Source organism: Mycoplasma marinum (genome assembly GCF_004335975.1).
Classification (GTDB): Bacteria; Bacillota_I; Bacilli_A; order Mycoplasmatales; family Metamycoplasmataceae; genus Mycoplasma_K; species Mycoplasma_K marinum.
The window spans coordinates 57672-115342 of record NZ_PSZO01000003.1 but is presented as its reverse complement, the minus strand read 5'-3'; the positions used below and the strand labels follow the sequence as shown (position 1 = coordinate 115342).

At 29.0% G+C, this 57671-nt stretch carries 55 protein-coding genes (2 of these 55 cut by a window edge); 49 read left to right on the top strand and 6 right to left on the bottom strand.

What is annotated here, in order from left to right:
• Positions 1 to 652, top strand: the final stretch of a protein-coding gene (gene pyk / locus C4B24_RS01330) for a pyruvate kinase (RefSeq protein ID WP_131598607.1). 773 nt of this gene lie to the left of the window's left edge; 652 of the gene's 1425 nt are visible here — the last part of the coding sequence; its start codon lies off the left edge, out of view; it ends in the stop codon at positions 650 to 652.
• 67 nt (positions 653 to 719) lie between these two features.
• Here pyk and C4B24_RS01325 read toward each other — a convergent pair whose 3' ends face one another.
• Positions 720 to 1058: an IMPACT family protein gene (locus C4B24_RS01325; protein ID WP_131598605.1), complete on the bottom strand. Its 339-nt coding sequence runs from the start codon at positions 1056 to 1058 to the stop codon at positions 720 to 722.
• A 57-nt stretch (positions 1059 to 1115) separates the two neighbouring features.
• On the opposite strand from C4B24_RS01325, the gene C4B24_RS01320 reads away from it, so the two are divergent.
• The 5 genes from C4B24_RS01320 to C4B24_RS01305 all read left to right on the top strand — a co-directional run bounded on the left by C4B24_RS01320 (position 1116) and on the right by C4B24_RS01305 (position 4304).
• The gene (locus C4B24_RS01320) at positions 1116 to 1631 is read left to right on the top strand and encodes a hypothetical protein (protein WP_131598603.1); all 516 of its coding nucleotides are present in this window, start codon (positions 1116 to 1118) and stop codon (positions 1629 to 1631) included.
• Positions 1632 to 1633: 2 nt separating this feature from the next.
• Positions 1634 to 1792, top strand: coding sequence for a hypothetical protein (locus tag C4B24_RS04935; protein ID WP_168388304.1), 159 nt, complete (start codon positions 1634 to 1636; stop codon positions 1790 to 1792).
• A 64-nt stretch (positions 1793 to 1856) separates the two neighbouring features.
• The gene (locus tag C4B24_RS01315; RefSeq protein WP_131598601.1) at positions 1857 to 2264 is read left to right on the top strand and encodes a MarR family transcriptional regulator; all 408 of its coding nucleotides are present in this window, start codon (positions 1857 to 1859) and stop codon (positions 2262 to 2264) included.
• Positions 2254 to 3828, top strand: a complete 1575-nt coding sequence (locus tag C4B24_RS01310) for an MATE family efflux transporter (RefSeq protein WP_131598599.1) — start codon at positions 2254 to 2256, stop codon at positions 3826 to 3828. Before C4B24_RS01315 ends, C4B24_RS01310 begins: the two co-directional genes overlap by 11 nt.
• Positions 3829 to 3860: 32 nt before the next feature.
• Positions 3861 to 4304 carry a hypothetical protein gene (locus tag C4B24_RS01305; protein WP_131598597.1) on the top strand — a complete coding sequence of 148 codons (444 nt, stop codon included), beginning with the start codon at positions 3861 to 3863 and terminating at the stop codon, positions 4302 to 4304.
• A 151-nt stretch (positions 4305 to 4455) separates the two neighbouring features.
• On the opposite strand, the gene C4B24_RS01300 is transcribed toward C4B24_RS01305, so the two are convergent.
• Positions 4456 to 5352, bottom strand: coding sequence for a nucleotidyltransferase (locus C4B24_RS01300; protein ID WP_131598594.1), 897 nt, complete (start codon positions 5350 to 5352; stop codon positions 4456 to 4458).
• Positions 5353 to 5448: 96 nt separating this feature from the next.
• Here C4B24_RS01300 and rpmF point away from each other — a divergent pair, with 96 nt between their 5' ends.
• From rpmF to C4B24_RS01240, 12 genes are all read left to right on the top strand, one after another.
• Positions 5449 to 5637 (top strand): 50S ribosomal protein L32, encoded by a 189-nt coding sequence (rpmF, locus tag C4B24_RS01295; protein ID WP_131598592.1) that lies wholly within the window; start codon positions 5449 to 5451, stop codon positions 5635 to 5637.
• A gap of 156 nt (positions 5638 to 5793) precedes the next feature.
• Positions 5794 to 6234 (top strand): division/cell wall cluster transcriptional repressor MraZ, encoded by a 441-nt coding sequence (mraZ, locus tag C4B24_RS01290; protein ID WP_131598590.1) that lies wholly within the window; start codon positions 5794 to 5796, stop codon positions 6232 to 6234.
• Complete coding sequence (gene rsmH, locus C4B24_RS01285; RefSeq protein WP_394343185.1) at positions 6234 to 7130, top strand: 16S rRNA (cytosine(1402)-N(4))-methyltransferase RsmH; 897 nt, start codon at positions 6234 to 6236, stop codon at positions 7128 to 7130. The genes mraZ and rsmH overlap by 1 nt, the downstream gene beginning before the upstream one ends.
• Before the next feature lie 9 nt (positions 7131 to 7139).
• On the top strand, positions 7140 to 8372 hold the full coding sequence (locus C4B24_RS01280; RefSeq protein ID WP_131598586.1) for a hypothetical protein: 1233 nt from the start codon (positions 7140 to 7142) through the stop codon (positions 8370 to 8372).
• Positions 8356 to 9573 carry a cell division protein FtsZ gene (ftsZ, locus tag C4B24_RS01275; RefSeq protein WP_246005067.1) on the top strand — a complete coding sequence of 406 codons (1218 nt, stop codon included), beginning with the start codon at positions 8356 to 8358 and terminating at the stop codon, positions 9571 to 9573. The genes C4B24_RS01280 and ftsZ overlap by 17 nt, the downstream gene beginning before the upstream one ends.
• Before the next feature lie 482 nt (positions 9574 to 10055).
• Positions 10056 to 11651 carry a CTP synthase gene (locus tag C4B24_RS01270; RefSeq protein ID WP_131598584.1) on the top strand — a complete coding sequence of 532 codons (1596 nt, stop codon included), beginning with the start codon at positions 10056 to 10058 and terminating at the stop codon, positions 11649 to 11651.
• 204 nt (positions 11652 to 11855) lie between these two features.
• The gene (locus C4B24_RS01265) at positions 11856 to 12128 is read left to right on the top strand and encodes an HU family DNA-binding protein (RefSeq protein WP_131598583.1); all 273 of its coding nucleotides are present in this window, start codon (positions 11856 to 11858) and stop codon (positions 12126 to 12128) included.
• Positions 12129 to 12374: 246 nt separating this feature from the next.
• The gene (gene ileS, locus C4B24_RS01260) at positions 12375 to 15023 is read left to right on the top strand and encodes an isoleucine--tRNA ligase (protein WP_131598580.1); all 2649 of its coding nucleotides are present in this window, start codon (positions 12375 to 12377) and stop codon (positions 15021 to 15023) included.
• A 48-nt stretch (positions 15024 to 15071) separates the two neighbouring features.
• Positions 15072 to 15662, top strand: a complete 591-nt coding sequence (locus C4B24_RS01255; RefSeq protein WP_131598578.1) for a signal peptidase II — start codon at positions 15072 to 15074, stop codon at positions 15660 to 15662.
• Positions 15663 to 15705: 43 nt separating this feature from the next.
• On the top strand, positions 15706 to 16584 hold the full coding sequence (locus tag C4B24_RS01250; protein ID WP_131598576.1) for an RluA family pseudouridine synthase: 879 nt from the start codon (positions 15706 to 15708) through the stop codon (positions 16582 to 16584).
• 183 nt (positions 16585 to 16767) lie between these two features.
• Complete coding sequence (locus C4B24_RS01245; RefSeq protein WP_131598574.1) at positions 16768 to 17280, top strand: hypothetical protein; 513 nt, start codon at positions 16768 to 16770, stop codon at positions 17278 to 17280.
• 3 nt (positions 17281 to 17283) lie between these two features.
• Positions 17284 to 17484 (top strand): hypothetical protein, encoded by a 201-nt coding sequence (locus C4B24_RS01240; RefSeq protein WP_131598572.1) that lies wholly within the window; start codon positions 17284 to 17286, stop codon positions 17482 to 17484.
• Positions 17485 to 17500: 16 nt separating this feature from the next.
• Here the strand turns inward: C4B24_RS01240 and C4B24_RS01235 are convergent, their stop codons facing one another.
• Entirely contained in the window at positions 17501 to 18121 is a 621-nt protein-coding gene (locus tag C4B24_RS01235) for a hypothetical protein (RefSeq protein WP_131598570.1), read from the bottom strand.
• Positions 18122 to 18683: 562 nt separating this feature from the next.
• Entirely contained in the window at positions 18684 to 19355 is a 672-nt protein-coding gene (locus tag C4B24_RS01230; protein ID WP_131598568.1) for a ribonuclease HIII, read from the bottom strand.
• Positions 19356 to 19423: 68 nt separating this feature from the next.
• Between C4B24_RS01230 and C4B24_RS01225 the strand changes: the two genes are divergently transcribed.
• From C4B24_RS01225 to C4B24_RS01190, 8 genes are all read left to right on the top strand, one after another.
• A complete protein-coding gene (locus C4B24_RS01225) occupies positions 19424 to 19732 on the top strand; it encodes a 4'-phosphopantetheinyl transferase superfamily protein (RefSeq protein ID WP_131598566.1) in 309 nt (102 codons plus the stop codon).
• Positions 19720 to 20502 carry a lysophospholipid acyltransferase family protein gene (locus C4B24_RS01220; RefSeq protein WP_131598564.1) on the top strand — a complete coding sequence of 261 codons (783 nt, stop codon included), beginning with the start codon at positions 19720 to 19722 and terminating at the stop codon, positions 20500 to 20502. Before C4B24_RS01225 ends, C4B24_RS01220 begins: the two co-directional genes overlap by 13 nt.
• Positions 20503 to 20545: 43 nt before the next feature.
• On the top strand, positions 20546 to 21277 hold the full coding sequence (locus tag C4B24_RS01215) for a segregation/condensation protein A (RefSeq protein ID WP_131598562.1): 732 nt from the start codon (positions 20546 to 20548) through the stop codon (positions 21275 to 21277).
• Positions 21270 to 21833, top strand: a complete 564-nt coding sequence (gene scpB, locus C4B24_RS01210) for an SMC-Scp complex subunit ScpB (protein WP_246005066.1) — start codon at positions 21270 to 21272, stop codon at positions 21831 to 21833. The genes C4B24_RS01215 and scpB overlap by 8 nt, the downstream gene beginning before the upstream one ends.
• A gap of 81 nt (positions 21834 to 21914) precedes the next feature.
• Positions 21915 to 22616 carry a pseudouridine synthase gene (locus C4B24_RS01205; protein ID WP_131598558.1) on the top strand — a complete coding sequence of 234 codons (702 nt, stop codon included), beginning with the start codon at positions 21915 to 21917 and terminating at the stop codon, positions 22614 to 22616.
• 78 nt (positions 22617 to 22694) lie between these two features.
• Complete coding sequence (locus C4B24_RS01200) at positions 22695 to 24056, top strand: M17 family metallopeptidase (RefSeq protein WP_131598556.1); 1362 nt, start codon at positions 22695 to 22697, stop codon at positions 24054 to 24056.
• A 102-nt stretch (positions 24057 to 24158) separates the two neighbouring features.
• Positions 24159 to 25010: a bifunctional 5,10-methylenetetrahydrofolate dehydrogenase/5,10-methenyltetrahydrofolate cyclohydrolase gene (locus tag C4B24_RS01195; RefSeq protein WP_131598554.1), complete on the top strand. Its 852-nt coding sequence runs from the start codon at positions 24159 to 24161 to the stop codon at positions 25008 to 25010.
• A gap of 78 nt (positions 25011 to 25088) precedes the next feature.
• Entirely contained in the window at positions 25089 to 26165 is a 1077-nt protein-coding gene (locus C4B24_RS01190; RefSeq protein WP_131598552.1) for a class I SAM-dependent RNA methyltransferase, read from the top strand.
• A gap of 53 nt (positions 26166 to 26218) precedes the next feature.
• Here the strand turns inward: C4B24_RS01190 and C4B24_RS01185 are convergent, their stop codons facing one another.
• A complete protein-coding gene (locus tag C4B24_RS01185; RefSeq protein ID WP_131598550.1) occupies positions 26219 to 26428 on the bottom strand; it encodes an MAG6790 family protein in 210 nt (69 codons plus the stop codon).
• Positions 26429 to 26492: 64 nt separating this feature from the next.
• Here C4B24_RS01185 and C4B24_RS01180 point away from each other — a divergent pair, with 64 nt between their 5' ends.
• The 13 genes from C4B24_RS01180 to C4B24_RS01120 all read left to right on the top strand — a co-directional run bounded on the left by C4B24_RS01180 (position 26493) and on the right by C4B24_RS01120 (position 41810).
• The gene (locus C4B24_RS01180) at positions 26493 to 27269 is read left to right on the top strand and encodes a zinc metallopeptidase (protein ID WP_131598548.1); all 777 of its coding nucleotides are present in this window, start codon (positions 26493 to 26495) and stop codon (positions 27267 to 27269) included.
• 116 nt (positions 27270 to 27385) lie between these two features.
• Positions 27386 to 28282, top strand: a complete 897-nt coding sequence (locus tag C4B24_RS01175; RefSeq protein WP_131598546.1) for a Rho termination factor N-terminal domain-containing protein — start codon at positions 27386 to 27388, stop codon at positions 28280 to 28282.
• 268 nt (positions 28283 to 28550) lie between these two features.
• On the top strand, positions 28551 to 28964 hold the full coding sequence (gene rpsL, locus C4B24_RS01170; RefSeq protein WP_131598544.1) for a 30S ribosomal protein S12: 414 nt from the start codon (positions 28551 to 28553) through the stop codon (positions 28962 to 28964).
• Between the two features lie 17 nt (positions 28965 to 28981).
• Positions 28982 to 29452 carry a 30S ribosomal protein S7 gene (gene rpsG / locus C4B24_RS01165; protein WP_131598542.1) on the top strand — a complete coding sequence of 157 codons (471 nt, stop codon included), beginning with the start codon at positions 28982 to 28984 and terminating at the stop codon, positions 29450 to 29452.
• A 12-nt stretch (positions 29453 to 29464) separates the two neighbouring features.
• Positions 29465 to 31537, top strand: coding sequence for an elongation factor G (gene fusA, locus C4B24_RS01160; RefSeq protein ID WP_131598541.1), 2073 nt, complete (start codon positions 29465 to 29467; stop codon positions 31535 to 31537).
• Between the two features lie 105 nt (positions 31538 to 31642).
• Positions 31643 to 32323 carry a winged helix-turn-helix domain-containing protein gene (locus C4B24_RS01155; protein ID WP_131598539.1) on the top strand — a complete coding sequence of 227 codons (681 nt, stop codon included), beginning with the start codon at positions 31643 to 31645 and terminating at the stop codon, positions 32321 to 32323.
• Between the two features lie 168 nt (positions 32324 to 32491).
• Positions 32492 to 33550, top strand: a complete 1059-nt coding sequence (locus C4B24_RS01150; protein ID WP_131598537.1) for a PstS family phosphate ABC transporter substrate-binding protein — start codon at positions 32492 to 32494, stop codon at positions 33548 to 33550.
• Positions 33544 to 35505, top strand: coding sequence for a phosphate ABC transporter permease PstA (pstA, locus tag C4B24_RS01145; RefSeq protein WP_131598535.1), 1962 nt, complete (start codon positions 33544 to 33546; stop codon positions 35503 to 35505). Before C4B24_RS01150 ends, pstA begins: the two co-directional genes overlap by 7 nt.
• On the top strand, positions 35481 to 36305 hold the full coding sequence (locus C4B24_RS01140; RefSeq protein ID WP_131598533.1) for a phosphate ABC transporter ATP-binding protein: 825 nt from the start codon (positions 35481 to 35483) through the stop codon (positions 36303 to 36305). The genes pstA and C4B24_RS01140 overlap by 25 nt, the downstream gene beginning before the upstream one ends.
• Before the next feature lie 2 nt (positions 36306 to 36307).
• Positions 36308 to 36961: a phosphate signaling complex PhoU family protein gene (locus tag C4B24_RS01135; protein WP_131598531.1), complete on the top strand. Its 654-nt coding sequence runs from the start codon at positions 36308 to 36310 to the stop codon at positions 36959 to 36961.
• A gap of 141 nt (positions 36962 to 37102) precedes the next feature.
• Positions 37103 to 38884 (top strand): Na/Pi cotransporter family protein, encoded by a 1782-nt coding sequence (locus C4B24_RS01130; RefSeq protein WP_131598529.1) that lies wholly within the window; start codon positions 37103 to 37105, stop codon positions 38882 to 38884.
• A gap of 283 nt (positions 38885 to 39167) precedes the next feature.
• Entirely contained in the window at positions 39168 to 40355 is a 1188-nt protein-coding gene (gene tuf / locus C4B24_RS01125) for an elongation factor Tu (protein WP_394343186.1), read from the top strand.
• Between the two features lie 252 nt (positions 40356 to 40607).
• Positions 40608 to 41810 carry a replication-associated recombination protein A gene (locus C4B24_RS01120; protein WP_131598525.1) on the top strand — a complete coding sequence of 401 codons (1203 nt, stop codon included), beginning with the start codon at positions 40608 to 40610 and terminating at the stop codon, positions 41808 to 41810.
• A gap of 27 nt (positions 41811 to 41837) precedes the next feature.
• Here C4B24_RS01120 and C4B24_RS01115 read toward each other — a convergent pair whose 3' ends face one another.
• Positions 41838 to 42689, bottom strand: coding sequence for a DegV family protein (locus C4B24_RS01115; RefSeq protein ID WP_168388303.1), 852 nt, complete (start codon positions 42687 to 42689; stop codon positions 41838 to 41840).
• A gap of 110 nt (positions 42690 to 42799) precedes the next feature.
• On the opposite strand from C4B24_RS01115, the gene dnaJ reads away from it, so the two are divergent.
• The 10 genes from dnaJ to C4B24_RS01065 all read left to right on the top strand — a co-directional run.
• Positions 42800 to 43888 (top strand): molecular chaperone DnaJ, encoded by a 1089-nt coding sequence (dnaJ, locus tag C4B24_RS01110; RefSeq protein ID WP_131598521.1) that lies wholly within the window; start codon positions 42800 to 42802, stop codon positions 43886 to 43888.
• An 82-nt stretch (positions 43889 to 43970) separates the two neighbouring features.
• The gene (ruvA, locus tag C4B24_RS01105) at positions 43971 to 44573 is read left to right on the top strand and encodes a Holliday junction branch migration protein RuvA (RefSeq protein WP_131598519.1); all 603 of its coding nucleotides are present in this window, start codon (positions 43971 to 43973) and stop codon (positions 44571 to 44573) included.
• Positions 44545 to 45501, top strand: a complete 957-nt coding sequence (gene ruvB, locus C4B24_RS01100) for a Holliday junction branch migration DNA helicase RuvB (RefSeq protein WP_131598517.1) — start codon at positions 44545 to 44547, stop codon at positions 45499 to 45501. The genes ruvA and ruvB overlap by 29 nt, the downstream gene beginning before the upstream one ends.
• Before the next feature lie 18 nt (positions 45502 to 45519).
• Positions 45520 to 48114: a protein translocase subunit SecDF gene (gene secDF, locus C4B24_RS01095; protein WP_131598515.1), complete on the top strand. Its 2595-nt coding sequence runs from the start codon at positions 45520 to 45522 to the stop codon at positions 48112 to 48114.
• 501 nt (positions 48115 to 48615) lie between these two features.
• Positions 48616 to 49878, top strand: a complete 1263-nt coding sequence (hisS, locus tag C4B24_RS01090; RefSeq protein WP_131598513.1) for a histidine--tRNA ligase — start codon at positions 48616 to 48618, stop codon at positions 49876 to 49878.
• Positions 49878 to 51584: an aspartate--tRNA ligase gene (gene aspS / locus C4B24_RS01085; protein ID WP_131598511.1), complete on the top strand. Its 1707-nt coding sequence runs from the start codon at positions 49878 to 49880 to the stop codon at positions 51582 to 51584. Before hisS ends, aspS begins: the two co-directional genes overlap by 1 nt.
• Before the next feature lie 122 nt (positions 51585 to 51706).
• On the top strand, positions 51707 to 52228 hold the full coding sequence (locus C4B24_RS01080; RefSeq protein ID WP_131598509.1) for a hypothetical protein: 522 nt from the start codon (positions 51707 to 51709) through the stop codon (positions 52226 to 52228).
• Between the two features lie 62 nt (positions 52229 to 52290).
• Complete coding sequence (locus C4B24_RS01075; protein WP_131598507.1) at positions 52291 to 53844, top strand: MATE family efflux transporter; 1554 nt, start codon at positions 52291 to 52293, stop codon at positions 53842 to 53844.
• Positions 53845 to 53872: 28 nt separating this feature from the next.
• Positions 53873 to 55738, top strand: coding sequence for a class I tRNA ligase family protein (locus C4B24_RS01070; protein WP_210725192.1), 1866 nt, complete (start codon positions 53873 to 53875; stop codon positions 55736 to 55738).
• Between the two features lie 393 nt (positions 55739 to 56131).
• Positions 56132 to 57671, top strand: partial view of a PDxFFG protein gene (locus C4B24_RS01065; RefSeq protein WP_131598503.1) — the 5' portion only. 515 nt of this gene lie beyond the right edge of the window; only the first 1540 of its 2055 coding nucleotides appear in the window; it begins with the start codon at positions 56132 to 56134; the stop codon falls past the right edge of the window.

The window sequence follows — 57671 nt, the reverse complement described above, 5'->3', positions numbered from 1 at the left end:
TTTCCAAGACGTACCATTCTGAGAAAAATATATAGTTAGAAAATGTAGAGAAGCTGGTAAACCAGTTATCGTTGCTACACAAATGTTAGATTCAATGGAATCATCACCACAACCAACTAGAGCTGAAGTAACAGATGTTTACTTTGCAACAGAACTTGGTTCAGATGCTACAATGCTTTCTGGAGAATCAGCACTTGGACAATTCCCAGTTGAATCAGTTGAAGTTATGTCAATTATCAACATGAGAGCTGAAAGAGAATTCTACAATAAACTATATTACCCTGTACAATTAGAAGAAATTAGAAAATTCTCAACAGGCGAAAGATCAGATATTGCTTACGAAGTTGCTAAAAAAACTCAAAATGCTGATTATAGATTCGTAGTTGTTCTTTCAAGAACAGGTGCTCTTCTTAAAGAAGTAGCTAAATTTAGACCAAATACAGCAGTTATTGGTATTCTAGATGATGAAAAATTAATCGGTGGATTTGGTATTACTTCTTCAGTATTTGTTTCATTAGATTCTAAAAAACTATTTGAAGAAATTAAATCTAACCCAACATCAGCAAGAGAAGCACTTATTGCTTATGGAGCTGAAGCTGGAGATAAATTCTTAGTTGTTGAAAATGAAAAAACAACAGAATTTGTATTCTAATTTAATTGATAAATAATTAAAAATGAAACCTATGAATATAGGCTTCATTTTTTTAAGTCAAATTTTATTAAATTACTTCTTTTGAAGCTGCAACATAAGCACGTATTAATCCACTGGCTCCCAACTTTTTACCACCAAAATATCTAACTACAATTACTAAGATATTTTCTTTTTTCTTTAATTTTATAATATTAAAAATAGGTTTTCCAGCAGTTCCTTTAGGTTCTCCATCATCGGACATTCCGGCCATTTCTAAACCACTTTTTATTAAATAAGCGTAACAAATATGCCTTGCATCGCTATATTTATCTCTTATATTTTTAAGATAATGATCAACATCATCTTTAGAATGCACCTCAAAAGAGTATGCTATAAATTTAGATTTTTTAATTTCATATAAGAACATATAAATAATTTTACTTAATATTCTTTACATTTTCATTTTTTGTTTTATAATTTTGCTATGGACTTAGCAGATATAATTTTATGAGCTGTTTCCTTAACGCTTAGTTTGTTCTCTATTATTTTTGCTGGATGAGCAGCTTATTCATCAAGTAAGGCCAATACAAGATTGAGGGATACAATTTCTGCAGAGTGAGTTGTTAATGAAACATCCAAGTTGTTTTTCGATCAAATGAAAGAAATTCAACACAATAACAACATAGCTTTACATAAATTGGAGAGGGAATTAACTTATAAAGAATATGCGAGCTACTCAGCTCACACAAGACTCAAAATTATTTCTCAAGCATCGCAAAAAATATTGTTGAAATCAACATATGCGAATTTGACAAAGAAATATATAGAGTTAAAACAAATATTAGATAAACAATTTATTGAACATTTGGATCTAAAGATGTTGAAATCTTCAACAAAGATACCATCTTCAGTCAAACAAATATTAATAAAATATCATAACACAATAGCGGCATACACTAAAGAAATCATTTCCAGTTATGTTGCGGATTCATCGAGGTAAATATGTCAAAAAATAAACAAAAAAATAAATTAACAATTGAAGAGAAAAAAGCAAGACAAAAAACACTATTAAAGGTATTTGCATTTTGTATGATACTACTTATAGTATTAGCAGTACCAATGTTAATACTTGAATTAGAAGGAATAGTAACTAGACCATAAATTGGTCTTTTTTTATCTTGAAATAAATAGTTAATAAATATTAATCATTTGCTATAATAGACATATGAAATTAACAGAAGCGATAGAAATTCACCAAAAGTGCTCAAGCACATATAAAAAAGCTTTAATATCTATGGAACTTAATGAGAAAAGAATTAGACTTACTGACTGACTTCTTTTGAATCATTTAAATGAAGTTGCAGATGGTATGAGTATAACTGAAATAGTGGAACATAAAATGCAATGCGACTTGGGTCTTAAAAAATATACAGATAAAGAAAAAAATAACTTTAAGGTTAAGATATCAAAACGTATTAAAAGATATGTGGAAATTGGAATGATAGAGACAGTCCAAGATCCTAAAGATAAAAGGACAAGAAGAATTTTCATGACTGACTCTTGTAAAAAAATGTTGCAAGAAGTAGAACAAAGGGCTGAAAGTATATGAAGGAAGGAACAAAATGTCGAATAAAGCAGTAAATAAAATATCTTCAAAAGATAAGCGAAGAGAAATGTTTATTAAAACTCCTATGTGGAAACTATTAATTAAAATGTGTTTACCCGGAGTTATTATAATGTCTATTATGGGGATATATAATTTCTCTGATAACATACTTGCAATTAACTTTGCATCTGACTCTTATATGGGAGGTAAACCAGAAGTAAGGTTAATAATGGCTTCAATAATGCCAATGATGAATATAGGATTAGCAATAATTATGATGGTTACAGTAGGTACTACAACCAGAGTTTCCATAAATTTAGGTAAAGGTGACATTGAAAGAGCCAAAAATACAGTTAAGACTGGTATGATGGTTGGTATGTTATTGATGATTATTTCATCACCTATAATAATTGCTTGTACAAGATCGTGGATTGATACGCAAATACCTAGTGGTTCAGCTATTCAACCTGAAATGAGAGAAGAGATATTAAAAGCTGGTTTTAATTACACATTAATAATTTCGGCTATGCAGTTAGTATTCTTTTTCAATAATATGGTTTCTTCTTTATTAAGAACTGAAGGTAGAATGAAGGAAGCTACATTAGCTATGTTTATTCCAGTTATCTTTAACTTATTAGCTGACTATTTATTGATGGGTCCAGGGGGAATGGGTATTGAAGGTGCAGCAACTGCAACCGCTATTGCGGATTTAATAACAACAATCGTACTTGTTTTGTGTATTATTAAAAATAAAAAATCTATTATTAGATTTAAAAATTTATTCGGTTTCAAATTTGCCATGATATCAATGGTTGGTATTATTTTAGTTGGTGTAGCTCCTTTATTTAGAAATGCTGCCCAATCATTCACTGGTACTCTGCAAATGACTGTAATAAAAGATGTAAGTAATGCGGTTTTTGGTAATGATAAACATATGACCTGAGTTTTAACAAGTACTTTCCCAATATTTGGATTATTTTTCCCTTTATTGTTTGGTATTGTACAAGGTGCTGCTCCAGTTGCTTCATATAATTATGGTGCCGGAGAAATTAAGAGGGTTAAACAAGCAACGATACTTGCTTTCTTATATACTTTAATATTGGGTGCAATTATTTGATTATTTTCAACAGTAATTTTAGCAGAACCACTAATGTCAGCGTTGGGTGTTGATGAGTCTATAAGACCAGAAGCTAAGAAAGCACTTATGATATTGATGTTAGGTGCGCCTCTATTTTCTGCAGCTATTGCCGGTATGGTGTTATTCTCTTCTACTGATAGAGTTGCATTTTCACTTATTTCTTCAGCTGCTAGAGGATTCATATTATTTGTACCTATGATCTTCTTATTCAAGTATTTTTCTATAAATAATACAAATAATATTTATGTATTTTGATGGATGTGACCAACATTAGCGTTTAGTACATGTTTACTAATAGTTATTATGATTATCATCACATGAAGAAAATTAGAAGAAAAACATACTACCTTGGACGAAAGAGTTGAAGTTATTAATGCAAAAATTATCGCTTTTTCAGAAAAGAGAAAAATAAAGAAACAAGCTAAGAAAGATTCTAAAGAAAAAAATGTATAATTTAATATATAAAAACATGTATTTATAAAAAAATGTTAATAAAAAAATTAAAGAGTGATAAATTATTGCTAGGTGGATTTATTGCTTTATTATTGAGTGCAATTTTAGGGATATCACTTGGTGCTGCAACACTTGCTGCATCAAAAACTGTTGGACAAGGACAATATTCACAAACAATTAAATTTTTGGATGTTTTTAAAACTTCACAAATTAATTTAAGTGAAATGCCTAGCTGATTTAAAACAACTGCATATGTAGGTTTATCTTCAGGAATTATTTCAATTTTAGTTGGAGTTGCTTCATTGATGATGGTAATAGTATTGAGTTATAAACCTGAAACATTATCATCAAAATCATTTTTAATTATTGGTTTAATGGTTATCATTGCCATCATATTTGGTTCAATTGGTGTTACTGATGCTAATAATATAATTGATCCAGTATGAGTAAGTAAGCAAACATTATCTCACTGGTAAATAGAACAAATTAAAAAAAATGAATAATTTTTAAAATATCTGCAAAGGCTGGTATTTTTTTAATCGAAGCACTCGATAATCTATTGAACTTATAATGGATTTAAAATAAAAAAATGCCTTATCTTTAAGGGATTTTTTAATTATCTATATATTATTTTTTAATTCTTAAAAGCAAGTAAAGCATTACTCTTTTGATTCTTGAAGATGTGTATCTTCTTGAATTTGTTCTATCTACGAATTCTTCAAAAGTTTTTGCATCTATATGTTTTTTAAATAAATTTTCCATACCTTCTGATATTAAGGGGCATTTTCTTAATTCTTCAGGAGTAGATTTATTAATTATATTTTGAAATGTTGGATAATGTTCTTCAATTCTTTCTGGTAATTTATCAAATATCATAGGAGTTCATTGTGAAACATCATTACCAGCAAAAATTTCTTTCCTTATAAAAGAAGCTGAGGCAAATTTTTCTTTTGATTCATCAGAATGAAAGGTAATAGTTCTTTTTAAAGAATGTGGCTCTATTTCCAATTTATCCTCTACAATTGTTTTTATATACTCAAGACCTAATATATCGTTAGGCAAGGTAATATTTTGTCCACTTAATTCGGATAAGGACTCAGCCGCTGATTTCGGGAATGAAAATCCTTGTTTTAAATACTTTTTAAGTGTCTTATTATATATAGACTTATTATTATGAATAGTATTCGCTATTAATTTAAGGTTATCTACATTATTAGACTCAGAACCAAAGAATAATTTAGTCGCTCCATTATTAACAGCCGTATGAACTGCTCCTCTTGCAAATATGTGCGCTGCTTGTGTTGCAAACTTGAAAGGTAATTCGATCACATCGTCTGCTCCATATTGTTTTGCTATATTAGCTCTTTTTTCAAATGATGCAACTGCTAATTCACCTCGTTGGACATATTTCCCTGACATTATGATGATTATCCTCTCATTTGGTCACCTTTTTTTTGCTTCTTTTATTTGATATATGTGCCCATTATGGAATGGGTTGTATTCTGCTATTATTGCTATTGACATAAAATAATTTTAACATTTTCAATAATATTTACCAATTGCCTTTTTTTTTGCTATAATTCTTTTACTAATTAAATACAAATAATATAAGGAGGCATCATGGCTATAGTACCAAAAAGAAAAACATCGAAGCAGCGTAAGAGAACAAGAAGAGCACATGACGCTCTAACACCTCAAAACTTAGTAGCATGTAAAAACTGTGGAGAAAAAATCCAACAGCATAGAGCATGTAAATTCTGTGGTTTTTATAAAGACAGACAAGTTATTGAAGGTCTTAACGACAAGTAAAAAATAATTTAATTATATAATAAAATTTTTCCCTTAAATAGGGAATTTTTTTTGCGTTTTTTTACATAGGAAAAAAATTGTAAAAAACACAATAAAATTTGCTTAAAGATTATGAAAGTGTTATAATGTGGTAGGTAGTGGAAAGGAGTGGGAATTATGTTTGGACATTTTCATAGGTCTTTAGATGATAAAAAACGTATCGTTTTACCTGCAAAGTTTCGTAAGGAACTGGGCGATGTTGTCTTTGCCACATTCGGTCCTGATAGAATCTTAGAATTAAGATCTGCAGACGAATTTGAAAAAATGCGTGAAAAACTTATGTCAAATAATATGCTTAATAAAAATTTAAGAAAATTTGTAAGAACAATTTTTGGAAATACTATTGAGCTTAAAGTTGATAAGTTAGGGCGTATCAATCTTCCAGATCATTTCATTCTTAAAGCTACCATTAGTAAAGAGGTTTCATTTGTGGGTGTTGGTAACAAAGTTGAACTTTGAGATAAACAATCATATGTGGACTTCCAAAACGAAATTGAAGAGGACGGTTCAATTGATGAACTGGCTAATTCACTGTTCGAGTCAGGAGTTGAGCTATAATGGAAAAACATATTCCAGTTATGTTAAACGAATGTTTAGAACAATTAGAACTTAAAGTTGATGGTACTTATGTAGATTTAACTTTAGGTCGTGGTGGACATTCTTCTGAGATATTAAGAAGAATACCAAAAGGAAAATTAGTAGCATTTGACAAGGATACTCAAGCCATAAAAGAAAGTGGCCTTCGTCTTTCTCAAATCTCAAATAATTTCAAATTAATTCATTCAGACAATAGATTTTTTAAGGATGAATTAGAAAAAAATGGAATTAATTCCGTTGATGGTATTTTACTTGATCTTGGTGTTTCTTCACCACAATTAGATGACGCGCAAAGAGGGTTTTCTTATAGTAAAGAAGCTCGCCTCGATATGCGTATGGATCAAACGCAAGAATTGGATGCTCATTATATTATTAACAATTGAACTGAAGAAGAGTTGGTTAAGATATTTTATGAAAATGCTGATGTTAAGCTCCCAAAAAGAGTTGCGAAAGCAGTTATAGAGAATCGACCAATAGAAACTACACTTGATTTTGTTGAAATTATAAGGAACTCTCTTCCAGCTAAGATCGTAAGACAAAAGAATCCAGCGAAAGCTGTATTTCAGGCTATTAGAATCGCAGTTAACAATGAACTCGATTCATTAAGAGATGTATTAAAACAAGGGCTTGCCGTGTTAAAACCTGGTGGGAAATTTGCGATAATATCATTTCATTCTATTGAAGATAGGATAGTCAAAAGGGCATTTGGGGAAATAACCAAAGACCCAACTGGGAAACTCCCAGTCATGTTTGAAAAAACATTCACTGTTAAAACAATCAAACCAAAAAAACAAGAAATTGAAATCAACAGAAGAAGTCGCAGCGCTAAGTTAAGAGTGCTCACAAAAGAAAGATAAGGAAGAATCATGCAAAGAAATTTAGTTACAAACGTTAAAATTTCAAGAGGTGCTATTCAAGTTGTTTGCATCGAACGTATTTCTACTGAATTAGTAGAGATATTTAATGATACAAAATGAACTTCTAATCCTTTAGAACAAACACGTTTTATTAAAGAATCCGTTGCACGTATAAATAAAGTAATAGGTGGTAAAATAAAATCTGTAATTGCTATTGTTGAATCTAATAAGAAGACCAACTTAGAAATTAAGATGTTAGTTAAAGAAATCACAATTGCTTCATCATTCGTGTCACAAAGCGATATTAATAATGTAATTAAGTTAGCTGAAGCTCAATATCAACCAAAGGATCAAAGTATTATTTTGGTTCAACCAGTTAGGTACGAAGTGTCAGGCATTGAAAGAAAGTCTTATAATAAAGCACCGATCAATAAAAGAGGAGATAAATTAAAGGTGAAAATTGCAATTTCATCTATATCTCAAATTGTTCAACGTTATATTAAAGATATTATTTCAAATGCAGGGCTTTCAGTATCACAAATACTGACAGATACTCATGTAATATCACAAGCAACTATCTCAAATTCAGCAATCGCTGAAGGAGCTATCTCTGTACATATTGGCATGAAACGCACGAATGTAGCCGTTAATGTTAATTCAGCAACAATATCAACATTTGACTTACCTTTAGGATTTAAACATTTGGTGGAAAAGGTTTCAGAGTACTTTGAATGCTCTAATGAAATCGCAAGAAACCTTATAAGAGTCCATGGTGCATTGTCGGAAGGTGCTAATGATATTATTTTTACAACAAAAAAAGGTTTAAAAACAATCTCATTTACTCAAAAGCACTTAAATACAATCATAAGTCAATTTGTAAATAGAACTGCTAAATATGCACAAGCATTTATTGGTAGACATGAGTTATTTAAAAAGTTATCAGTAGTTATAAGTGGTGAAATTAATAATTTTACCGGGGTAAAGAAATTTATGAGTAAAACATTTAGTTCGGAATTTGTTTCATTTTACAAACCATTAATGTTTATTGCGTCAAATACAAAAAATTTAGAAACAATAGGTACTACTTATTTTATTAGGAGATATGATAAAGTCATCGGAAAAGACTTTAATACAATCGTTATGACTAACCCAAATACAATTGATACATTAAGAAATACAAAGCAAAGCTTATTTGCAAAATTCATCAACAAAATAGGAGGAAAAGATGTCAGAACTGCTTAATACAGACAATATATTAAATACAACTAGCGAATCGCACATTGGTTCAAAAATGGACAATATCGCTAGCATTAAAGTTGTCGGTGTTGGCGGTGGTGGAAACAATACAGTTCACTCAATGATTAAAGAGGGAATAAAAGGTGTTGAATTTATCGTTGCTAATACTGACGAACAAGTGTTAAATGCTTCAATTGCGCAAACAGTTTTACCATTAGGTAATAATGAGCGTGGTCTTGGAGCTGGTGCTAACCCCGAAGAAGGTCGTAAGGCCGCTCTTCAATCAAAAGATATGATCAAAGAAACACTAAAAGGTGCAGACATGATTATAGTCGCTGCCGGTATGGGTGGAGGAACAGGAACTGGTGCCGCACCAGTAATCGCCGAAATTGCAAAAGAATTAGGCGCATTAACTGTAGGTATTGTTACTACTCCTTTCTCATTCGAAGGTACAAAAAGAACTAAAAATGCTAATCACGGTCTTGACGGGATGAAAGCCGCTACAGACTCACTTATTGTAATTTCAAACAATAAATTATTAGAACAATATGGAGGAATTTCATTAAAAGATTCTTTCCTATATGCAGATAAGGTTCTTAAACAAACTGTTAGAACAATTACAGACTTAATTGCTATTCCAGCGCTAATTAACCTTGACTTTGCTGACGTATGTACTGTAATGAAAGATAAAGGTTCTGCATTAATTGGAATTGGTAAGGAATCTTCTGGTGAAGATAAGGCGGTTAAAGCTGCCATCCATGCTATTTCATCTCCAATTCTTGAAGCTTCAATTAAAGGGGCAAAAGATGCGATTATTAACGTATCAGGTGGGAATATTACACTTGACGATGCGAATCAAGCTGTTGAAACAATTCAGCAAGCAGCTGGTGAAGACTTAAATATTATTTTCGGGGTATCGGTAAACGAGAACCTAGGAGATGAAATTTATGTATCAGTTATTGCTACAGGATTAGATTCTGAAGAGCCAAAACTCTCAGAAGAAGAAATAAAAGCAGAGGTTGCAAAATCAGTTGAAACAATGGAAATTAGTTTTGAAAATGAAACTACAAGAGAAATTCTTATTGAAGATCCATTACCTGAAGAGGATAAACTGACTATAACAGATGAACGTGAACTTACAAACACAACACCTTTTGATGATCCAGAAGATGATGACGATGAATTATCTGCATTCCTAAGAAGATAATTAATTTTCAATTTTAACGATGTCTTAGAAGTTATCGAAAATTTAAAATTTTCTTATAAATATACTAAAATATATTTTTGAATAATGGGATTTATGTTTAAATCTTTTATGGATGTCTAACGATATTAAAAAGTTGTAAGGCATTAAGTTGATTGTTTTGAATAATCAACATAAGAAAAATACTTAACCTTAAAAAGTGTTAAGTATTTTTTTATTTCGCTGTAAAGCGGATACTTTTTATTGCGTGTAGTTTATATTTTTCTTAAATCTTCATTTTTAAGTGTGCATCAAAATATTTTATAGCTTCATAAAAATTATGGTGTAATTACTGAAAAAAAAGTTAAAAGTGCATATTTTTTACAAAAAATAGCAAAAAATGCTATGAGAATAATAAATAACATACGCCATTAAAGCATTAGTGTGTATAATATTTTTATTAAAAATTAGTTTTTAACTACAAAAAGCATACAAAAGGAGATTTTATGGCAAAATATATATTTGTTACGGGTGGTGTTTTATCTGGGTTGGGTAAAGGTGTTTCAGCAGCATCTGTTGGTAGACTTTTAAAAGCAAGAGGTTATAAGGTTTTTGTACAAAAATTTGATCCATATTTAAATGTAGATCCAGGAACAATGTCACCTTATGAACATGGTGAAGTTTATGTTACAGCTGATGGGGCAGAAACTGATTTAGATTTAGGGCATTATGAAAGATTCATCGACGAAAAATTTTCAAAGCATTCAAACTATACAACAGCCCAAATATTTAAAAGATTAATGGATAAAGAAAGAAATGGGGATTTTAATGGTAAGACTGTTCAAATAGTTCCTCATATGACAGATGAAATTGAACACTTGATTAAATTAGGTGGAAGAACATCAAAAGCTGATATAGTAATCACAGAAATAGGTGGTACAGTTGGAGATATAGAATCGCAATCATTCTTTAGAACACTTGCAGGAATGCTTCTTAAAGAGCCTAAAAATTGTTTTTTCATTCATACAACATATATTCCTTTTCTAACTGCTTCAAAAGAATTTAAAACGAAGCCAGCACAATTTTCAATGTCTGAATTATGATCATTGTCAATTAAACCAAATATGGTTTTCATGAGATCAACAAATGAAGTTACAGCAGAAGTGCATGAAAAAGTATCTAGAACTTCATTCATACCTAAAGATCGTGTTATTTCAGTTCCTGATGCTGAAAACATTTATACAATTCCTTTAGAACTTGAAAAACAAAAGGTAGCACAAAAAATTCTTAAACACTTTGGGATGAGTCTTAAAAGACCAAAACTTGATGATTGAAAAGAATATGTTTCTAAAATCCAAAAATCTAAGAAACATGAAACTGAAATCGCTATGATCGGTAAATATATAGAACTTGAAGATGCTTATATGTCAATTATTGAGGCACTTAAAATTTCTGCTAATTACACAGGTACAAAATTAAAGCTTAGATGAATTCAAGCTGACAATCTTACTGAAAAAAATATTAAGGAAGCTATTTCTGGTACTAATGGAGCAATCATTCTTCCAGGATTTGGTAAAAGAGGTTTTAATGGTAAAGTTATTGCCGCTAAATATTTAAGAGACATTGATCATCCAACATTTGGTATTTGTTTTGGTATGCAAGCCATGACTGTTGAGCAAGCACATAGAATGGGTATTAAGGATGCGACATCATCAGAAGTTTCAGAAACAGGTACATTTGTATTTGATTTCATTAGAGGTAAAAAGAAAACTGATGGCATCGGTGGAACACTAAGACTTGGTGAGTCAAAAACATTACTAAAAAAAGACTCTATAGCTTCAAAAATATATGAAAGTGACCATGCAATTGAAAGACATAGACATAGATATGAAGTTAATCCAGAATTCTTAGAACAAGTTGAAGGTTTAGGATTCCAATTTTCAGGATTTGATGAAAAAACAAACCTTGCAGAAGTTTGTGAAGTTAAAGGTAAGAAGTTTTATTTTGGTGTGCAATATCATCCAGAATTTACTGCTAGACCACTTAGAGATAACCCAATTTTCACTAAATTCCTAAAAGCAGCAATAAAAAATAAAAAATAATATTTTTTTTACATATTGATTACTCAAATGCAAAAATAGTCATTTGAGTGTTTTTTATTTAAAAAATGAACTTTTTAACACTTTTAACACTTTATATGTTAATTATGAAAGTTAGTTTTGCATAACATTTAGTTTTTTTTAAAAAATGAAATGGTAGAATTATTATTGTAATTACTATATTCATTATTATAAAAGGAGAAAAAAATGATAAATAAAAAAGATATTGCTTCTAAAATTGCCAAAAATTTAGAATGTAAACAATCATATGTTGCTGAAATTATTGATGAGCTGCTTAAAATTACTATCGAAGAACTTAAGTCAGGTAAAAAAGTTAATTTAAATAAAATTGGAGTTTTAGAAATTGTTTCTAAACCCGCAAAACAATGTTATAACCCACATAAGAAAACTATCATTGATATTCCTGAAAGAAGTATATTAGATTTCAGGCCAGCTAAACATATTAAAGATACTATCTAGTAGTATTTTTTTTAAAATATGCTAAAATTATTACATAATAAATATAACAGTGACGAAGACAAGTTCATATACATTCTTACTAAGAGAGTTGGCTATTTGCTGCAAAGCCAAATAAGAAATTATAATGAATATCACTTCTGAGTCTTATAAAAGCGTATTATTCACGTTACGAATTTAAAAGAGAGTCTTTTTAGGGTGGTACGTTTGCCCCTAAAAAAGGCTTTTTTTGCACTTAAAGGAGAAAAAATGAAAAAAGATTATAAAGATACATTAAATATGCCTCAAACAAATTTTAGTATGAAGGCTGGGTTAGTTGAGAAGGAAACAAAATATAGACAAGAATGATTAGATAATGAAATCTATAAAAAGGCTTTAGAAAAAAATAAAGGGAAAGAAAAATTTATAGTTCATGATGGCCCTCCATATGCTAATGGTGATTTACACATTGGTCATGCTCTAAATAAAATTTTAAAAGATATTATTGTTAGGTATAAAACAATGAATGGTTTTTATTCACCATTTACACCTGGATGAGATACTCATGGTTTACCAATTGAAAATAAAATGCTTGAAACTATGAATAAGAAAGCTGAAGATTTTGATCCTTTAATTTTAAGAAAAGAAGCTGAAAAATATGCTCTTTCTCAAGTTGCTAGACAACAAGAACAATTTAAAACGTTAAATTTACTTTCTGATCTTGAAGAAAAATATGTTACTTTAGATAAAAACTTCGAAGCAAATCAACTTAGATTATTCAAAAAAATGGCTTTAGATGGTCTTATTTACAAAGGGTTAAAACCAGTTTACTGGTCACCTTCTTCTCATTCTGCTCTTGCAGAAGCTGAAGTTGAATATGCAGACCACAGATCTCCTGCAATCTTTGTAGCTCTTGATGTTATAAAAGAGAATAAAAAAGTTAAAAAAGGCGAAAAACTTGTTATTTGAACAACAACGCCTTGAACACTAATTGCTAACTCGGGTATTGCCGTTGGGTTATCTTTTGATTATTCTACTGTTAAAGCTAATGGAGAAGTATACGTTATTGCTACACAATTAATTGATAAAGTTGCTGAATTTGCAAAATGGGATGAATTTGAAGTTCTGGATACTTTTAGAGGTAAAGAATTATTAGGTCTTGAATATCAACGCCCTGTTAAAAAAGAATTATCAGCACCTGTTATTGAAGGGCATCACGTTACTCTTGAAGCCGGTACTGGTCTTGTTCATATTGCTCCTTTATTTGGTGAAGATGACTTTATTATTGGTAAAAAATTTAAACTTGATATGATTATGCATGTTGAAGGAGATGGGGCATTCAATTCAGAAGCTGGAGAATTAGAAGGAATGTTCTATGAAGATGCAAATAAAAATATTGGAATGGCATTAGATGCTGAAGGAAGATTGCTTTCATTAAAATTCATGAAGCACTCTTATCCTCATGATTGAAGAACTCACAAACCAGTTATTTATAGAGGTGTTCCTCAATGATTTGTTTCAATTTCTAAAATAAAACCCCAAATTCTAGGGGAATTATCAAAAATAAAATCATATCCAGAATGAGGTATTTCAAGACTTTCACAAATGATTCAAAACAGAGATGATTGAACTATTTCTAGACAAAGAACTTGAGGTGTTCCTATTCCTGTATTTTATAATGGAGAGAAACCCGTTATTGATGCTGAAATTTTTGACTTCGTTATCGAAATGGTTGAAAAAAATGGCACAAATGTTTGATGAGAAAAAGAAGCAGATGAATTGCTTCCTGAAAAATTTAGAGGGTTAGGATATACAAAAGAAATGGATATAATGGATGTTTGATTTGACTCTGGTTCTTCTTCTATTGCAGTTAAACCACAAGGTGAGGAAGCACCATTTGATTTATATCTAGAAGGTTCTGATCAATATCGTGGTTGATTTAATTCATCATTGATTAATTCAGTTGCTTATAGAGGTATTTCACCTTTTAAACAATTGTTATCACATGGTTTTGTATTAGATGGTAAAGGTAATAAAATGTCTAAATCTAAAGGTAATGTTGTTTCTCCACAAGAAATTGTTGGTAAAAATGGTGCAGATATTTTAAGGCTATGAGCAGCTAATTCAGAGTTTACTTCAGATGTTACAATTTCAGCAGATATCATCAAGCAAAATATTGATATTTATAGAAACTTTAGAACAAAAATGAGATTTATGCACGGTAACTTATTTGACTTTGACGAATCAATGAGCATCGAACCAACAGGTTTCCATGCTTACATCGCTGAATTACATAAGAAAGTTAAAGTTCAAATTAAAGAAACATATGATGGTTTTGAATTTAATAAGATGATTAAAATAGTGAATAATTTTATTATTAAAATTTCCTCATTATATTTTGAATTTGCAAAGGATTCTCTATATGCGGATAGAAAAAATTCGCGTGAAAGAAGAATGATTCAAACTAATATTTATAATATTCTTAATACATTAGTAATTGCATTAGCTCCAATTTTACCAACTACAACAGAGGAAATTCATAAATTATTATTCCCTAAAGAAGAATCAGTTCATTTAAGAGATTTCTTTAAACTGGAAAAAGTTGATGAAAAAGTATTTGCTAAATGAGATGAATACTTTAAATTAGTTGATGATGTAAATAAAAAACTTGAAGAATCAGTGAAAAGTGGCTTAATAAAAAGACGTAATGAAGCAAAAGTAACAATTTCAACTGAAAGTAACTTCTTGAAAAGTATAGATCTTCAAAAGCTATTGATTGTTGGTGAAGTTGTATTTGGAGATGAATTAAAAGTTGAAACTTTTGAAACAATTAAATGTCCAAGATGTTGAAACCATATTTCAATAAATGATATTAAAGAAGAATTATGTCCAAGATGTTTTGATGTTATCAATAATTAATTTATTGATTAAAGGCTAATGTTAGCCTTTTTTTAATATAATTATTTTATGAAAAAAATATTAAAAAGAGTTGATAAGAAGATATTTACTAAGAACTTTATAATTCTTTGTTTTGTAATGGGTGTTTTTTTAGCAATAGATCAATTTACCAAGTTGGCCTTATTTGCTAAGATTAGTCCTGATAAAATCTGTCATAATATTCAGAATCGTTATGTAGTAGATAAAGGATTGATTGGAACAAGATTGGTAACAAATACTGGTATGTTTTCTTCCCTTGGTGCTAATGTTGTTCCGTACTGGGGAGTTCAAACATTAACAAGTATTGTATTCATTTTCCTTGTATTTGGTGCTCTAATATCAAAAAAAACTTTAACTGCTGTAGGTTTTTCTTTGATGGCTGCTGGCGCATTTGGTAATATTCTTGATAGGTTTATGCTTACATATGAATTAGATGGAAAAATATATCATTATGTAAGGGATTGAATTTACCATCCAAAAATGGATAGGGGTACATATAACTTAGCAGATGTTGAGGTTGTATTAGGTTCTATATTAACTGCAACTTCTATAATTATTAATTTATTTAAAGAAGAAAAAAAAGAAAATTCCAAAATTAATAAAAATAAAAAAATAAAATAATTACAAGGGTGATATATATCACCTTTTTCTTTATAATGTTTATATGGAAAAATTAGTAGCTAGATATACAGACAGAATAGATAAATATATTGCTGACAATACATCAATATCAAGAACCGATGTTCAAACATTAATAAAAGGTCATGCAATAGAGGTTGATGGCATTTCAGTAAGAAAGGCAAATTTTAAAGTAAATGAAGGAAATGAAATTAAAGTAACAAGAATTGTTCAAAGAGAAATTAATATTATTGCTCAAGAAATGGAATTAAATGTTGTTTACGAAGATGATGATATCATTGTAATTAATAAACCAAGTGGGTTGGTAGTTCACCCTGCACCTGGACATCCAAATGGAACACTTGTTAATGGTCTTATGCACAGATTTAAAGGTCAACTTTCAGATATTAATGGAGAAGTTAGACCGGGTATTGTTCATCGTATTGATAAAGATACTTCAGGACTTTTGGTTGTGGCTAAAAATAATAGGGCTCATGCTCATTTGGCGCAAGAAATTAAAGATCATAAAGTTGAAAGAACATATATGGCACTTGTAAAAGGAAGAGTTACAAATGAAATAACTCATATTGATTTACCAATCGGTAGAGATTCAAAGCATCGTCAAAGAATGGCTGTTCAAAGACAAAATTCAAAGCATGCTAAAACACATGTTTTTATTGAAAAAGTTATGGAAAACACAACATTAGTTAGATGTGAATTGGAAACAGGTAGAACACATCAAATTAGAGTTCACTTAAACTATATTGGACACCCAATTATTGGAGATCCCTTATACGGAACAAAGATTGATGATTTTGGACAAAGACTTCATGCATATCAATTAAAACTTTTACATCCTAATGGAGAGGTAATGTTTTTTGAAGCACCAGTGCCAAAAGAATTTTTTGAAAATGTTAAAAAATAATATTTTAATATGATTAATTTAGATTTAAAGTAAAAATAGATTTTTTAAACTCTTGCCTCGGCAGGTTTTTTATTCTAATTTACTTTATACTCTATTGCTTTTTCTTTTTAATTGTATTTTATCTTTTACACTTTGATATTTATTTAAGAGTAATTATTTAATTTGTAATCTTCTTTTAAGGAAATGTTAAGCCAAATCAATTTAGCAGTTTCTTCCAATATGAATTCAATTGGTATTTCAAATATTTGGACGTTTCTAAATTCTTCTATTTTTTCAAATAAATTTATAGATAGGGAATTTATTTGTGGAATAAAATCAAATACATCTAATTGAATCTTATCCCATAGATTATTTAAGACAAATTGTATATCTTTTTTTGATTATTTTGTTACATCTCCACATAAAGAAGACTTTTTTAACTTAAAACATTTTTTATATGAATCGATTATTTTTGAAAAAATTACAAATTCCAACAACTTGATTCCAAAAATTATATTAAATTGAATTCAAGAACTTTATTGGATTTATGGTTGCTGCATTAAAATGATTTTTAAAATATACATAGATGCATTAACTGAAGAACCATTAAAATATGTTTTAAAGTTAATAGATATTGCTAAATTGGTGAGTATACTTCTTAACTATAAGGATCATAGCTTAAATGACTGAGAATATCAAATGAATCACAATTTATAAACTATGATAAAGTCACTCAAAAAATATACTTATGGTTTTAATGGTTGGTTCTCTTTACCTGAGTTATATATAAAAACTAACGATGAAGATGAGTCATGAAAATTTCTAAGTCCAGGAACTTCATTTAATTTTGGGCATAAAATAAGTTCATATGAAAAACCACGAGAACTTTGACAAAGTATTTCTTATTTTGGTGGTTATTAACAAAAAAAACAACTAATTATTTATTAGTTGTTTTTTTGTAGAGTTCTTCTAATTCTTCTTCAATTTCTCACTTCATCCTTAAATATGATTTGCCCATTAATTCCCAATTTTCTATTCTTTCAAAGTTTCATCTTTTGTTATAATCTTTTTTTGAACAACTTCTTCATTTTTTACTATCCTGCGCTCTTATACAAATGTAAACAAATGTAAAAATAAGAAGTGCAGGAAGAAATATTGGGCAAAATATTCATTTATTCTTGAAATCGGTTTGAAGAAACCATCATTGAAAACTCTTTTTTTCGGTAAGTAAAAGAGGTTTATTTATTACTTTTTCAACAATCTTTGCACTTGCTTCATCCTTGCAAAATCTTTTGATAATCCTTCTTGATCTAATAAAAATATTGATATATTCACAAAAATCTAAGTAAAAATATAATACAAAACCTATATTTATAAAAATCATTCAAATTTCATTACAGTTTCATCAAAATAAAGGATCTTTATGAAAATAAAAAAATGCAGGTAAGTAAGTTGCTAAAAAGAACAATAAGAACATAATAAAAACTTTAATCATCACAAAAGTTGAATATATTCTATTTATCCTATATGCATTTTTAATTATTTCTTCATTATTCATATAATAATTATAATCTCATCTCCCTCTTTGTGAGTTATCTTTTTGTTACAATAAAAATACAAAATACCAAAGATATTTTTGGAGTAAGTTCCCTTTTTGTTACTTATTTTACCTAAAGTTAATATATAGAAACGTTATATAGACAATAGTTATTTAATTAAGTTTTAAGGTAGAAAGAGATTTTCAACATTTTGTTAGTCAACAAGATTCCTTGGTCGATAAAAAAGTACTTATCTATTGTAATAGTCCAATAAATTCATTATAGTAGATAAGGATTTTTAAATATAAAGGATTTGAAGAACAAATAAGATAAAAAAAGTTGCTGAGTGATGAGAGTTTAAGCCTTTTTATCATAGGAATAATTTGCGTGGGAACCAATATTTTTTAAATTTAATTAGTTGACTTTAGTTAATGATTATATTGTTAGTTATTTTTAAAAAGGATAATAAAAAAATATTGAATAAATCAATATTAGACCATTATTTTTTTATTAATTGCTAAGGTATAAAAAGTAAGTTCTGTTATTTTGAAGTCTGATTTATCTTTCTATTTTCAAAAGGATTTAGATAATTTTGCTAGTTGTTTTAAAAGAAAGTTTCGCAACTTCTATCAGTTTATCCTTTCCATATTTATTAACAAATTCAAGTGCTGCATTCACAACTCTATCATTTGTTCCTAAAGGGAAGTTCATATTATATTTTTTACATTGAGCTTCCATCATTTTTAAGAAATATGCACGTGCAACAATTGAAGCTGCAGCAACCGAAACATGTTCCATCTCTCCTTTAGTTACCATTTTTAATTTGGGTTTAATACCTTTTATGTCTAGTGAAGATTTTTCTATTCTCTGAACATACTTATTAAAAGAGTTTTCATTTACATATTGGTCCAAAATAACCAAATCAATATCATCTACTCTAGATTCAACAGCGTTTATTGCTTGCAAGTGTATTATTGTTTTTAATTCATGAGCATTGAAAGAAGTGTTTAATTTATTGTAACCTTTTTGACTCAAATGTCTAACACTTGATTTTATTAATGGTTTAATTTTTTCAAAAAGTTCTAATATTTTTTTATCGGTTAATTTTTTGGAATCTGTAATTCCCATATCTTCTAATTTTTTAATGTGTTGCAGAGGAACAAAAACAGCGGCAGCAACTAATGGTGTCATGTAGTCACCAACTCCCGTTTCATCTGCACCTATTATTTTTAAGTTTCTATAGATTGCTTTCATACATACATTATAAGGAAAAATAGAATTTTATTAAATACCTTTCAATACCTTTAAGGTATAATTTAAACATGATTGGCATAGACTTAACAACTATTTCACGTTTCAAAGGCAAGGAAGACGCTTTTGCAAAACGAATCTTAACAAAAGAAGAGTATTATGAATTTAGTTTGGCAAATAATAAAACTGAATTCATAGCAACAAGATGAGCGATTAAAGAAGCTCTTTTTAAAGTTGATAATTCTTTTAAAAACTATGCAGAAATCGATATAAAAAAACAAGATGGTAAATATATTTATCCAAACTTTGAAATTTCAACTTCAAATGAATTGGATTCTATAATTGCTATCGTAATTAAGGAGAAACAATGTCATTGTTAAAATTTAAAGTTGGTGCATTAACGCCATATTGATTATTTAAATGTTGAAGAGCCGGGAAAATTGCAAAAAAAGCTAATAGAGATCCTGAAAAATATTCAGATGAATTCAGATGAGGATATGCTATGAAAAGATCTAAAAAAACTCTTAAAGGTTTTAATGTAGTTTTAGATATTAAAGGGTATGATAATATTCCAAAAGGAACTGCTTTGCTTACACCAAACCATCAATCATGAATTGATTCGCTAATTATGGTTGCAGCACTTTCAAAACAAACAGAAGAAAAAGGCATTAAACATAAGAGAGCTGTGTTTTTAGCTAAAAAAGAAGTTTTGGATAAAAAATCTTTCAAAGGATGAGGTAAAATAACAAATACATTTTTCATTGATAGAAAAAATCCACGTGAGTCATTAAAACAAATTGATGCAATGGGTAAATATGCTAAAGAAAAACAAGATTTAATGGTTATATTCCCTGAGGGAACAAGAACAAAAGATGGAAAACTACAAGAGTTTAAATCTGGTGCTTTTAGATTGGCTAAAAAAGAATATGTACCAATCGTTCCTGTTACTATAAATCATTCTCATATTGGAGCTAACTTTTCAAGAAGTGGAAAAGTAACTGTTGAAGTTATTTTTGGTAAACCAATAAAACCAATTACTTTTATGAGCCAGCCAACTGATAAGATTGCTCAAAGGGTAAGAGGTAAAGTTAAGGAACATTATATTGAATTTGATGCTTCTGAAAAATCAGAAAGAGAAAATGAAATTTAATTATTTCTTGAAATAAAAAAATGTTTTCAAAGGTAGATAAAATATGGAAAAAGAATATAAATTAAATTTAAACAACTATAATGGACCTTTAGATCTTTTATTAGAATTGGTAAAAGATAAAAAAATGGATTTATTAACTATAGATTTAGCTGAATTAGCTACTGATTATTTAAGATTAATTAATGAGATGGAAGAAAAAGATATTGATATTGCTTCTGAATATTTAGTTATGGCAGCAACACTTATTCAAATTAAATCTAGAATGTTATTGCAAAATCCTAAAGAGGATGCGAAAGTTGAAGAAGATAAAAATGCTATTGTCCAAAGACTTGCTGAATATCAACAATTCAAACAATTTTCGGCATTATTGAAAGAAAAAGAGCAAGAAAGAAAGAAAATACACATCAAAAATCATGATGAATATGTCTTTTTTGAAAAACCTATTGACGAAACTCGTTTAGATGGTAGTTCAAATCCTGTTAAATTAATTATGGCATTAAGGAAAATGTTTGAAAGAACTCATGCCGCCAAATTAAGAACGGGTACAATCTCTTCATTTAATATTTCACCAGAAGAAAGAGCAGAAGAAATAAGGATAATTTTAGAAACTCAAGATCAATTATTATTTGAAGAAATTTTCAATGTACCAACCTTAAAACACTTTGCTGTTACGTTATTAGCGATATTAGACATGGCTAGATTACAAGAAATCACAATAAATCAGGATGAACAATTTGGAACAATTAATATTACTAAAGGGGGCAATGATGCATAAAATTATAGAAGCATTATTATATGTAAAAGGTGCTGACGGATTAACTCCTAAATCACTGGCATCTATTCATGAAGAATTAGGAACAAGTGCTGCAAGAAAAGAAATGAAATTATTTATGAATCAATGAAATTCTGTTGATCATGGAATAATTGTTGTTGAATTTAAGGATAACTTTAAATTTGCAACTAAAGAAGAATTACATGATAAAATTTCTGATCTTGTTACCAATGAGAAAAAACAAAGATTGTCAAATGCAGCTATTGAAACAGCTGGAATAATTGCCTATAAGCAACCAATAACAAAATCTCAAGTTAATATGATAAGAGGAGTTGCTTCAGAAGCAGTTGTAAATACATTACTTGTAAAAGGATTGATAGAAGAAGCTGGTGTTGCACAAACTCCAGGTAGACCAATACTATATAAAATTTCCAATAAATTCTATGACTACTTCAATATTTCTTCATTGCAGGAATTACCGAAATTACCTGAATTTGAAGGAGATGATGAAGAAGGAGATTTTGAATTATTTTCTTCACAAAGATATGACAATAAGTAAAAATTTATACACTTTTTAACGGTGTATTTTTTTATAAATTGAAGTGGGTATTAATAGCATTATTTTATGTATAATTCAAATATGAAAAATGAACAAAGAATACAAAAATTAATTTCACAAGCCGGGGTGGCTTCACGTCGAAAAGCTGAAGAATTAATACAGCAAGGAAAAGTAGTGGTAAACGAGAGAGTTGCAAAAATAGGAGATAAAGCAACCTTTAAAGATGATATTTTAGTTAATGGAATTCCATTAATAAAACAGCAACATATTTATTTTATTATGAACAAACCTTTGAAAACTATAACATCACTTAGCGATGATAGAGAAAGAGTAACAGTAGTAGATTTAATAAAAGAGAATGCTTATGTATTCCCTGTTGGTAGATTGGATTACAATACAACTGGTACATTATTATTGACAAATGATGGTGATTTAGCCAATAAACTAATGCACCCTTCTAGTCAGATTCCAAGAACATATAGAGCAAGATTAGAGCGTCCATTAACTGATTCTGAACTTAACTTTTTAAATTCAGATAAAGTATTACTTGATGGTGAAAAAACTGAGCAAGTAGTGCAAAAAGTTGATGCTAAAGCATACATGGTTTCTCTTACACAAGGGAAATATCACCACATTAAAAGAATGTTTGAACTTGTCGGAGTTAGAGTTCAATCTCTATCTAGAATGGAATTTGCTGGGCTTACATGTGCTGGTATTAAAAAAGGGGATTATAGACAGTTAAGATCCAAAGAAATTAAGTGATTAAAACAATTAGTTAAATAATTTTAAAAAAGTTGAAACAATTCAACTTTTTTTTAATTCTTAGTGTTAAAATTAATATATATAAAAAAGGAGAAAATTATGATTAAATTAGGAAAATCAAAGAAAAATTTATTCACTTTAGAAGCAGTATTTGAAAAATCAAAAATGCCTAAAGAAGTTTTAAAAGAAAAAAATATTATTACTGAATTCCCAACGGAATCGAAAGCATATATATATTTAGGTAAAAAATCTGCTTATTCAGTTGAAACACTTAAGGGAACAATTGAAAAAATCGTTAAAGGTAATAAACGTGGATTTAATATTTTAGTTGATTCTTTTATTGCTGATAAAGTAAAAGAAAAAAATGTTGTTAAATCATTTGTTGAAGAAGGTACATATTTCGCAAATACTTTATGAAATAAAAAAACTGGAGATAATAAACCAAAAGAAGCTAAGGAAATGATTTTAGTAAACGCAAAATCTAAAACTTCAAAAGACGTTGCAAAAGAATCTACTATTCTTGCTGAATCACAAGCATTTGTACGTAAAGCACAATTAATGTCACCAAATGAAGCTAATTCAATTACATTAGCAAATATGTATAAAGATTTCTTCAAAGGTACAAGAAACGTTAGTGTTAAAGTTTTAGAAAAACCTGAGATTGAAAAATTAGGTATGGGATTATTATTAGCTGTTAATTCAGGTTCTAACAGTGACGCAAGAGTTGTTGTTGTTGAGTATAAAGGAGATAAATCTTCAAGCGAAAAAACAGTAATGGTTGGTAAAGGTATTACTTTTGACGCTGGTGGGGTTAACTTAAAACCAGGTCGTCATATTAATGGTATGAAATATGATATGACTGGTTCAGCAGTTATTGTTGGAGCTATGAAAGCAATTGCACAATTCAAGCCAAAAGCTAACATTTCTATTGTTGCAACATTAACAGATAATATTGTATCAAGAACTTCTATACTTCCTGACTCAGTTGTTACTTCAATGAATGGTAAAACTGTTGAAATAAATAATACTGATGCTGAGGGTAGATTAGTAATGGCTGATGGTATTACATATGGTATTAGAAAATTAGGCGCTACAAAAATTATTGATATTTCTACACTAACAGGTGCTGTACTTGCAGCTCTTGGACATACTTTTTCAGGTGTTTGAACAACTGAAGAATCAGATTGAAAAAATATTGAAAAAACTGCTAAAGAACAAGGTGAACTTGTTTGAAGAATGCCTTTCCACAATGACTTTACTAAATATATTAAAGGTTCATTAGTGGCAGATCTTAAAAATACTGATTTTACAGGTAATGCAGGTTCTTCTTCAGCTGCTGAATTCCTAAGAGAATTTACAGAAGATAAACCATATATCCATATTGATATTGCAGGTACTGCTGCAAAAGGTGATATGTGTATGGGACCATTAGTTAAAACACTAGCTAAATTATTCAAATAATAATTAAGAATAAAATATCTCTTATTGGGATATTTTTTTTACACCTTTGATTTTTCATTATCAATTACAAATACTATATAATAAAATAATAATGAGGTGAATATGGAAAATATTTTAAATGGTAAGCAAGTTGCAAAAGAAATTAAAGAAAAATTAAGTTTAAGAGTTCAAGAGATAAAAAAACAAGGGTGCGAACCACAAATGGCAATAATAAGAGTTGGGGAAGACCCTGCTTCAATAATATATTTGAAGCATAAAAAGATTGCCTGTGAATCTATTGGTATTAAGTATAAAGAAATTATTTTACCAAACAAAATTTCTGAACAAGAATTAATATCAAAAATTGATGAAATTAATAATGATAATTCAATTCACGGATTAATTGTTCAATTTCCTTTACCAAAACATATTTCCAAAAAGAAAATTATGAAGATTATTAACCCTATTAAAGATGTTGATGGATTGCATCCTATAAATATTTCTAAGATGCATCAAGGTATCGAAGGTTTAAAACCTTGTACGCCTCTTGGGATAATAACTTTACTTAAGTATTACGGAATAAAAATAGAAGGTCTTGACGCAGTTGTTATAGGCCGTTCTAAGATTGTTGGTGAACCTGTTTCTAAAATGCTTTTAATGGAAAATGCAACTGTTACTACATGTTTTTCAAAAACAAAAGATATAACTAAATATACAAAAACAGCTGATTTAATTATCGCTGCCGCTGGATCTCCACATTTAATAACTAAGGAAAAAGTTAAAAAAGGTGCAATACTAATTGATGTTGGGGTATCAAGAGTTAATGGAAAAATATTTGGAGATATAGATTTTGAAAACTTAAAAGAAGATGCTTTATGAATAACTCCAAATCCTGGTGGTGTAGGTCCTATGACAATTGCTTCTTTATTGACTAATTTAGTCAAAGCTATTGAATTTCAAAATAACAATAAATAAATTCTCAGGAATTTATTTTTTTATATAAGTAAATCAAAAGAATAATTTTAACTTTCTTAATTGCTTTATAATAAAAGCATGAAAATAACATGTATAGGATATAACTCAAATGGCGAAGGAATCGCTAAATATAATGATAAAGTTTTTTACGTACCTGGACTTATAAAAGGTGAATCAGCAAAATGCTCAATTGAATTTGAAAAAGAGAAATGAGGTAGGGCTAAAGTAGAGGAAATTTTAGAGCCTTCGATTCTTAGGAATTATGATTTACCTAAAAATCACTTAGAAATTGGCGGATATGAAATCATGCATATGAATCGTGAAGAACAAACTAATTTCAAAATAAATAAGATTATTAATGACTTTAAACAAAATGCTAAAACTGAGATAAAATTAGATGAAATTTTTATCGGTGATAAACAATTTAGATATAGAAACAAAGTGACTCTGCATAATGGTGGATTTCATAAAAGAGGAACAAATCAAGTAATAAAAATGGAAGATTTCCTCTTAACTGATATCGATGTTAAAAATATTAATAAAAAAGGTAATTATATTATTAGAAAATTAGATACTCAAATTGAAGGCTATAGAGGCGAAAATAAATTTACTACAGATACTATGTTGGGTATTGAATTTATTATTAAACTAGATGCATTTTATCAAGTTAATAAAGAAGTTGCAATTGCAGCGTATAGTAAAATGTTGGAATTTATAGAAGATAATATGATTGTTTTTGATCTTTATTCAGGGATTGGAACAATTACTTTATTAGCAGCTCAAAATGCTAAAAAAGTTTATGGTATAGAAAGAAATAATGCATCACACTCTTCTGCAATTTTAAATAAAGAAAACAACAACACTGAAAATGTAGAATTCGTTAAAGAAGATGTTATGAATTTTTTAAAAGAAACTTCAGTTAAACCTGATGTAGTTATTGTTGATCCTGCACGTAGTGGTCTTGGTAAAGAAGTTTGTGCATCATTACTAGAATTACTTCCAAAAACAATAATTTATCTTTCTTGCAATCCAGGTACACAAGCAGCTGATTTCTTTAGATTAAAAGATAAGTATGAAATAACTTATGCAAAACCTTTTGATATGTTTCCACAAACGCATCATATTGAAAATTTGATTATTTTAAAAAGTAAATAAAAAATGTAACTTTGATGGTTACATTTTATTTGGCTATTTAGTTTTTTTGATAATTAAACGACTTTAATTAGTCTATCTTTACCATTTCCTTCTTTTTGGTCTCTAAGGATATGGAAAATTTCAATTTGAACATTAGAATCTGTATGAATTCCGTGTTTATGCCCTCTTCTGAATCCCACGACTTCTTTTTCAATGTCTTCAAGTGTATGTCCTTGAGCAATGATTTCTTTTGTTGATTTTAATACTGCTTTATATTGATACATATTTATCACCTCAATATAATTATAACTTGTTTAGTGTATAATTCATACAAATAAAGGAGTTAAAATGAAAAATTTTACTTATAAAGAAATTGTAGATAATAAGTTTTTATTGGCTGCACTTATTATTTTCATAATTGCTTTGGTTTTTATGTTTATTATGCAAATTGTAGTATTAATTACTTATATTAAAACATCATGAATTGATAGGAGAAATTCTAAAAACATGACTGGTGGTGATTTAGCTAGAAAAATACTAGATCAAGAAGAAATGCAAGATACAAGAATTGTTTCTTCATTCTTTTATGTTAAATATTGAAATCATTCAAGATTTAGAAAAACGTTTAAGTTACGTCCTTGAACAGTAAATAGAAGTTCTTTATGAACAATGACTGAGGCAGCGCAACAAACTGTAGTTTCTACTTGAAGAAAGAAAAAAGGCAGAATGGGTATGAATTTTACAATATTTAGAATACCAACAATATTGTCAATTATTTCAGTTTTACTTTCTATACTTGTTATTGCATATTCTTTTTTAACATTAAGAGAAGATGCAAGTGGTAATATTTCCCATTCTCGAATTATAAAAACAGCTACTATTATCATAATTACTTTTCTATTTATAGGTATGTTAGTATCTTGGGCTGATGTTGTTAAAATGAAAATTATTAGAAAACATGTATTACCAATATTAGAAAAACAAGGCTTTACACAAGAAGAAATTAAAAAATTTAATATCATTTATACTTCTAGATTACTTTTAGCCATAGCTACAGCTATTTACAATACTATATTATTAATTTTAAAAATATCAACAATGTCAAAAGGTGATAATAAAAAATAAAAATTAGCACTCTAAACTATAAAGTGCTAATTTTTTTTATTGTGTTATAATTAAGTAGATATGTGTTTAGCATTTACAAAAATGTTATACTTTAATTATCTTAATAAGGAGGTAAAATGAATCCATTTTTCCAAACCAATATACCAACAACAAAAGAAATGTGAAAAAACGAGCCTAATAAATTCAGGCAATGAATCATACTATTGGGTGCTTCATTATTAATTTTTGCAACATTACTAGTAATTTCAATTATTTTAGTTTCAACTAATATATCTTCAATTAGAAGTGATCTTCTGGATATTATGCAAAAGAATATTTCTGTTAATGATTGGGATCAAAATAGTGCTGAGTCTGGTGTTAATCATTTTATATACTTTAGATTAATAGGGGCTTCAGTGTTTATGGCTATATTAATAATAGTAGGTCTTGTTCTATATGGCATTACTGTATATAAAGCATATAAAAACAAAACATTTTCTAAAATTTCTGGATTTACTATTTACTTTTCAGAATTTGTAGGATTTTTAGCGATGATATTAATGGTTTACCAATTTTCAACAATGGTATCATTTACTCAAATTATGAAAGAGAATTCAGGAATTATTGTTTGAGTTAGTGCACAAGTTTTCTCAATAACATTATTTGTATTTGCTTGACAAGTTTCAAGAATTAGAAAACAATTTGCATACGCTGAAAAAATTGAGGAAATGAAGAAAAATCCTCAATTCCAAGAGATGCAAGCTCAAATGCAAAATCTATTTGCGCAAGCACAACAAAATTCAGGTAATTATGGACCAACAGCTGGAAAAACAACACAAAATGATAATTCTAATTCATCTCCAATAAATGCTGAAGCATCAGAAATAAAAGAATCACCAGAAGTAACAGAACTTAAGAAATTAAAGATAGAAGAATTGCGAAATATTGCTTTTCAATTATCCATTTCGGGATATGATAAAATGTCTAAAGATGAATTAATTGAAATCATCATTAGAGTTACAAATGGTGAATAGTTAATACTTTTATTAAATACCTTATTGGTATTTTTTTTATCTATTTTTAAAAATAGAAAAGACTTTTGCTCCTGTCTAAATATATTGGTGTTTTATTTTTTATTAAAGCCGATACACTAGGGTCCATTTTTTTGCAAAAAAATACCGATACACTAGGTAGAGTTGTGTATAATATTGTTGCTATTAAACATAGCTAAACATATTTGATTAAAATAAACAAACAAAAAAATGACAAAATAAACATTTAAATATATGAAAGGAAGTATAAATGCCAACAATTAACCAATTGGTAAACCAAGGGCGTAAGTCAAAAGTTTCAAAAACTAAAGCTCCAGCTCTTAATGTAGGATATAACTCTCTTAAAAAGAGACCTACTAACACAACAGCACCATTCAAACGTGGTGTATGTACAAGGGTCGCAACAATGACACCTAAAAAACCTAACTCTGCTTTACGTAAGTATGCAAGGGTTAAATTATCAAACGGAATGGAAGTTACAGCTTACATCCCAGGAGAAGGACATAACCTTCAAGAACACTCTGTAGTATTAATTAGAGGAGGAAGAGTTAAAGACCTTCCAGGGGTAAGATACCACGTAGTTAGAGGAACACAAGATACTGCTGGAGTTGATGGACGTAACCAATCAAGATCAAAATACGGAACAAAGAAACCTAAGAAATAGGAATAAGGAGATAAACAATGGCAAGAAGAAATAGAGCACCCAAAAGAGAAGTTCTGGCGGATCCAGTTTTCAACTCAAAAATCGTTACTAAACTTATTAACGGTATTATGCTTGATGGAAAAAAATCAACAGCACAGACAATCTTATACTCAGCATTTGACACAATTAAAGAAAAAACAGGTAAAGAACCTATTGAAGTATTTAAACAAGCAATGGAAAATATTACACCTCAATTAGAAATTAGAACAAGAAGAATTGGTGGGGCAAACTATCAAGTACCTACTGAAGTTTCAGCAACAAGAAAGCAAACATTATCATTAAGATGATTAATTAATTACTCAAGATTAAGATCAGAGTACACAATGGATGCTAGATTAGCAGCTGAAATTATTGATGCTTCAAATAATACTGGAGCTTCTGTTAAGAAAAAAGAAGATACACATAAGATGGCCGAAGCTAATAAAGCATTCGCTCACTTTAGATGATAGGAGATACCCAATATGGCAAGAGAATTTGACCTTAAAGATTATAGAAATATTGGTATCATGGCCCACATCGATGCCGGTAAAACAACTACTACAGAACGTATTCTTTACCACACAGGTAAAATCCACAAAATAGGAGAAATACATACTGGTGAATCTCAAATGGACTGAATGGAACAAGAACAAGAACGTGGTATTACAATTACATCAGCTGCAACAACAGCTTTTTGAAAAAATAAAAGAATTAACATTATTGATACACCAGGACACGTTGACTTCACAGTTGAAGTTGAACGTTCACTACGTGTATTAGATGGTGCAGTTGCAGTTCTTGATGCACAATCAGGTGTTGAACCGCAAACTGAAACAGTTTGAAGACAAGCAACAAACTACCATGTTCCAAGAATTGTATTTGTTAATAAAATGGATAAAGCTGGAGCAAACTTTGAAGAAGCTGTTAAATCAGTTAGAACAAGACTTGGTGGAAATGCAGTTCCTGTTCAATGAAACATTGGAGCAGAGGATGATTTTGAAGGTCTAATAGATCTTATCGAAATGAAGGCTTACTATTATGATGGTGCAGCCCAAGAAGAACCAGAAATCAAGGAAATTCCTGCGGATTTATTAGAAATTGCAACAATTAAAAGACAAGAACTTGTTGAAGCTGTTGCTGATTTTGATGAAGAACTAATGATGTTAGCATTGGATGGGGAAGAAGTTCCTGCTGAAATGCTATCTGCTGCTGTTCGTAAAGCTACACTTACATCACAATTCTTCCCAGCATTGTGTGGTACAGCCTTTAAAAATAAAGGTGTAAAAACATTATTAGATGGTGTTGTTAATTTCTTACCTTCACCACTTGATGTACCTGCTATTAAAGGTGTATTAGAAAATGGCGAAGAAACAACAAAACCTTCTTCAGATGAAGAGTCATTCTCAGCACTTGCATTCAAAATTATGACTGATCCATTTGTTGGTAAATTAACATTCTTTAGAGTATATTCAGGTGTACTTTCAAAAGGTTCTTACATTTACAATGCAACAAAAGGTAAAAAAGAAAGAATTGGTCGTATTTTAGAAATGCACGCTAATTCTCGTGAAGAAGTAGATGAAGTTAGAGCAGGAGATATCGCTGCTGGAGTTGGTCTTAAAGATACAACAACTGGTGATACACTAACAAACATGGAAAATCCTGTTATTCTAGAACAAATGGTATTCCCAGAGCCTGTTATTTCACTTGCTCTTGAACCAGCTTCAAAAGCTGCTTCTGAAAAACTATCATTAGGACTTCAAAAACTAGCTGAAGAAGATCCAACATTTAAAACTTATACAGATGATGACACTGGTCAAACAATTATCGCTGGTATGGGTGAATTACACTTAGATATTATCGTTGATCGTCTAAAACGTGAGTTTAAAGTTGAATCAAATGTTGGTGCTCCACAAGTTGCTTATCGTGAAACAATTACTAAAGCAGCTAAATGTGAAGGTAAACATGTTAAACAATCAGGTGGTAAGGGACAATATGGTCATGTATGAATTGAATTTGAACCAAACCAAAACAAAGGATTTGAATTTGTTGATGCTATTGTTGGTGGTAAAGTTCCTAAAGAATACATCAACTCAGTTAAAGTTGGGGTTGAAAACGCTCTTAAAGCCGGTATTGTTGCTGGTTATGAAATGATCGATGTTAAAGCTACTTTATTCGATGGTTCATACCATGATGTCGATTCATCAGAAATGGCATACAAAATTGCTGCTTCTAAAGCGCTTAAAAAAGGAATGGAAAATCTTGGAGCTACAATCTTAGAACCAATCATGGATGTTTCAATTATCGTTCCTTCTGAATACTTTGGAGACGTTATGGGTGATATTTCATCAAGACGTGGACAAATTAAAGGTAATGAAGAAAGATCTGATGGAGCACAAGTTGTTAGAGCTGACGTTCCATTATCAAATATGTTCGGTTATGCAACACAACTAAGATCATTTACTCAAGGTCGTGGTACATACCAAATGCAATTTGATCACTATCAAGCTGCACCTAAGTCAGTAAGAGAAGAAATTATTAAAAAAAGAGCTAAATAATAAGCTTGGAACCAATCGATTGACCGATTGGTTTTTTTATTTGCTAATGTTATTTTTATATGTCTTTTGTTCTAAAACGAAATCTTATATTAAAATATAAATAATATGACAGATAAAAAAATTAAAATACAAATTTACCAAATTAGAGAAAGCCACAAAAGAATAAGAGGAGAAATTTTTACAGAACTTAAAAAGAATTATCGGATTGAATTGCATAAAATAACTATTGAGGAAATAGATGAAATTATAAATAAAAAAGTTCATTTGTTAATTTTTGATTCAATAGATCCAAAAATAATCGATTCAAAAATAATCGATGCAATACAAGCTAACAATAAACATTTATATACTATGTTTGTTGGAGAAAAAATAACTGAAGAGATTGCAACCAATCTTTTCATCAATAATATAGATTATATTTGCGAGGGTTCTTTTAAAAATGAATACATATTATCTTTATTGAAATCTATTTTAAAGAGAAAATCAAAAAAATACTTTATTGAATCAGTGATTAAATATAAAAATATAAAGATTGACTCAATTTGCCATGAAATATTCATTGGAAGCAAATTAGTAGAAACATCAAAAAAAGAATTTAAATTAATTAGATTCCTAGTAGAAAATAATGAAGATTTTTTAACTAAAGCAGAAATATTTAAATCTATTTGAGGTTATGATGAAGACGTTAGTAGAACACTAGATCAATATTTACACAGAATAAAGAAAAAAATTGGCAATGAAGTTTTAATAGTTAAGGATAAATCTAGCAGAATAAAAATGCTATAAAGTAGAGAATTATCTCTATTTTTCTTTTTTAATTATTATGCATTAACACATGTTAAAGAAAATTAACAAATGTTATTAGTAATTAATGACTATGCCTTTTTATTTTTTCTATAATAATTTTATGTGCTAAGTCACAATTTAATCAAGAATTTTAAAAGGGAGAATCAAATGAAAAATAAAAGTATTAAATATAGTTTAGGTGCATTGTCAATTATGGCTTCTATAGCAACACCAATTGCAACAGTTGTTTCATGTGGTGGCAATGATGATGCAGCTTTAACTGCAAAAGGATCATCAACAGTGCTTCCATTTATGTTAGCATTTGCAAAAAAATATGATGATATTGAGGTGCAAGTTGCTGGAGGTGGATCTGGAGCGGGGCAAAAAGCAATAATTGATGGTAGTGTAGATTTTGGGAATATGTCAGCAACTCCTGATTCAAAGGAAATAATTGGTTCTGAAAAATTTAGAACAGTGACAGTTGGTATTGATGGTTTATCAATAGTTATTAAAGGTAAAAAAACTTCAAAAGCTAATATAAGTGATATTCTTTCAATTTTTACCGAATCAAAAGGTAGTGCAAAGTGACTTGCTTCTGCTAAAAATATCTTTGGAAGTGATGCTTCTCTAAGTAATGTTGAGGTTTTATCAAGAGAAAATCCTGATAAATCAGGTACAGCAGAAATTTTTGGAATTGGTTTAGGTAAATTATCAGGTACAGATCAAAATAAAATATCTCATCACCCTAAAAATAGTGAATTAAATGGTGTTACTAATACAACATCAGAGGCCAATAGTGAAGCCTTTAATACGTTAAAAGGAACTAATAAAAAATATGGTATTACATATCTTTCATTAGGTGTTGCTGATTCATTGATTAAAAAGGCAACAGCAAATAATGAAGGTGAGTTTTCAAAGGTTACTTTAACAGATTCAAAAGGACATGAAATGATTCCACTATCAGCAAATGTTGGTAAAACTTATAATTGAGCTAGACCATTAAATGTTATTTATAATGCAAGTGCTGATAATAAAAATGACTTAATTAAATTTGTTGAGTCAATGTTGAAACCAGAAGGTCAAGCAGTACTTCCTAGCGTTGGGTATTTAAAATTGACTAAAGAACAATTAAAAGCTGAAGGGATCACCTCAATTAATGACAAAGAAATGTTGGAATCAAACAAAATTAACGGTCAAAATGGATTGAAAATAGATATCAAATGATAAATAATAGTACAAAACATATACAAAAGAAGAATATTTTGAACAAACTTTTCAAAAGTTTTGTTCTTTTGGTTTCTTTTGTCTCTGCATCAATAATTCTTATGATTATAGGTTTTGTTTTTATAAAAACATTGCCAATGTTCAAAGATGAAAATTGAGCACACAAATTTAATTCAACTTACGGGATAATAGATGGTTTGATAACAACATTTGTAATTGCTTTCCTATCATTAATTATTGCGATGTGAATAGGTACTAGAATTGCTATATTCATATTCTTTAAAATTAAAAATAAAAAGCTTAAATCTATATTTAGATTTATTAATGAATTACTTGCAGGTATCCCTTCTGTAGTATTTGGATTATTCGGGATATTTGCACTATCTCCTTTAGTTGCAAAAATATTTAATGCAAATTTCACATCTGGATCAGTGTATTCTGTAATTATAGTTTTAACAATGATGATAATACCAACTATATCTTCTTTAACTTTGAATGCATTGAAAGGTGTGCCAGATAATTATTATAATGGTGCATTAGCATTGGGCAATACAACTAATCAATCAATATATAAAGTTGTATTAAAATCAATTAGAAAACAAAGAATTGTTATCACGGTATTATCTGTTGGTAGAGTTATTGGTGAAACAATGGCAGTATCCATGTTGATACAATCACATCCAATAAACCCTTTTAGTCACTCCGAAGGTTTTCTAGGATTTTTAAGAGGTAATTCAGGTAATGTTGCAACTATAATTCCTAATAATATGTTCCCTCAAAGTGGTGACGTTAGTATATCAAGAGGTTATGTTTATTCTATAGGTTTAATAATACTTATCTTTATATTAATTATAAATGGATTTACAGCTTATATATTTAGGACTAAAAAAATAAAGAAAGTGAAAAAAGTAACAACAAATAAATACATTCTTATAAAAAATAGTTCTATAGAATGATTTCAAGTAAATATTTTAGAATACGTAAGCAAGATTAAAAGTAATATTATTAACTATATTATGTTCTTTGTTAAAAATAAGGATTTAAAGAAAAGGATCCTTTATCAAAAAAGGAAAACATTTTCGGAAATATTAGCAGTTTCTATAGGGTTTTCATTAGTTTTTTGAATTTTCGGATATGTGTTAGTAAAAGGTGGACAATATTTTGAATTTTCACACTTAACAAATATTCAAAAAGGTCACGGAGATACAGTTGGTAAAGCATTGATTGTAACTTGCATATTAGTTTTTGGTGCAATATTACTTTGTCTCCCATTTGCAATGTGTTTAGCTATTTGATTTAGTGAGTATTCTTCGAAAAGTAAAATTTCAAAAGTTATGAAATTTCTAATGGATGCTTTACAGTCAACACCCTCAATATTATTTGGTATGTTTGGGATGGTATTTTTCATACAAACACTTAAAATGGGTAAAACTTTCTCATTGACAGCAGGGATTTTAACAATGTCAATAGTTATTTTACCTATGTTTACAAGAACTGTGGAACAATCATTGCAAAATGTTTCTCAAACCTTAAGAAACGCTTCATTAGCATTGGGCGCTTCAAAAGTTAGAACAATATTTAAAATAGTTATACCAACTGCTTTAAAAGGAGTTATTACAGGAATTATACTTTCAATTGGAAGGGTTATTTCCGAAACAGCACCTGTATACTTAGTTATGGGATTATCACCAGCTTGGCATATTAAAAGTAATTCTGGTGCACAAGTGCTTACAACTAGAATATATGTAAATGCAACTACACCTTCTGATTTAATTAAAGGTGACTCTTGAGCTTGAGAGGCAGCATTTGTAGCGATGATACTTATAATTTTTCTATATTTATTAGCTAATATAGTAGGTTGATATTTAAATAAAAAATCTGAAGGAAAATTAAAATTTAAAAATTTATTTAAAATTAAGAAAAGAGGCAAATTATGCAAGAAAATTATTTTGAGGTAAAAGATTTAAATCTTTGATATTTAAGTGGACAAAAACAAGCGCTGAAAAATATATCTTTAAATATCCCTAAAAAAGAAGTTGTTGCATTTATTGGTCCTTCTGGTTGTGGTAAATCTACATTACTTAGAATGTTTAATAGAATGAATGATTTAATTGAAGGCGTTAAAGTTAATGGTTCACTATTAATGGAAAATAAGGGATTAATTTCTAAAAAAATAAGAATGAATAGTGAAAAAAATAGTTTTAAAAAATTATTTTCAAAAGAAAAAGATAAAATTGATGTATCGCTTTTAAGAACTAAAGTAGGTATGGTTTTTCAAAAACCCAATCCCTTTCCTATGTCTATTTTTGGTAATGTTGCTTATGGTTTAAAAAGTGCGGGTATTAAAAATAAAAAACAAATAAAAGAAATAGTTGAACAATCCTTAAAAGATGCTGCACTTTGAGAAGAAGTTAAAGATAGGTTGAATGATCCTGCAAATGGTTTATCTGGAGGACAACAACAAAGATTATGTATTGCAAGAGCAATTGCTATGTCTCCTGAGGTATTACTGATGGATGAACCAACTTCCGCATTAGATCCAATTGCTACTGCAAAAATAGAAGATTTAATGAAGAAACTTAAAGAAAAATTTACTATTATAATAGTTACACACTCTATGCAACAAGCAGCAAGAATTTCAGATAGAACTGCTTTTTTCTATATGGGAGAACTTATCGAATTTAATACAACTAAAAAAATATTCACAAATCCTAAAGAAGATTTAACATCTCAGTATATAAATGGAGAAATGGGGTAGATATGAACGAACACATAATAAATACTAGTACAAATGAATTAAAAACATTACTAAATGAATTAGTTGGAATTGTTATAGAAATGAATTATCAATCAAAGAAAGCCATTTCATTAATGTCAACTAAAAAAGCAATGAAAGTATTTGACTTAAGAAATGAATTTGATAAAAAGTTTTCTATCCTTGAATCTGAGATAATTTTTAGCTTAACAAAAAAACCATTAGCTATTGAACTTAGAAGAACAATAAGTTATTTAATGATTGCAAAGGAATTAAAATCTATTTCAAATCACTCAAGAAAGATTGCAAAATTTACAATAATATCAGAAGATAAAATTTCACCTTCTTCACAATCAAGAATTAGAAATGTGCATAAACCTTTTAGGGAAATGTTGGACAGGCTTTATGACGTTATCAATTTAGAGGAAAAGGATTTTATTTTAGAAACCGCTAATATGGATGATGTAATTGATGATAGAACTAATAAAATTAGAAAATCAATAATTCAATCTGTTACTAATAAAACAGATAAAAAGTTAATTAATGAAAGAATTTATGTTTTAAATGTTGTTAATTCATTAGAAAGAGCTGCAGATCATATCGTAGATATATGCGAAAATATCTTATATATATTAACAAATAAAAGGATAAAACTTTAAAAAATAAAAAGAACGCATTACTTTCAATTGTATTGTGATTTTTTTTATTCATTTTTTTTGCTTTTAATATGTTATAAATAATATAAATAAATTACACGATTCATTAAGAGTTTGTTAAATGTGTAGTAAAAGGAGAATATTTTGAAGATAGATAATACGAGTAATACTGATAATATAATCTTAAAACTTATTCCTAATAGTTCACTTGGTATATTTATCTTAGTTATGTTTGCTTTGGCTGGCCTTGGACTATTTTTAGTTTCTATTAAATTAATGTCTTCTTCTTTGAAACAAATGACTGGAACTAAAATAACAAAAGTTATGAAAATTTTAAAGAAAAATCCTTTAATAGCTTGTTTCGTTGGTGTCTTATTTACAACTATGATACAATCATCAGATGGTGCTGTTGCATTGGCCATTGGATTAGTTGCGGCTGGTTTATTAGATTTAAAAACTGCAATAGCATTTATATTGGGAGCTAACATTGGTACGGCAACAACTTCAATAATTGTTGCTTCTGCTGATATTGATTCATTCAAATACGTTAAATATTCATTATTCTCTTTTGCTTTTTTAGGTGCTTTTGGATTGATTGTTACTTCTGAAGAAAGAAAAACAAGAGTTGCGATGTTATTTTTTGCGATTGGAGCTATCTTTATTGGTTTGGAAGTGATGGGTCTTGGATTCAAAAACATAGCGGGAATACCTTCAATTAAAAATGGGTTGAAAACTATTTCTAATCCATTTGCTGCATTGTTTGTTTCTATGACTATGACAGGATTACTCCAATCATCATCAGCTGTCGTTACAATAGTTCAAGGTTTCTACCCAGATGGTATGGCACTAACACCAGCATTAGCAATGGTGGTTGGTGCTAATATTGGTACAACATTTACTGCATTAATTGCCTCTCTTGGTTCAGGTAAGAAAGATACACTTAGAATTGCTGTTGTTTGATTAATAACAAACATAGTTACATCATTTATAATAATGCCGTTAATTGCCACTGGTGTTTATGGTGAAGCTATCCAAAAAATGAATCCTACTCCAAAAGGAAATGATTTTGACTTGGCTATTGGTCACTTGTTATTCAATACGGTATTAGTTATTATGTTTATACCTTTTACCAAACAACTTGCATGAGTATCTGCACAAATTGTAAGGGAGAAGAATACTTCTAAAGACTATAAATTTGATTTGCGCCTTTCAGAAAAACTTATTCATGAGTCTCCAATTTTAGCTTATGAGGCTGCTAAAAAAGTTTCTACTGAAATGGGTAAAATGGCTTATGAAGCCGAAAATCAATTAAAACTTTACATAAAAACAAAAGATAAAAAACATTATGCATTATTCGAACAAATTCATACTTTGATTGAACAAGTAAGAATGAAATTGTCTTCATATTTAATAGAATTGGGTTCAAAAGACATAACTGAGGAGCTTTCAAGTAAACAATTATCACTTGTATTATCTTTAAGATCAATTAATGCTACAACTGAATTAATGCATCGTATTTTGAGGATATTCAAAAAAACATATGATAAAAAAGAAAAAAGATTTAAAATTGATGACGCTACAATGCAAGACTTCAAAGGTTTATTATCAACTGTTATGTCAATGACTAAACGTGCATACAAACAAGTTGATGAATATACATATGCAAGACACAAAGATATCGCAGCTCTTCAAAAAGCTTTTAATGCATTGAGTAAAGCTGCTATTGAAATAAATATTAAGAGAATAAGTAAAAAAACTTTTTATAATTTAGAATTTGATTTTGCAAAAGTGGTAAGACTATTAGAAAGAACGTCGCATCATGCTGGGAGAGTAAGTAACTACCAAAGAAAAGGTAGAAAAAAACCAATAGAATTTAAGCTTTCTCAAGAATTAACAGAAGAATTATTCTCAAATACACATGAATAAAAAAACTACTTATTATTGAAAATAAATGAAAAAAGTGCCCAATATATATGTGGCACTTTTATTTGTATGTAGTTTCATATATTTTAATTGTTATTCAATAATTATTTATGATAAAATATTAAAGCATATATAGTATAACTATTTGCACAAGAATAAAAATGGATGGGTCCAAGATGAAAGACTTGGCATAGGTGGTTTATTCGAATAAACGCAATAAAATATATATAAAAAACAAAATTAAAAGATTTATTTAAGTAAATTTAAATAAAATCGGAAGGAAATTATAATGGCAGAAAAATTTGACAGAAGTAAAGCTCACGTTAATATTGGTACAATTGGTCACGTTGACCACGGTAAAACAACATTAACAGCTGCAATCGCTACAGTTCTAGCTAAAAAAGGACTATCAGAAGCTAAAGATTACGCATCAATCGATAACGCTCCAGAGGAAAAAGAACGTGGAATTACAATTAACACTTCTCACATTGAATACTCAACAGAGAAAAGACACTACGCTCACGTTGATTGTCCAGGTCACGCTGACTACGTTAAAAACATGATTACAGGTGCTGCACAAATGGATGGAGCAATCTTAGTTGTTGCTTCAACTGATGGTCCAATGCCTCAAACAAGAGAACACATCTTACTTTCAAGACAAGTTGGTGTTCCTAAAATGGTTGTCTTCTTAAATAAAGTGGATATGCTTGAAGGTGAAGAAGAAATGATCGAACTTGTAGAAATGGAAGTTAGAGAATTACTTACAGAGTATGGATTTGACGGAGATAACACACCAGTTATTAAAGGTTCAGCTCTTAAAGCACTTGAAGGTGAAGCTAAATATGAAGACGCAATCATGGAACTTATGGACTCAGTTGATGAATTCATCGAAGAACCAACAAGAGATACTGATAAACCATTCCTAATGGCAGTTGAAGATGTATTTACAATCACAGGACGTGGAACAGTTGCTACAGGACGTGTAGAACGTGGAACACTTAACCTAAATGATAAAGTAGAAATCATTGGTATTAGAGATACACAAGAAACTGTTGTAACAGGAATCGAAATGTTTAGAAAAATGCTTGATCAAGCTCTTGCTGGAGATAATGCAGGTATCCTATTACGTGGTGTTGCTAGAGAAGATATTGAACGTGGACAAGTTCTTGCTAAACCAGGATCAGTTACACCTCATACAACATTCCAAGCACAAATCTATGCACTTAAAAAAGAAGAAGGTGGAAGACATACTCCTTTCTTTAAAAACTATAAACCTCAGTTCTACTTTAGAACAACAGACGTTACAGGTGGAATTGAACTTCCATCAGGAACAGAAATGGTTATGCCAGGAGATAACATTGAATTAAAAGTTATCCTTATTAACCCAGTTGCTGTTGAAGAAGGAACAAAATTCTCAATTAGAGAAGGTGGACGTACAGTTGGTGCTGGTTCAGTTGTTTCAATTATTGAATAATTAACCAAATTAACATTGAAAATAATCCGAAAGGATTATTTTTTTAATCAAAGTTTCACATTAAACAACACAATAATATAATTGTCTAATTTTATTATTTTTTAAAATATATAATTATTAGCAAAAGTCTATATAAGTATTTTTGCCATTAAGTTTAATAGTTATAAATATTATTATTGTCAATATATTTGAAATATATATAGTTTGTAATAAAAGATAACTTTATAAAGCTATTTTTTATATAATTTCTATATGATAAATTTAGCACATGAAGTTAGACCTAATAATATTGATGATATTGTTGGTCAAAAGCACTTAAAAACATTACTAGACAATATAATAAGTAAAAAGATAACTAAATCATTTTTATTTTACGGAAAACCAGGAATAGGTAAAACAACACTGGCAACTATAATTGCAAAAGAGATGAAGAGGCCTTATGGTGTTTTTAATGCTTCAAAAGATTCTAAAAGTGAATTAGTTGACTTAATTTCAAATAAAGAAATAATAATAATTGATGAAATACATAGATTAAATAAGGATAAACAAGATATATTACTTTCTTATATGGAGAATGCACAAATAGTTATTTACGGAACAACAACTGAAAATCCCTATTTTGTAATAAATCCAGCTGTAAGAAGTAGGATGAATATTTTAGAATTAAAACCTATTGACGAAGAAGATATTATTCAAGGTCTTAAACATGTAATAAAAAAATATGACCTTCAAATAAAGATTAGCCATGATGTTTTAAGAATGATAGCTATTAGATCAGCGGGTGACTTTAGGAGTGCATTAAATTTAATTGACTTAATTTCTCAAATATATCCAAATGATGAAATAACAGAAGAGATATTAATTTCTGTTGCACCTTCAATTCAATTTTACTCTGATAAAAAAGGGGATGGACACTATGATTTACTTTCAGCATTCCATAAATCATTAAGAGGTTCTGATATCGATGCAGTCTTATATTATGCTGCTATTTTAGTTAAAACTGGTGACTTAGATGGCATGTTTAGAAGGATGCTTGCTTTTACATATGAAGATATTGGTATAGCTAATTCACAAATGGGGTTGAAAATTGATTCTGCAATCAATGCTATAGAGAGATTGGGTTTTCCAGAAGCATATCAACCTTTAGGTACAATACTTGTAGAATTAGCTTCTTCTCCCAAATCTAATTCAGCCTACCTTGCTATGCATAAGGCAAAAGAATTTGTAGAAAACGGACATATTTATATTCCACCTCAACATTTAAAGGACTCAAGTTATGCTTCTGCTTCAAAACTTAAAGGTAAGATCGAATATAAATACCCACATAATTTTAAAAATAACTGAGTTAGTCAACAATATCTTCCAAATGAAATTAAAGATAAAGTTTTCTTTGAATATGGTGATAATGCAAACGAAAAAAGGATAAAAAAATATTGGGAAGAAGTAAAAAAATAAAAATACTAATTTAGTTTAGTATTTTTATTATGCTATTTTTTTGGGGTATGCAGCAATTGATAATGAACCAATTCCAGCTTGAATCCCTATTGCACTTGAAGTTATCTCTTGCTTAAAATTATTTATTCCAAGTTCTTTTAATTTATTTATAGCTATTTGAGTAGTAGAATCTTTATTTGTATGCATTAATACAAAGTTATATTCATTAATTTTATCTCCAAGAGTATCTTTAATTCTAGATATAACAGTTGATACAGCCTTGGCAAAACCACGTCTAACACCTTTGATTTCAATTTCTGAGTTTTTATAACTAATTAAAGGGACTATTTTTAATTTTGAAAGTAATAAAGCAGCTCCTTTTTTAGCTCTTCCACCACTTTTTATAGCATCTATTCTTTCTGGAGTTACTCATGTTATTAACTTATCTACATATTTATTAAAAATAAATTTAGCTTCTTCAATTCTCATTTCATTTTCATTCATTTCTTGTGAAATCCACTTAGCCATTTCGATATATGTTGGACCAACCAATGATGAATCCCACACTTCCACTGTTCCATCAAAGTCAGCAGCTATTGCAGTTGCAGTTGAAAATGCTGAAGACATTCCTGAACCTAAACATAAATAAATAACTTTTCTATATTTTTTTGTCATTCTTTCAAATGTGTCTCTCATTTCGCCTGGGTTTGGTTGTGAAGTTTTTTTATCATAAGAGCTATTGATTTTTTCCATAGCTTCTTCAAATTTAAGATCAACTCCATCCTTATAATTTTTACCATCTAAGATTACTTGCATTGATAAGTAACCAAATCCTAATTTTTCTACCTCTTTTTTAGTTCTTGAACAAAAAGAGTCTAATATTATTCCTATATTTTTCATGTAATTATTATACATTACTTATTCATAAAGGGTTTTTTTATTGTTTTAAACAAATGCAATCAAATTAGCAAAAGGTTATAAAGAGTGCTAATTTATGTTAGAATGTTAATATGAATAAAAGAGATTTTTACGAAGTTCTTGGAATTAACAAGAGCGCAACACAACAAGAAATAAAAAAAGCATTTAGAAAATTGGCAATGAAATACCATCCAGATAGAAATAAAGAAGCTAATGCAGAAGATAAATTTGAAGAAATTAATGAAGCTTATGAAATTCTTTCTGATGAAGGTAAGAGGAAACAATATGATCAATATGGTCATGCTGCATTCGAAAATGGTGGTCAAGGTGGTCAAGGATTTGGTGGTTTCGGTGGTTTTGGAGGCTTTGGAGATATATTTGGAGATATATTTGGAGGAGGACGTTCAAGAGCTAGAAGAAAAACCAAAGGTGATGATTATAAAGCTACTGTTTCAATAGATTTTCTAGATTCCATATTAGGATCGACTATTGAAAGAATATTACCTAAATATGAGCAATGTAAAGCATGTAATGCTTCTGGTGCAGAAAGCGCTGGGGATATTATTACTTGTTCTACATGTTCTGGTTCTGGACAGACAATTGGAGTTGTTAATACTCCTTTTGGACGTATGCAATCACAGGTAACTTGTGAAGCTTGTTCAGGTCAAGGTAAGACAATTAAAAATAAGTGTAAAACATGTTATGGTGAAAAAATCACCGTTACTAAAAAAACAGTTGAAATTAAAATTCCTGCAGGAATTTCAAATGAGCAATCAATTATTGTTGAAGGTTATGGAGGTGCTGGACACCAAGGTGGCCCATCAGGTGATTTATATCTAACTATACAGGTTAAAAAACATAAATACTACGTAAGGAATGGAAATAATCTTTATTTAGACGTTCCAGTAAGTGCTAAGGACATAATTGAAGGTAATAGAATTGATATTCCTACTCCATATGGAGCGCATGTATTTAAGCTTTCATCTAAATATACTTCAGGGGAAGAATTTAGGATTTCAAAATCAGGAGTTGCTGATGTTAGAACTGGTAGAAAAGGTGATTTGATTATAAAGATTAATATTTATGTTCCTAAATTATCTTCTAAAGAAAAAGAAAAAATAATTAAAACTTTATCTAAAGTAAAAGATGACAAATTTAATAAGTGATCAAAAGAATTTTAAAATGCAACATTGCATTTTTTCTTTTATGTTTTTTATAAAAAAAGCTACATAAGTATGGTGAGAGCCAGAAAGTAGGTATGAAATGATATTGTATAAAATAGGTAAAATTATTTCAATAGGTAAGCAATACATTATCTTAGAGAGTAATTTTATAGGAGAAGTAATATATGTCCCAAAACCTAGGGATTTTATAGCGGAAAAGGTCCTTAAAATATTTATATATGAATATAAATACGAAAACCACAAAACTCTTTATGGTTTTAAAACATTTAAGGAAAGAATATTATTTGAAGATTTATTAACTGTTCCTGGTATTGGTCCAAAAACTGGAATTCAAATATTAAAAGAAAGAATAAAAAAAATAATTGGAATGCTTTTAAAGGGGGATGCAGATGGTTTGGCTCATTTACCTGGATTAGGGGTAAAATCAGCTAAACAAATGATTTTTGAATTACAAGATAAATATTCCAAATTAATTTCAAATGAGGAAAAAAAGAAAATGAAAAATGAATCAAATTTAATAAGTGTAAGCGAAATAATACCAACTTTAAAAACACTTGGATTCTCTAAGCAACAAATAAAATTAGCAATCAATAAAGTAAAGAGTAAAGATAATATCGAACTTATGATTGAAGATGCAATAAGAGTGATTTCTAATGAAAAACACAAAATCATTAAGGCCTAAAACATTTGAAGAATTTATTGGTCAAGAAAAACTTGTTTATACCATTAAAACAATGGTTTCCTCTTCTCAAAAAAGAAAGGTAATGTGTGATCACTTACTTTTACATGGTAAACCTGGAATTGGTAAAACATCTTTAGCTATTTTGGTTGCTAAAAAAATGGGGGTTCCTATAAAATTTGCACAAGGTTCATTATTAGATAAAAAAGCTGACATATTATCTTTGTTTGCTACTATACAAAAAAATGAAGTTATATTTATAGATGAAATTCATAGTATCAATAAAAATATTGAAGAACTAATTTATTCTGCATTAGAGGACCAAGTAATTGATATACCAATTGGGACAGAAGGTGAATCCAAAATAGTTAGAATGAAACTTCCTGAGTTTACAATGATTGGTGCTACTACGAAAATCAATAAAATGACAACACCATTAAAAGAAAGGTTTGGATTAATTGGCAGACTAGTTGATTATGATGAAGAACAAATTTGTAAGATTATTATTTTAACTTCTAAAAAATTAAAAATTAAAATAAATAGCCAAGCAATACAAAAAATAGCTAAATATTCAAAATTAATACCGAGAATAGCTAATAATTTATTAAAAAGATGTAATGATTTTTGTATCAGTGATAACCAGGATGAAATTAATGTTAAAACTGTCAATAAAACCTTTAATTTCTTAGGTCTTTATAAATATGGTTTAGACGAAACACATATACAATATATAAAGGCATTAGGTGAAATTTTTAATGAAAAATGAGCATCCATTGATGCTATATCTGGAATAATAGGTGAAGAAAAAGATAATATTGAAACAAATATAGAACCTATATTATTGAAAAGAAAATTGCTTATAAAATCATCAAGAGGAAGGAAGCTGACTAGTGAAGGAATTCAGTATTTAACAAAATATAATCTGATTTAAGATATAATATTATTAATTATGAAATTTTTTAAATGAATTAAAAACAAATGAACAAGAATAATAGTGCTAGGAATTACTTTGATAGGGACGATTTTAGCTATTTCTTTAGGTTCATTTTATTACACTGGTAAGGACCCAAAAACTTCTATTGATTATGGTGGTGGTGCTTCTGTTACTGTTCAAATTCTAGATTCAAATAATAAACCGGCTAATGAAGAGAAAACAAAATTAGTTTTTGATAATATTATTAAACGTGTTGATCCACTTGGTATAAATGGAGTTGCTCAATCATCTTCAATTGGTAAAGATGGTTATATTACAATCACTAAAGCAGCCATTCAGACCACAGAAGAGAAAGAATTATTTGAAAAAATGATTACAACTAAACCTGTATTGTCACTCTATAATTTAGAAGACAAATCATTATTTAAAAATGGTAATTTTATTGAAGGTGGTGTTACAGTATTTGATGGTCTTAATAACAAGACTGTTGGAACAGATGATCAATATAGAGTTCCCTTTAAAGAAGATGCTGCAAAAGCTACAATGCAAAATGGTTCTTATGTAGTTGCTATTGAATTAAAAAATGACAAAGCTGCACGAGAATGAGGTAAAGCTACTGAATGAATGTCGAAACAAAAAAATAAAAGTATGGTTGTTTGAATTGACCATCAAAAATTAATGGATAAAATGATTTCCCAAAAATCAAATAACGGTGTTCTTTGACAAAAATTTTATGCAGCAAGGGGTAATTTACTTGGTGCTGTTACTATTCCTAATGCGAATGGTGCAATGTGAAATAAATTATTTGATCAAGAAGGATTACCACCTGCCAGTTCTTATGCTGTTTCAATCGCTCAAGTAACAAAACCTTTATATGGTAATTCATTTGTTATTCAAGGTAGCTTCAATCAAGAAACTGCGACAAAATTAGCTGAAAGAATTAATTATGGGTCATCAAATTATAAAATTATTTCTAAATCTTCTCACTTTTTAACAGCAGAATATGGAAAAAGTGCATTTCAAAAAGCATTATTAGCTGGTGTAATTGTTTTTGCATTAATTGCTATATTTATGATTGTTAATTATGGATTACTTGGTGCTTTATCAACTATTTCAATTGCTTTATATATGTTTTTAACTCTAACAATGTTTACAGTAATGCGTGGTGAATATTCTCCAGAAACTATTGCTGCATTAGTAATAGGAATCGGTATGTCTGTCGATGCCAATATTATAACTTTTGAACGACTCAAAGGTGAGGTGTATTCAGGCTCTTCAATTAGGAAAGCACATAAAGCTTCTAATAAATTATCTTTATCAACAATATTTGATGCTAACATAACAACATTAATTGTAGGATTTGTATTATTTTATTTTGGTACTGCATCTGTTAAAGGGTTTTCAATTATGCTTATCCTTTCAATTGTATTTACGTTATTAGTTATGTTGATATTTACAAGGGTTATTGCTTCATTAATGGTTGGTCTTAATATTTTTGAAAAAAGAAAATGACTGATGGGTGTTAATGCTAAGAAAATACAAACACCACCTTCTCCAAGAATGCAAAAAATGATGAAAATTGATTTTGTTAAAAATGCAAAATGATTTTCAATTGGTTCAGGAGTTATTATTACAATTGCAATAATAGTATTTGCAGCAACTGCAGGAATCGCTGGTAGTTTATCCGGTGGTATGAATTCTTCTATAGAATTTTCTGGTGGTACTGTTATGAGTATTTCAGGAGATAGTAAACATTCTTTAAATACAAAAGAAGCAAATTTAATTAAAGAAGCATTTGTGGATTCTAAGTTAATTTCTACTGATGAAGCTAATATTGTTTATAAAGATGCTGCTCAAAAAGAGGCAATTCTTGAAATTAAAACTAAAAAAGGTAGTGTTGACGATCAAGTGTGAAAAAATGCATTTGATAAATACTTCCAAAATAAACCAACTAAGTTAAATTCTTCTAATTATTTATTCCAAGGTCAATCAATAACATCTGATGTTGCTAGAGCTCTTGTTAGAGATGCAATGATAGCCATATCTATTGCTATGATAGCAATTGTTATTTATACATTAGTTAGATTTAAATGAACTTATTCAATTTCAGCTATTTTAGCACTTGTTCATGATGGTCTTATAGTTACTGCTGTATTTGTTATTACAAGAGTGGAAGTTTCTCCAGTATTCATTGCTGGATTACTGTCTGTTCTTGGTTATTCAATAAACGATACTATAGTTACATTTGATAGGATTCGGGAGAAAATGAATAAAAATGTTGGTGATTTAAGTAAAGCGAAACTTAAAAAGATGGCGAATGAAGCTATTAAAGATACTATTAAACGTTCTTTATTAACTTCTATAACAACAATGGTTGCTATAATTGTTCTTATGTCATTTGGTAATGCAACAAAAATGGCATTTAATGTTGCTATGTTATCTGGTTTGATTTCTGGTACATACTCATCTATATTTATTGCTACTTATGCATGGGTTCATTTGGAAGCTCGTTCACAAAAACGTTCACAAATAAGAAGAGAAAAACAATTCTGGAAATTAAAAGAAAATGAAGAGCAAACTGTTGAAGGAATAAATAACTTTAAAGCATAAAACACTCTTTATAATTAGGAAGATTTAATAATAATAATAATATTTAATTCGTAAACTTCCGTAAATAATAAAAATAAATTCTATACTTTCAAAAATTAAAGAAGTATAGTTTTTTTATTTTCTATTTTCCATTTTCATTAGTGGGTATCTAAATATTTATATTAAAAATTAATTTTACAGCAGTAATATTAATATATAAAAGTTAAAAGTCTCTTATGAATATTTAACTATAAATAAATCCTTCCGTTAATTTAGAATTGGGAATACACATTATATTTTTTATTTTTTTAATTATCTAGGCTTTTTTTAAACCTTTTTTTAAAATGCTATATAATTTTTATGATAAATAAAATATTTCTTTGATAAGACTAGGCACCTTTGAGATGTAGCTAATAACTACCGCAATATCAGCGTTAATGATTTAAGAGTCCATTTGGGGTGGCACGTTGGCCCTCAAAGTGGACTTTTATATTTTATTTATGTGAATTTAAAGGAGAAAAAATGTTTAAAAAACCAAAAGGAACAAAAGATATATATGGATCAAGACAAGAAAATAGAGAACTGGTAATTAAAACTCTTGAGGCAATTGCATCTTTTTATAACTTTAAGAAAATAGATACACCTATATTTGAATCGGTAGATTTATTCAAAAGATCTGTTGGAGAAACTTCTGATATAGTTTCAAAAGAAATGTATGAATTTAAAGATAAGAAAAATAGGGAATTCGTTTTAAAACCAGAAGGAACAGCTGGAGTTATTAGAGCTTTTGTTGAAAATAAAATTTTTGCAGAATCACAACCATCTAAACTATTTTATTTAACACCTGCATTTAGATATGAAAGACCTCAAAAAGGTAGACAAAGACAATTTACACAATTCGGGATTGAACTGATTGGAATTAAATCTCCAACAGCAGATGCTGAAGTGATTATGTTAGCTTATCAAATACTTAATTCTTTGGAAGTACCTAACTTTAAATTACACATTAATTCTTTAGGTGATAAAGAAACAAGAGACAATTATTCTAATGCGCTTAAAAAATATTTGAGTGAATATAAGGAACAATTAACCGAGCAATCAGTGAAACGCCTGGATATAAATCCTTTGAGAATATTAGATGATAAAATTGATGGTAATAAAGAATTTGTTAAAAATTCTCCTAAAATTCAAGAATTTTATACAAAAGAAACAAAAGATTATTTTGAAAAAGTTAAGAAATTACTTGAAGCAGCAAATATTGAATATGAAATTTCACCCAAACTCGTAAGAGGTTTAGATTATTATTCTGAAATAATATTTGAATTTAATTCGTATTCAGAAGTTACGGGATCTCAATCAGCTATTATTGGTGGTGGAAGATATGATAAATTAGTTAAGCAGTTTGGTGGACCTGAATTATCAGGAGTTGGATTTGGCCTTGGTGTTGAAAGATTGGTTAATGAAGTTGAAAATGTAAGGGAAGCAAATAAACCTTATATTGATGCATATATTGTAAATATGAATGATGAAACAACACTTGCAACAACTTCATTAGCATACATGCTTAGAAATGCCGGTTTTACAATTGAACATAATCTTAAAGTAATGAAACTAAATAAAGCTTTTGATAAAGCAAGTAAAGAAGGTGCTAAATTTGTAATTATCTTTGGTAAAAAAGAAATACAAGAAGGTAAAATAGTTGTTAAAAATCAAATAACATCAGAACAAGAAAGTGTTGACATAATGAAAATAGTTGAATACTTAGATGAAAGGATTGAAGAATAATGAAAAAAATTAACAATGGACAATTAAGAAGAAATAATATTGGAGAAAAAGTAGTTTTAAAAGGTTGGATTGCTAATAGACGTAAATTAGGTTCGCTTACTTTTTTGGATTTAAGAGATAGATGAGGAATTACTCAGATTGTAATTGAAGGTCCTACACCAATAGGTGCTACTAAAGAATCTGTGATTGAAATTCATGGTGAAGTTATACTCAGAAAAGATATAAACTCAAACTTGCCAACTGGAGAAATAGAGATAATGGCTAATGAAGTAATAGTTTTGGCCACTTCTGAAGTACCACCTTTTGTAATTAGAGATGATATTGAAATAAAGGAAGAAAATAGACTTAAACATAGGTTTTTAGATATAAGAAGAACAAAAATTACTAATAATCTAATTCTTAGACATAAACTTGTTAAATCAATACGTGATTATTTTGATAGAAATGAATTTCTTGAAATTGAAACTCCTTATTTATCGAAATCAACTCCTGAAGGAGCACGTGATTACTTGGTTCCAACAAGAACAAAAGGGAAATTTTTCGCCTTGCCACAATCTCCTCAATTGTACAAGCAATTATTAATGGCATCTGGTATAGAAAGATATTTTCAAATTGCAAGATGTTTTAGAGATGAAGATTTAAGAGCCGATAGACAACCAGAGTTTACACAACTGGATGTTGAAGTATCCTTCGTTAGTCAAGAACAAATTATGAAGCTTATAGAAGATTTGTTTATTGAAATATTTCCTAAATTAGGTTTCAATGATAAATTATCTTTCCCAATTATGGAATACGACACTGCTATGAATCTATATGGTTGTGATAAACCTGATCTTAGATACGACTACACTTTAAAAGATGTTACTGATAAGTTTAGTGAAACAGAATTTAACGTATTTAAAAATGCTTCTACTATTAAGATGATTGCTTTTGATAGAGTTATATCTAAAAAACAAATCAAAAAATTAGAAGAAGTTGCAAAGAAAAATAAAGCTAAAGGTCTTTTTTGGGCTGCATTTAATTCCGAAACAGGAGAAAAAACTGGTCCAGGGTTTAAATTTATTGAAAAAGAACTTCATTTGCTTTCTAAAGAATATGATATTCAAACAGGAACAATGTTGTTTGTTGCTGATGAATATTTAAATGCTGTTCAAGCATTAGGTGCTGTTCGTGTTGAACTAAATAGAATGTTTAAATTAGCAAGTGATGAGTTTAAATTTACATGAGTTGTTAATTGGCCTATGTTCGAGTACAATGAAGAAAGTAAAAGATACATTGCTGCTCATCATCCATTTACAAGCCCAACAAAAGAAAGTTTAGATACATTTGACACTAAGCCTCTTGAAGCAAGAGCAAAAGCTTATGATCTTGTTTTAAATGGATTTGAAATTGGGGGAGGTTCAATAAGAATTAATAACCCTGATATTCAAAGAAGAATGTTTGGTGCAATAGGGATGACAAAGGAAACAGCTGAATCTCAATTTGGTTTCTTTCTTGAATCATTTAAATATGGATTACCACCACATGGCGGTATAGCATTTGGTATTGATAGAATTGCAACTATTTTAGTTGGTGAAGAATCAATCAGGGAAGTTATTGCATTCCCTAAAAATGCAAAAGGTATTGACCCATTATCTCAATCGCCTTCAAATGTAACTAAAGAACAATTAGAAGAGTATTTCTTAAAAATGCAAGAAAATAAATAATGAATAAATAAAACACTACACTTCCATCATTTGATGTGGCGTAGTTTTTTTTATTTTTTTTAATAATATAAAGCAAAAATGCATAGTTTAATGATGTTTGTTTTTATTTATAATATTTTTATATGAATAAAATAAAAAGCAAAAAAAATAATTGATACCAATACAACCATATAAAGCAAATAGCTATATCTGGATTGATGGTTGGTGTTGCTGTTATAGTTGGATTCTTCGGTTATTTTCCGTTGGCTGGTGGTAATGTATATTTATTAGCTGCAGTAATTTTTCTATTTCCCTTAGTTTTAAAATTACCTTATGCTATACTTTCTACTATTTCTGCTGTTATAATGGTTGATTCATTGACCGGATATATTGCCTTTACATGAATAAGTATTATCGCTTACGTTGGAGCGATATTGATTATTTGGACTATGGGATTGCTAAAAATAAAAATTATTTTTTTATTATCAACACTAGTTGCCAGCGCTTATTTAATATTTATTTTTTTATCTTTAGAATGGATAATATTTGGTAAATCATACGCCTTAAAGGATGCGATAGCAACAACAATTCAAATGTCTATTGTATTACCAATTGTTTATATATTTTATATACCTATTAAAAAAAGTGTGAAATTTGTTATTTAGCAAATATTAGGTTATTTTCACATTGTATTTTTAAAAAATAAGTGTGTATAATTTAAATAATTATGTTTATAAAAAAAGTAAAAGAATATTTCCCAAAAGATAAAACACAATGAAAAATGTTTTTAAGATTATCACTTCCTGTAATAGGTGGTTCTTTGTTATTTGCTTTGAATGCTTTTGTTGATAATTTTATGGTTGGACATATAAAAGGCGCAACAGCTGGATTATTTGCTGCTAACTCATGAACAAGTATTATAATGGGTATATTTGCAGGTTCTGCAGCAACTGGATCGATATTAGTTGCTCAATATTATTATTCAGGAAATCATGATAAAGTTAAGGAAATAGCTAAAATAAGGTGGATGATAACAATAACTGTTGCTTTTGGATTTGCTATTGTTGCATGGATAATTCCAGAAAAAATGATTTCAGTTTTCTTGGCTCCTCCTAAAGATACATCAGATATGTCTCAATATAATGACTCTCTAACACAAGGGATACATTATATGAAATGAATTACAATTATGTGATTATTGATTGCTCTTACATTTAACTTGGGTAATATGTACAGGGAAATTGGATGGGGTAAAATCCCTTTCTGTGCTGGATTCTTTGGTTTAACTGCTAATATATTATTGAATTTTTTAACAATGCACACTAGCGCATTCGGTCATAAATTAGATTCTTCTGGTGCAGCATTTGCATCAATTGCAGCAAGAACTTGTGTTCTTACTATTTTATTAACATATGCGAACATTAAAAAGTTACCTGTCGTATTTAGGTTGTGAACTATATTTGCAATATCGAAAGTTATCCATAGACAATTTTGGACAAGGATATCAATATTCTTATTCACTTCTTTAACAATGATTTTTATTACAATTAGAAATAGGTTTTATACTGATGGTTATCCCGATAAATCAATTGAGGGTATTATAGGTTCGGCGGCATTTTTGGGTCTTGTAGGTTCATTATTCGGTGTATTCTCAGTTGTTTTTAACTCTATAAATGTTATCGTTTCAAAATTTGTTGGTGGTGAACTAGGTAAGGACAATATAGAATTAGCGAAAGAAAATTCAAAGAGATTGCATGGTTTTAATACAACTATAGCCGTTTGTGCTACTTTAATGTTAATAATATTTTCATTTACTATTGTAAAAATGAAATTCTTGCAAAATACGGCTGCAGACGAAACTGTGGGAACACCACAATATATAGAAGCATTAAAACATGATCAGTTAGTCTTAAAATGAACTAAATATTCATTGTGACCCTTATCAATATTTTTTCCGTGGTGAATTTGGTTTGTTACATCAAAATCTTCTTCTGTTTCTGGAGGAAGGGTTAACTTAGTTTCAACAGTTGATTTAATAACTTCAGGACCTATGCAATTAGGTTGATTGGCTATTGTTATGTATGCGATAGTTCCAGCAACTAATATTAATTTCGCTTGAGCTTATTTTATATTTTTCCTTTCAGACATACCAAGGGGTATTGCGTTTATGGTGATTTATTATAAGTCAAATTGAGCAAGAAACATTACTTATGAAAAAGCATTTTCAAGGCAATTAGCAGCATTGGATGATGTTCAAACAGAAGGAACTGCAAAAGAGTAGTTTCCTTTTTTTAATGTATAATATTTATATTATGTACGAACACAAAAAAATAGAAAAAAAATGACAAAATTATTGAGAAGAAAATAATATTTTTAAAACAACGGAAAAGTCTAATAAAAAGTTTTATGTATTAGATATGTTCCCTTATCCATCAGGTGCTGGATTACATGTTGGGCATCCAGAAGGTTACACTGCTACCGATATTGTTGCAAGATATAAAAGGTTAAAGGGGTTTGATGTTCTTCATCCCATTGGATGAGATGCATTTGGTCTTCCTGCTGAACAATATGCTATAAAGACAGGTAACCACCCAAAAGAATTTACTCAACATAATATCAATAATTTTAGGAGACAAATAAAATCATTAGGATTTTCATATGATTACAATAAAGAAATTGATACAACTGATCCAAAATATTACAAGCAAACACAATGAATTTTTTCACAAATGTATAAAAATGGATTGGCAGAGATTAAGGATATAGAAGTTAATTGGTGTCAAGAACTTGGGACTGTTTTAGCCAATGAAGAAGTTTTAACTACGGAGGATGGTAGGAAAGTTTCAGAACGTGGTGAGTTTCCAGTTATTAAAAAACCCATGAAACAATGAGTTCTTAAAATAACAGAATTTGCAGATGAATTACTTGAGGGTCTTGAAGAAGTGGATTGACCCAATTCATTAAAGTCGCTACAAAGAAATTGAATTGGTAAAGAGGTTAAAAATGGTAAAGTTTCCTATCACTTGAGAGATTGGATTTTTGCTAGGCAAAGATATTGAGGTGAACCATTTCCAATTGCTTTTGATGAGGAAAATAATGTTTTACTAATTGAAGATTTGGTTGAATTACCTGAAATGGATGAAATTAAACCATCAGGTAATGGGGAATCACCATTAGCTAATAATATTGATTGATTATATTTTGAAATTGATGGAAAAAAATATAGAAGAGATACCAACACTATGCCTCAATGAGCGGGTTCTTCATGATATTACATTGCTTATATATTAAAAAATAGCGATGGTTCTTATGAGGATTTAAATTCACCGGAAGCAAAAAGAAGGATGAAAAAATGACTTCCTGTTGATTTATATGTTGGGGGTCAAGAACATGCTGTATTACACCTTCTTTATGCGAGATTTTGACATAAAGTATTGCACAAAATTGGTGTTGTACCAACATCTGAACCTTTCCATAAAGTTGTTAATCAAGGGATGATTTTGGGTACTGATGGTTTAAAAATGTCTAAATCAAAAGGGAATGTAATTAATCCTGATGACATCGTGGAAGAGTTAGGTGCTGATACATTAAGAGTCTATGAAATGTTTATGGGTCCTCTTATAGATACTAAAGCTTGATCTACTGAATCTATCAAAGGGATTAGAAAATGGCTTGAAAGAGTTGAAAGAATGTATTCTCTAAATAGAACTAATTCAAATAAAACTTCAGGAGAATATAATAAACTTGTAAAAGAACTAACAAAGGATATTGAAGAATTAAAATTTAATACAGCGATATCAAAACTAATGGTTTATGTTAATTCAGTTTATAAAGTAAAAGAAACAAATATCGAAGAATTAAAAGGTTTTGCAATAATGCTATCAATATTTGCACCACACCTTGCGGAAGAATTAATGGAAAATGAAGGATATGAACCAATTCACAAACATGAATGGCCAACATTCGATGAAAAATTAATTAAATCAGGAAAAACTACAATTGTTATTCAAGTTCTTGGTAAGTTAAGAGCAGCTTTTGAATTTGATGTTGTGCCTTCTAAAGAAGAAATTATTGAAATGGCCAAAAAACACGAAAATGTTAAGAAGTTTTTGACTGGTGAAATTTTAAAAATAATTTATATACCCAATAAATTAATTAATTTTGTGGTTAAATAATGCAATTTTGCATTATTTTTTTATTTTTGTATTTTTCATGCTTATCTTTTTTTAATTGACTAATTGCTCAAAAAAAAGATTTGTTAAAAACAATACAAAATACAAAAAGCCACTTTTTACTATTGAATGATAGAAAAAACAAACATTTATTTATGAGAATTATAGTTATAATAACCATAGATAGAGTTTGCCAAAGTGAACCTATTAAATTATAAATAAATTGTAAAATTAATTATAAAGATGGAAAACATCGAGAAATATTTTCAGTACCTAGTGAAAATCACTTCTTATGTTTATTTGTTCCTGATCATATATCTAAGGTATATCGATCAAGGAGTATAATCACTCCTTATTTTTTGTTTAATTTTGCAATGATTACGAAAGGAAGAGAATATGAAATTATGAATGAAATCATTATTAGCAATGGGTGTAATTGGAGGTACAACAGGTGCAGCAATAGGTGCTTCATATGCATTTGTTAAAATAGATCCAAGTGAGCAAGGATATCAATATAAATCAAGATTTTCAAAATATACAAATATAGATAAATCAAATGTAACTGGATTAAAAGCAAGAGTTGTAAAACACGGTGGTGATTTTTTCGACGACAAAATAGCTGAAATTGATTTAGTTAAAAAACAAGTTGAAGGAAAAAATATTGATGATTATTTTACAGAATACGCAAGTAAACATAAAGGTAATTCTCCTGATTTTGTCATTCATGTAGGATCTATGACTTTTGATAATCAATATACAACCGCAATTAAACCATCTGAATTTATTGATTTTATTAAGTGATTTTTCAAAAATGTTTCATGAGGTCCTGAAATTTCAACTCTAACTAGTTTTTCTATTATTAGAGGTGTTGAAATCAATGGTAATACAGTTACATTAGGTGGTCACACTTCAAAGAGACACGAAACTACGAATATTAAATTTTATCCAGATGCTTTTTTTGGTTCGCTTCCAATGTATACAACAATAACAGGTCCAGGTTCAAAACCTGATTCTATGTTAGCAAAATTTGGTAATGCTAGTACACTTGAAGATATTAATAGGGTTGTTAAGAATATCGCACCTCTTTTTGATAAAGCTATGAAAAAAAATGTACAGGATAATATCGGTAAAAAATTTGGTGATATTACTGTTAATAAAGAAGACGTTAAAAACGCTAATTATAAATTTGAAAAACATTTATATCCTATTGGCAAATTCCTTGTTAATGGAAAACATGTTGAAAAATACCAAACTTACACACATATTAATCCAGAATTGTATAGTGCTATTGCGAAAAAATATCCATATCATTTAAAAGAAACTACTGGTCCTGTTATTGAACGTAATTCAAAAGGTGAATATAAAATTGTTACAAAAAAACATAAATATATGCCAATTTCTGAAAGGATACCAATGCCAGAGATACTTTCTTTAAATCCTAAATTTAAAGGGATCGGTTCTTCTTGATTGCATTATGTTGCGACGCATGAATATGGTCACCATCAAACATTAGATGCTGCTAATGATCAATCTGGTAAAAATGTATTATTGGGTGCTTGACAAAAAATAAATAGCCCTTCATTTGACGGCTCTGCATATAATATTAAAAATGTAAATTTATATTTAAAAGCAAGAGCAAATGGGCTACAAGTTAGAAGAGTTGCTGCTTCTGAAGCTGAAAAATCTAAAAGAGATATAAAAAACTATAAAGAAGGGATATACGCTAAATTTAGTACAGATAATGGCAAAAGTTTTGAAACTAATAAACAAATTTTTGGTACTGAAAAAGAAGATTGAATTGAAATTAACAAAGAAGGTGGTGAAGACAAAGAGTGATTATTTAAAAAATATGCAAAAGTATTGGAATTTGCACAAAATTACCCTCCATTTGCTAAACAATTGCAACCTAGTTGAAGAGTATTTCATCCAACAAAAC